The sequence below is a fragment of the Micromonospora sp. B11E3 genome (assembly GCF_039871625.1).
Taxonomy (GTDB): domain Bacteria; phylum Actinomycetota; class Actinomycetes; order Mycobacteriales; family Micromonosporaceae; genus Micromonospora.
Genome location: NZ_JBDPMC010000012.1, coordinates 1 through 57,671, shown reverse-complemented (window position 1 = coordinate 57,671; position 57,671 = coordinate 1). Strand labels below are relative to the sequence as shown.

General features: G+C 72.4%; 45 protein-coding genes and 4 pseudogenes (1 of these 49 running past the window's edge). 25 read left to right on the top strand and 24 right to left on the bottom strand.

The features are described 5' to 3' along the window. Both ABGB16_RS09295 and ABGB16_RS09290 read left to right on the top strand, forming a co-directional pair. On the top strand, positions 1-97 hold the final stretch of the coding sequence (locus ABGB16_RS09295) for a DUF5667 domain-containing protein (protein ID WP_347667567.1). The gene continues 791 nt to the left of window position 1, outside the view; 97 of the gene's 888 nt are visible here — the last part of the coding sequence; its start codon lies beyond the left edge, outside the window; it ends in the stop codon at positions 95-97. Positions 98-179: 82 nt separating this feature from the next. Then, positions 180-1,175, top strand: coding sequence for an HAD-IB family hydrolase (locus tag ABGB16_RS09290; RefSeq protein WP_347667566.1), 996 nt, complete (start codon positions 180-182; stop codon positions 1,173-1,175). 133 nt (positions 1,176-1,308) lie between these two features. On the opposite strand, the gene ABGB16_RS09285 is transcribed toward ABGB16_RS09290, so the two are convergent. The 9 genes and pseudogenes from ABGB16_RS09285 to ABGB16_RS09245 all read right to left on the bottom strand — a co-directional run bounded on the left by ABGB16_RS09285 (position 1,309) and on the right by ABGB16_RS09245 (position 15,701). Then, positions 1,309-2,166 carry a lysophospholipid acyltransferase family protein gene (locus ABGB16_RS09285; RefSeq protein WP_347667630.1) on the bottom strand — a complete coding sequence of 286 codons (858 nt, stop codon included), beginning with the start codon at positions 2,164-2,166 and terminating at the stop codon, positions 1,309-1,311. 218 nt (positions 2,167-2,384) lie between these two features. Next, the gene (locus ABGB16_RS09280; protein WP_347667565.1) at positions 2,385-3,458 is read right to left on the bottom strand and encodes an NAD-dependent epimerase/dehydratase family protein; all 1,074 of its coding nucleotides are present in this window, start codon (positions 3,456-3,458) and stop codon (positions 2,385-2,387) included. A gap of 116 nt (positions 3,459-3,574) precedes the next feature. After that, on the bottom strand, positions 3,575-3,676 hold the full coding sequence (locus ABGB16_RS09275) for an AURKAIP1/COX24 domain-containing protein (RefSeq protein ID WP_007465623.1): 102 nt from the start codon (positions 3,674-3,676) through the stop codon (positions 3,575-3,577). A 221-nt stretch (positions 3,677-3,897) separates the two neighbouring features. Further along, positions 3,898-4,107 (bottom strand): helix-turn-helix domain-containing protein, encoded by a 210-nt coding sequence (locus ABGB16_RS09270; protein WP_347667564.1) that lies wholly within the window; start codon positions 4,105-4,107, stop codon positions 3,898-3,900. Positions 4,108-4,332: 225 nt separating this feature from the next. Then, complete coding sequence (locus ABGB16_RS09265) at positions 4,333-5,517, bottom strand: ABC transporter permease (protein WP_347667563.1); 1,185 nt, start codon at positions 5,515-5,517, stop codon at positions 4,333-4,335. Positions 5,518-5,633: 116 nt separating this feature from the next. Beyond that, positions 5,634-6,521, bottom strand: a pseudogene (locus tag ABGB16_RS09260) (ABC transporter ATP-binding protein); the annotation flags it as partial. Between the two features lie 41 nt (positions 6,522-6,562). Continuing rightward, on the bottom strand, positions 6,563-8,011 hold the full coding sequence (locus ABGB16_RS09255) for an HlyD family efflux transporter periplasmic adaptor subunit (RefSeq protein ID WP_347667629.1): 1,449 nt from the start codon (positions 8,009-8,011) through the stop codon (positions 6,563-6,565). Positions 8,012-8,217: 206 nt separating this feature from the next. After that, positions 8,218-8,787: a hypothetical protein gene (locus tag ABGB16_RS09250; protein WP_347667562.1), complete on the bottom strand. Its 570-nt coding sequence runs from the start codon at positions 8,785-8,787 to the stop codon at positions 8,218-8,220. A 47-nt stretch (positions 8,788-8,834) separates the two neighbouring features. Further along, positions 8,835-15,701, bottom strand: a complete 6,867-nt coding sequence (locus ABGB16_RS09245) for an RHS repeat-associated core domain-containing protein (RefSeq protein WP_347667561.1) — start codon at positions 15,699-15,701, stop codon at positions 8,835-8,837. A 353-nt stretch (positions 15,702-16,054) separates the two neighbouring features. On the opposite strand from ABGB16_RS09245, the gene ABGB16_RS09240 reads away from it, so the two are divergent. Beyond that, complete coding sequence (locus tag ABGB16_RS09240) at positions 16,055-20,713, top strand: LamG-like jellyroll fold domain-containing protein (protein ID WP_347667560.1); 4,659 nt, start codon at positions 16,055-16,057, stop codon at positions 20,711-20,713. A 185-nt stretch (positions 20,714-20,898) separates the two neighbouring features. On the opposite strand, the gene ABGB16_RS09235 is transcribed toward ABGB16_RS09240, so the two are convergent. Further along, entirely contained in the window at positions 20,899-21,819 is a 921-nt protein-coding gene (locus ABGB16_RS09235; RefSeq protein ID WP_347667559.1) for a proline dehydrogenase family protein, read from the bottom strand. A gap of 99 nt (positions 21,820-21,918) precedes the next feature. Here ABGB16_RS09235 and ABGB16_RS09230 point away from each other — a divergent pair, with 99 nt between their 5' ends. From ABGB16_RS09230 to ABGB16_RS09220, 3 genes are read left to right on the top strand one after another with little or no spacing between them, the layout of a single operon-like run. Then, entirely contained in the window at positions 21,919-22,194 is a 276-nt protein-coding gene (locus ABGB16_RS09230; RefSeq protein ID WP_347667558.1) for a hypothetical protein, read from the top strand. 1 nt (position 22,195) lies between these two features. Then, positions 22,196-23,362 carry a glutathionylspermidine synthase family protein gene (locus ABGB16_RS09225; RefSeq protein ID WP_347667557.1) on the top strand — a complete coding sequence of 389 codons (1,167 nt, stop codon included), beginning with the start codon at positions 22,196-22,198 and terminating at the stop codon, positions 23,360-23,362. Positions 23,363-23,381: 19 nt separating this feature from the next. Further along, positions 23,382-23,951, top strand: a complete 570-nt coding sequence (locus tag ABGB16_RS09220; protein WP_347667556.1) for a CGNR zinc finger domain-containing protein — start codon at positions 23,382-23,384, stop codon at positions 23,949-23,951. A gap of 70 nt (positions 23,952-24,021) precedes the next feature. Here ABGB16_RS09220 and ABGB16_RS09215 read toward each other — a convergent pair whose 3' ends face one another. Together ABGB16_RS09215 and ABGB16_RS09210 are read right to left on the bottom strand one after the other, a co-directional pair. Beyond that, entirely contained in the window at positions 24,022-24,828 is an 807-nt protein-coding gene (locus ABGB16_RS09215) for a sugar phosphate isomerase/epimerase (protein WP_347667555.1), read from the bottom strand. Positions 24,829-24,900: 72 nt separating this feature from the next. Beyond that, positions 24,901-25,845, bottom strand: coding sequence for a Ppx/GppA phosphatase family protein (locus tag ABGB16_RS09210; RefSeq protein WP_347667554.1), 945 nt, complete (start codon positions 25,843-25,845; stop codon positions 24,901-24,903). 74 nt (positions 25,846-25,919) lie between these two features. On the opposite strand from ABGB16_RS09210, the gene ABGB16_RS09205 reads away from it, so the two are divergent. Next, entirely contained in the window at positions 25,920-26,729 is an 810-nt protein-coding gene (locus tag ABGB16_RS09205) for a hypothetical protein (protein ID WP_347667553.1), read from the top strand. 6 nt (positions 26,730-26,735) lie between these two features. On the opposite strand, the gene rraA is transcribed toward ABGB16_RS09205, so the two are convergent. From rraA to ABGB16_RS09175, 6 genes are read right to left on the bottom strand one after another with little or no spacing between them, the layout of a single operon-like run. After that, positions 26,736-27,215: a ribonuclease E activity regulator RraA gene (gene rraA, locus ABGB16_RS09200; protein ID WP_347667552.1), complete on the bottom strand. Its 480-nt coding sequence runs from the start codon at positions 27,213-27,215 to the stop codon at positions 26,736-26,738. A 14-nt stretch (positions 27,216-27,229) separates the two neighbouring features. Beyond that, positions 27,230-28,435, bottom strand: a complete 1,206-nt coding sequence (locus ABGB16_RS09195) for an MFS transporter (protein ID WP_347667551.1) — start codon at positions 28,433-28,435, stop codon at positions 27,230-27,232. Further along, positions 28,436-28,828 carry a universal stress protein gene (locus ABGB16_RS09190; RefSeq protein ID WP_347667550.1) on the bottom strand — a complete coding sequence of 131 codons (393 nt, stop codon included), beginning with the start codon at positions 28,826-28,828 and terminating at the stop codon, positions 28,436-28,438. It abuts the gene before it with no gap. Beyond that, the gene (locus ABGB16_RS09185) at positions 28,825-30,327 is read right to left on the bottom strand and encodes a tripartite tricarboxylate transporter permease (RefSeq protein ID WP_347667549.1); all 1,503 of its coding nucleotides are present in this window, start codon (positions 30,325-30,327) and stop codon (positions 28,825-28,827) included. Before ABGB16_RS09185 ends, ABGB16_RS09190 begins: the two co-directional genes overlap by 4 nt. Beyond that, positions 30,327-30,938, bottom strand: a complete 612-nt coding sequence (locus tag ABGB16_RS09180) for a tripartite tricarboxylate transporter TctB family protein (RefSeq protein ID WP_347667548.1) — start codon at positions 30,936-30,938, stop codon at positions 30,327-30,329. Before ABGB16_RS09180 ends, ABGB16_RS09185 begins: the two co-directional genes overlap by 1 nt. A gap of 5 nt (positions 30,939-30,943) precedes the next feature. Further along, entirely contained in the window at positions 30,944-31,948 is a 1,005-nt protein-coding gene (locus ABGB16_RS09175) for a tripartite tricarboxylate transporter substrate binding protein (protein WP_347667547.1), read from the bottom strand. A gap of 99 nt (positions 31,949-32,047) precedes the next feature. Here ABGB16_RS09175 and ABGB16_RS09170 point away from each other — a divergent pair, with 99 nt between their 5' ends. The 3 genes and pseudogenes from ABGB16_RS09170 to ABGB16_RS09160 all read left to right on the top strand — a co-directional run bounded on the left by ABGB16_RS09170 (position 32,048) and on the right by ABGB16_RS09160 (position 34,376). Further along, on the top strand, positions 32,048-33,706 hold the full coding sequence (locus ABGB16_RS09170; RefSeq protein ID WP_347667546.1) for an ATP-binding protein: 1,659 nt from the start codon (positions 32,048-32,050) through the stop codon (positions 33,704-33,706). Further along, positions 33,703-33,963: pseudogene (locus ABGB16_RS09165) on the top strand (response regulator); the annotation flags it as partial. The gene ABGB16_RS09170 and the pseudogene ABGB16_RS09165, both read left to right, overlap by 4 nt. An 80-nt stretch (positions 33,964-34,043) precedes the next feature. After that, the gene (locus ABGB16_RS09160; protein WP_347667636.1) at positions 34,044-34,376 is read left to right on the top strand and encodes a hypothetical protein; all 333 of its coding nucleotides are present in this window, start codon (positions 34,044-34,046) and stop codon (positions 34,374-34,376) included. A 160-nt stretch (positions 34,377-34,536) separates the two neighbouring features. Here ABGB16_RS09160 and ABGB16_RS09155 read toward each other — a convergent pair whose 3' ends face one another. After that, entirely contained in the window at positions 34,537-35,115 is a 579-nt protein-coding gene (locus ABGB16_RS09155) for a TetR/AcrR family transcriptional regulator (protein ID WP_347667545.1), read from the bottom strand. Between the two features lie 171 nt (positions 35,116-35,286). Here ABGB16_RS09155 and ABGB16_RS09150 point away from each other — a divergent pair, with 171 nt between their 5' ends. Continuing rightward, positions 35,287-35,940 (top strand): NAD(P)-binding domain-containing protein, encoded by a 654-nt coding sequence (locus tag ABGB16_RS09150; protein ID WP_347667544.1) that lies wholly within the window; start codon positions 35,287-35,289, stop codon positions 35,938-35,940. 123 nt (positions 35,941-36,063) lie between these two features. Here the strand turns inward: ABGB16_RS09150 and ABGB16_RS09145 are convergent, their stop codons facing one another. Then, on the bottom strand, positions 36,064-36,657 hold the full coding sequence (locus ABGB16_RS09145) for a hypothetical protein (protein WP_347667628.1): 594 nt from the start codon (positions 36,655-36,657) through the stop codon (positions 36,064-36,066). Between the two features lie 850 nt (positions 36,658-37,507). On the opposite strand from ABGB16_RS09145, the gene ABGB16_RS09140 reads away from it, so the two are divergent. Then, positions 37,508-39,076 carry an MFS transporter gene (locus ABGB16_RS09140; RefSeq protein WP_347667543.1) on the top strand — a complete coding sequence of 523 codons (1,569 nt, stop codon included), beginning with the start codon at positions 37,508-37,510 and terminating at the stop codon, positions 39,074-39,076. A gap of 20 nt (positions 39,077-39,096) precedes the next feature. Beyond that, on the top strand, positions 39,097-39,654 hold the full coding sequence (locus ABGB16_RS09135) for a TetR/AcrR family transcriptional regulator (RefSeq protein ID WP_347667542.1): 558 nt from the start codon (positions 39,097-39,099) through the stop codon (positions 39,652-39,654). Positions 39,655-39,673: 19 nt separating this feature from the next. Here the strand turns inward: ABGB16_RS09135 and ABGB16_RS09130 are convergent, their stop codons facing one another. Both ABGB16_RS09130 and ABGB16_RS09125 read right to left on the bottom strand, forming a co-directional pair. Beyond that, complete coding sequence (locus ABGB16_RS09130; protein ID WP_347667541.1) at positions 39,674-41,596, bottom strand: helix-turn-helix domain-containing protein; 1,923 nt, start codon at positions 41,594-41,596, stop codon at positions 39,674-39,676. 14 nt (positions 41,597-41,610) lie between these two features. Further along, complete coding sequence (locus ABGB16_RS09125; protein ID WP_347667540.1) at positions 41,611-42,393, bottom strand: 3-hydroxybutyrate dehydrogenase; 783 nt, start codon at positions 42,391-42,393, stop codon at positions 41,611-41,613. Between the two features lie 241 nt (positions 42,394-42,634). On the opposite strand from ABGB16_RS09125, the gene ruvC reads away from it, so the two are divergent. The 10 genes and pseudogenes from ruvC (at position 42,635) to ABGB16_RS09075 (ending at position 53,267) form a co-directional block, all read left to right on the top strand. Beyond that, on the top strand, positions 42,635-43,162 hold the full coding sequence (gene ruvC, locus ABGB16_RS09120) for a crossover junction endodeoxyribonuclease RuvC (protein WP_347667539.1): 528 nt from the start codon (positions 42,635-42,637) through the stop codon (positions 43,160-43,162). Then, positions 43,159-43,761, top strand: a complete 603-nt coding sequence (ruvA, locus tag ABGB16_RS09115) for a Holliday junction branch migration protein RuvA (RefSeq protein ID WP_347667538.1) — start codon at positions 43,159-43,161, stop codon at positions 43,759-43,761. The genes ruvC and ruvA overlap by 4 nt, the downstream gene beginning before the upstream one ends. Next, positions 43,758-44,075 (top strand): annotated as a pseudogene (locus ABGB16_RS09110) (Holliday junction branch migration DNA helicase RuvB); the annotation flags it as partial. The gene ruvA and the pseudogene ABGB16_RS09110, both read left to right, overlap by 4 nt. Next, positions 44,070-44,780 (top strand): annotated as a pseudogene (locus ABGB16_RS09105) (LAGLIDADG family homing endonuclease); the annotation flags it as partial. The pseudogenes ABGB16_RS09110 and ABGB16_RS09105, both read left to right, overlap by 6 nt. A gap of 9 nt (positions 44,781-44,789) precedes the next feature. Next, entirely contained in the window at positions 44,790-45,848 is a 1,059-nt protein-coding gene (ruvB, locus tag ABGB16_RS09100) for a Holliday junction branch migration DNA helicase RuvB (RefSeq protein ID WP_347667627.1), read from the top strand. 139 nt (positions 45,849-45,987) lie between these two features. Continuing rightward, positions 45,988-46,338, top strand: a complete 351-nt coding sequence (gene yajC, locus ABGB16_RS09095; protein WP_347667537.1) for a preprotein translocase subunit YajC — start codon at positions 45,988-45,990, stop codon at positions 46,336-46,338. Positions 46,339-46,562: 224 nt separating this feature from the next. Then, the gene (secD, locus tag ABGB16_RS09090) at positions 46,563-48,482 is read left to right on the top strand and encodes a protein translocase subunit SecD (RefSeq protein ID WP_347667536.1); all 1,920 of its coding nucleotides are present in this window, start codon (positions 46,563-46,565) and stop codon (positions 48,480-48,482) included. A gap of 1 nt (position 48,483) precedes the next feature. Continuing rightward, entirely contained in the window at positions 48,484-49,677 is a 1,194-nt protein-coding gene (secF, locus tag ABGB16_RS09085; protein WP_347667535.1) for a protein translocase subunit SecF, read from the top strand. A gap of 100 nt (positions 49,678-49,777) precedes the next feature. Then, positions 49,778-50,344: an adenine phosphoribosyltransferase gene (locus tag ABGB16_RS09080; RefSeq protein ID WP_347667534.1), complete on the top strand. Its 567-nt coding sequence runs from the start codon at positions 49,778-49,780 to the stop codon at positions 50,342-50,344. 466 nt (positions 50,345-50,810) lie between these two features. After that, positions 50,811-53,267: a bifunctional (p)ppGpp synthetase/guanosine-3',5'-bis(diphosphate) 3'-pyrophosphohydrolase gene (locus ABGB16_RS09075; protein ID WP_347667626.1), complete on the top strand. Its 2,457-nt coding sequence runs from the start codon at positions 50,811-50,813 to the stop codon at positions 53,265-53,267. A 179-nt stretch (positions 53,268-53,446) separates the two neighbouring features. Here the strand turns inward: ABGB16_RS09075 and ABGB16_RS09070 are convergent, their stop codons facing one another. Continuing rightward, positions 53,447-54,280, bottom strand: coding sequence for a peptidylprolyl isomerase (locus ABGB16_RS09070; RefSeq protein ID WP_347667533.1), 834 nt, complete (start codon positions 54,278-54,280; stop codon positions 53,447-53,449). A 67-nt stretch (positions 54,281-54,347) separates the two neighbouring features. Further along, positions 54,348-55,229, bottom strand: a complete 882-nt coding sequence (locus tag ABGB16_RS09065) for a peptidylprolyl isomerase (protein ID WP_347667532.1) — start codon at positions 55,227-55,229, stop codon at positions 54,348-54,350. 261 nt (positions 55,230-55,490) lie between these two features. Between ABGB16_RS09065 and ABGB16_RS09060 the strand changes: the two genes are divergently transcribed. Further along, positions 55,491-56,210, top strand: coding sequence for an MBL fold metallo-hydrolase (locus tag ABGB16_RS09060; RefSeq protein WP_347667531.1), 720 nt, complete (start codon positions 55,491-55,493; stop codon positions 56,208-56,210). Positions 56,211-56,264: 54 nt separating this feature from the next. Beyond that, positions 56,265-57,602, top strand: coding sequence for a histidine--tRNA ligase (hisS, locus tag ABGB16_RS09055; protein WP_347667530.1), 1,338 nt, complete (start codon positions 56,265-56,267; stop codon positions 57,600-57,602). Positions 57,603-57,671 lie beyond the last annotated feature (69 nt).

The following is a 57,671-nucleotide window of genomic DNA, read 5'->3' as shown; positions in this document are numbered from 1 at the left end:
GGACGGGCTGCGGGCGGCCATCGGCTGCGGGCTGCCCGCCCCGGCCGCCAGCGACACGCTCGGCCCGACCCCCGGCGCCTGCCCCGGCGGTCGCTGACCGCCGACCTGCCCGGTTCCCGACGACCGGCAGCCCCGGTCGTCCAGACGGTTGGGAAGGGGCCCCTGTACAACACCAGGCGTTGACAGGGGTCCCTTCCTTTCGCGGTCGCACCTCCCCGTCGGCCCGCCGGGGCGGAGCCGGGTCCGGCTACCCTCGCGGGAGGCACGGCTCGGGGTCGTCGAACGAGGGAGGTCGCGTGGCCCGCACCCGGAAGGTCACGGTCAGCGTCGACACCCGAGGGCACACCGCCGGCTGGGCGGAGGCCGAGGCCGAGGCCACCCCGGCCGTCCCCGACCTGAGCGCCGCCGCCTTCTTCGACGTGGACAACACGATGATGCAGGGCGCGTCGATCTACTGGTTGGCCCGGGGGCTCGCCGCCCGCAACTACTTCACCACTGGCGACCTGGCCCGCTTCGCCTGGCAGCAGCTGCGCTTCCGGGTCCTCGCCACCGAGCACGCCGGGGACATGTCGCAGGCCAGGGAGGCGGCCCTCGCGTTCGTCGAGGGCTGGCGGGTCGACGACGTGGAACGGCTCGCCGAGGAGATCTTCGACGAGCTGATGGCCCCGCGGATCTGGGCCGGCACCCGCCGGCTGGCACAGCGCCACCTGGCCGCCGGGGAGCGGGTCTGGCTGGTCAGCGCCGCCCCGGTCGAAATCGGCCGGGTGATCGCGTCCCGGCTGGGCCTGACCGGGGCGATCGGCACGGTGGCCGAGGTGGTCGACGGGGCGTACACGGGGCGGCTGGTCGGCGACCTGATGCACGGTCCGGCCAAGGCCGAGGCGGTCACCCAGCTCGCCGCGGTCGAGGGGCTGGACCTGTCCCGCTGCTCCGCCTACAGCGACTCCGCGAACGACCTGCCGATGCTCTCCGCGGTGGGGCGGGCCGTCGCGGTCAATCCGGACGCCGCCCTGTTGCGGCAGGCGCGGCAGCGGGGCTGGGAGGTGCGGGACTTCCGCACGGGCCGGCGAGCGGTCAAGATCGCCGTACCGTCGACGGCGGCGGCCGGGCTGGTCGCCGGCGCGGTCACCGCCGGTCTCGCGCTGCACCGGCGCCGCCGCGTGACGAGCCGATAGCCAGGCCTGCGGCGCCGTAGCGCGACGAGCCGGTAGCCAGGTGGTGCCGCGGCCGGCCGGGGCCGGCGGAGTCCCGGACGGTCGCGGGCCGGCGGAATCCCGGACGGTCGCGGGCCGGCGGAGTCCCGGACGGTCAGGGGCCGAACGGGTCCGGACGGCGTTCGAGCAGGCTGTGCAGGGTCTGCTGGATGGTCTCCCGCACCTGGTCGGCGAGGTTGAACACGACCAGCGGATCGTCGGCCGAGTCCGTCAGGTGCGCGGTCGGGATCGGCGGGCAGAACTCGATCAGCCACTTGCTCGGCAGCGGCACCAGGCCCAGCGGCCCCAGCCACGGGAACGTCGGCGTCACCGGGAAATACGGAAGCTTGAGCAGCCGGGCCAGCGGCTTGATGTCGGCGAGCATCGGATAGATCTCCTCGCCGCCGACGATGGCGACCGGCACGATCGGGGTGCCGGTGCGCAGCGCGGCCGAGACGAAGCCACCCCGGCCGAAGCGTTGCAGCTTGTAGCGGTCGGCGTAGAGCTTGCCGACGCCCTTGAACCCCTCGGGGAAGACGCCGACCAGCTCGCCGGAGCGCAGCAGCCGCTCCGCGTCCGGGTTGCAGGCGACCGTGGCCCCCGTCTTGCGGGCGATCTCGGACATCACCGGCATCCGGAACACCAGGTCGGCGCCGAGCAGTCGCAGGTAGCGGTGGGCCGGGTGCTGGTCGTGCAGCGCGGCGGAGAGGATCAGGGCGTCCAGCGCCACCGCGCCCGAGTGGTTGCCGACCACCAGCCCGGACCCGTCCGCCGGAACGTGCTCCAGGCCGGTGACCTCCGTGCGGAACCAGTCCCGGTAGAGCAGCCGCAGCAGCGGGTAGAACACACTGTCGGTCAACTCCGGGTCGAAGCCGAACTCGTCCACCTCGTAGTCGCCGCTCAGCCGGCGGCGCAGGAACGCCAGCCCGGACGCCACGCGGCGGTCCCACACGTCGCCGGGCCCGTCCGGCACGGCCGGATCACGCGGGCCGGGCTCCGCCGGCCCCTCCGGCGCGGGCGTCGACGTCGGTCGATCGCCCCCGTCCCGCGCGGCCGGCCGGGCGGCGGCGGCCTGCGGGGCGGGGCGGTGGCCGTTGCGCCGCGCCGGCTCCGCGTCCGGCCCGGCCACGGTCAGCGGTACGTCGTACCGGCCGCCCGCCCCGGCGCGCCCGCGCTCCTCCTCCGGCGAGCTCACGACTGCTCCCGTACGGCCGCGCGCACCTGGCGGATGCCGTCGAGGACGGCCCGCTCGGCGGCGGCCAACTGGCTCCGGGTCAGCACGGCGCGGCCGGAGTGGGCGCGGATGAACTCGTCGAAGGCGGCGACGGTGGAGCGGGGCGTGAAGCCGAACTCCCGTTCCAGCGCGCCGATGTCGACCACCCGCCCGTGCACGAACAGGTCGACCTGGTCCAGGCCGTAGCGGCCGAAGCCGAGGCTGCGGGCCAGCGCGGCGGCCCCGGACAGGCCCGGTTCGAGCACCGGTACGCCCACCCGGCCGGCCCGCCGGATCGCCTGGGACAGGGCGAGCACCCCCGGGCCGGCGACGTTGTACGTCCCCGGGTGCTCCTCGGCGACCGACCGGTGCAGCACCTCCAGCGCGTCGTCGAAGTGGACGAACTGCAACCGGGGATCGCGCCCGAAGACCGTGGGCACGACGGGCTGGGAGAAGTAGCGGGTCAGCGTGGTGTCCGCGGTCGAGCCGATGAACGGGACGAAGCGCAGCACCGTGGCGGTGACATCGGGGCGACGGCGGCGGAAGCCGCGAACGTACCCCTCGATGTCGAGGATGTCGCGGCCGAAGCCGCCGCGCGGCACCTCGCGCGGCTCGGTCTCCTCGGTGAAGACCGCCGGGTCGCGGAACGACGCGCCGTACGCGGCGGTCGACGAGCGGACGACGAGCTTGCGCAGCCGGGGCGCCCGCTGGCAGGCGGCGAGCAGCTGCATGGTGCCGATGACGTTCTGTTCCTTCATCGCCGCCCGCCCGCCCTGCTGCGGGTCGGGGGCGGTGACCAGGGCGAGATGGACCACGGCGTCGACGTCGAGGTCGGCCAGGAGGCCGCCGAGCGAGCCCAGGTCGAGCCGGATCCGTTCGACCCGGTCGAGCAGGCCGGCCAGCTCGGGGTTGGGGGCCGCCGGGTCGACGCCGATCACCCGCTCGATCCGCGGATCGGCGGCGAGCCGGGCGGCGACGTGCGCACCGAGGTAGCGACCTACGCCGGTGACGACGACCACCCCCGGGGCACCGGGGGTGCCACCGGGGGTCATGTCGTGCACCTACTGCGGCAGGCGGGACCGAGCCGGGACGACCACGGCCTGATCACCTGAGCCTCCGAGGGTCGACAGTGGCAAGCGACTCGGGTGCCGGGCGGACCCGGCCCCGGTCACTTGCCGAGACGGCGACGCTGGACGCGGGTCTTGCGCAGCAGCTTGCGGTGCTTCTTCTTAGCCATGCGCTTGCGGCGCTTCTTGACCACCGAGCCCATACGACAGCCTTTCGATGCAAACGTGCGGGGCGGACCGGGTGACACCACGCCGTGGCGTCGACGACCGCTTGCGGACAACGGACCGGACCAGCTGGCGGGCGGCGGGCGCACCGGTGTGCGGTCACGGTCGGAGTATCAGGGTAGCGGGAGAGCGTCAGCGGGACCAACGCGCCCCCGTCGATGCCCGTTACGTCGCGCTCTGCCGGCTCGCCGGACCCGGGTCAGGCGGTCTCCTGAAAGGCACCCCGGAGATACTCGTGCACCGCGTGCTCGGGCACCCGGAACGAGCGGCCGACCCGCACGGCGGCCAGCTCACCGCTGTGCACGAGACGGTAGACCGTCATCTTCGACACCCGCATGACCGCCGCCACCTCGGCGACGGTCAGGAACTTGACCTCCGACAGCCGACCGTCGGACTGCGACCCGGCCATGGCTCACCGACCCCATCCCATGCCCGGCGCGTGCCCCGCGGACGGGATGCTCCCGCCCCGACCGGCTACGCGCGTGTTACCAGTACGGTAGCGGGACGGTTGTTACCGGCGCGATCCCTTCGTACAACTGATCATGCCTCGACGGGTAGTTTTCGTGCCCGTGACCTGGGAATATGGGTCGTGTTGCGCCGGGTGTCCCAATTACGGTCCGTGGCTTCCCCCCGCTCACTCGGCGCGCAGCGCCACCACCGGGTCCAGCCGGCCGGCCCGCTGGGCGGGCACCACCCCGAACACGATGCCGACCGCCGCCGAGACGCCGAACGCCAGCGCGAGGGACCACCACGTGACCGCCGCCGGGACCGGGGACAGGGCCGCCACCAGCAGCGCCGCGCCGACGCCCAGGGCCATGCCGGTCACCCCACCGACCGTGGTCAGCAGCACCGCCTCCAGCAGGAACTGCACGCCGATGTCCCGGGGGCGGGCGCCGACCGCCTTGCGCAGCCCGATCTCCCGGGTCCGTTCCCGCACCGAGACCAGCATGATGTTGGAGACGCCGACCCCGCCGACCAGCAGCGAGATCCCGGCGATGGCGGCCAGCACGCCGGTGAGCACCCCGAGGATGTCGCCGAGCACGCCGAGGATCTGCTGCTGGGTGACGGCGCTGAACTCGGCGTCCGGGTGGCGCCGGGTCAGCTCGGCGACGATCCGGTCGCCCAGTTCGCCGATCCGCTCCCGGTCCGGGGCCTTGACGGCGATGCCGTCGATCCGCTGCGTGCCGTAGAGCCGGTGCGCGGCCGTGACCGGGATGTGCACCTCGTCGTCCCGGTCGACGCCGAGGCTCTGGCCCAGCGGGGCGAAGACGCCGATCACCCGGAACCGCACCCCGGCGATGGTGACCTGCTGGCCGATCGGGTCCCGGTCGGGGAACAGGGCGTCCGCCACGGCGGCGCCGAGCACGGCGACCCGGCGGCTGGTGTCCACGTCGGAGGCGGTGAGGTAGGCGCCCCGGCCCACCGAGCGGGTGAACACCCTCGGGGTGCTCTCCAGCACCCCCTGGACGGTGGTGAAGTCGGCGCGGTTGCCGGCCCGGACGGTCTCGCCCGAGGTGACCGTGACGGCCACCCGGCCCGGGTCGCCGACCACGCGGCCCACCGCGTCCACGTCGGCCAGCGACAGCCGGGACACCGCCGGGGCGGCCCCGAACTCCAGCCGCCCGGGGACCACCACCAGCAGGTTGGAGCCGAGGCCCTCGACCTGCTGTTCGACCTCCCGCTTCGCGCCGGTGCCGACGGCGACCAGCACGACCACCGAGGCCACCCCGATGATCACCCCGAGCATGGTGAGGGCGCTGCGCATCCGGTTGGCGCGCAGCGCGTCCCACGCCACCCGCCACGCCTCGGCCACCCTCACGACGTTCCTCCGGCGGCACCCTCGTCGTCCCGGCCCGCGCTGCCCTCGTCGCCTGAACCTGGGGCCCGGGTGCTGTCCGTCGAGGTACCCGGCCTTGGCTCCGCCAGGCGCGGAAGGCGCCCGGTGGCTCCGGCGGCGCCACCGGAGCCACCGGGCGGGTGCCCCGGGTCGCTTCCGGACGCGGACCGGGGCTCCGCGCTGGGAGCGGGCACCAGTGTGTCAGGTCCCCCGGACGCCCCCGACGGCGGTCGATCATGGGCCGTGCTCGCCGTCGTGTTCGACGCGGGTGACGCCGTCTCGTCCGAGACCACGGCCCCGTCGCGTACGGCGATCCGGCGCCGGGCCCGGGCGGCCACCTCCTGGTCGTGGGTCACCATCACCAGCGCCACCCCGGCCTCGGCGTTCAACTCCTCCAGCAGGGCCAGCACCGCCTCCCCGGTGGCGCTGTCCAGGTTGCCGGTGGGCTCGTCTGCCAGCAGCACAGCCGGGTCGGTGACCAGCGCGCGGGCGATCGCCACCCGCTGCTGCTCGCCGCCGGAGAGCTGGTTGGGCCGGTGCTCCAGCCGGTGCCCCAGACCCACCCGGCCCAGCACGGCCGCCGCCCGCTGCCGCCGCTGCCGGGCGCCGACGCCCCGGTAGACCAGCGGCAGCGCCACGTTGTCCACCGCCGAGGTACGCGGCAACAGGTGGAACGCCTGGAAGACGAACCCGATGGTCCGGTTGCGCAGCGCCGCCAGCTCGGGGGCGGTGAGCGAGCCGACGTCCCGGCCGCCGATCACCAGCCGGCCGCCGGTCGGCCGGTCCAGCCCGCCGAGCAGGTGCATCAGCGTCGACTTGCCGGAGCCGGACGGCCCGACCACGGCCACGTACTCGCCCGGCGCGATGGTGAGCGACACCCCGCGCAGCGCCGGCACGGACACACCGTCCAGCTCGTACGTGCGCGAGACGTCGATGGCCTCGATCGCGGGGCGGCCCGACCCGGCCTCGTCGGACTCGGCGGCCATCGCGCCCCTCAGGGAGGCCGTCAGCCGGTCCCTCCTCCGGCTCACCGGACCTCCTGGCCGGCGCGGACCTGGTCGGTGCCGCGCACCACCACCCGCTCGCCGGCCGCCACCCCGCCCAGGATCTGCACCAGGTCCTGCCCCTGGACGCCCACGGTCACCGCCGCCCGCTCGGCGCGGCCGTCCCGGACCACCCAGACGGCGTCCCGCCCGTCGGCGGAGAACACCGCCGAGGCGGGGACGGCCACGGCGTCGGCCGCCTCCCGGACCCGCAGGTGGACGATCGCGTTCATGCCCGGCCGGGGCGTCGGGGCGGTCGCGGCCCCGTCTCCGGCTCCGGCCTCGGCCCCGGCCCCGGCTTCGCCCTCTGCCCCGCCGAGCCGGCCGGGACCGAGGGCCAGCCGCACCCGGTACGAGACGCCGCCGCGCGCCGAGGTGGTCGGCAGCACGTCCACCGAGCGGACGGTCGCCTCGTACGTCGCGCCGGTCACCGCGTCCAGTTCGACGGTGGCGGCGAGGCCGGAACGGACCAGCAGGACATCGGTCTCGTCGACCTCGGCGAGCAGGCCCAACGCGCCGGTGTCCACGATGGTGAGGATCGGCGTACCGGCGGTCACCCGGCCGCCGACGGACACCGCGTCGTCCACGCCCGGCGGCGGGCCGCCCTGGGCGGGGGCGAGCGCGGACGGGTCGATCGCCGCCGCCGCGCCGCCGGACTGGCCGAGCAGCCCCGCCAGGGCCTCGGGCGGGACGCCGGCGGAGGCCCGGGTGCCGCCGGGCTGCACCACCCCGGCGATCGGGGCGCGCAGCGTCAGCGCGTCGACGGCCGCCTTCGCCAGGTCGTACGCCTGCTGGGCCTGGACCCGCTGCGCGGCGGACAGCGCGCCGACGGCGGAACTCAGCCCGCCGATCCCCCGCTGCACCGCCCGGACGGCGTCGTCGGCGGCCCGCGCGGCGGCGGCATACTGCTTGCGGGCGGAGCGCACCTGGGCCAGCAGCGCGTCACGCAGCCTCTGGTCGCTGATCTTCTCGGCGGCGGCCTGCGCCGCGTCGAACGCGTCGGCGGCGGCCCGGTCGGTGCCCCGCCGGCTGCCGCCCAGGTCGCCGACGGAGAACCCACGCCCGGCCCGCTTCGCGGCGGCGAGCGCCTCCTTGGCCTGACGCAGCCGGTCCCGGGCGGACGGCGAGTCGACCACCGCGAGCACCTGGCCGCGCTTCACCCGCTGACCGGGCTGGACGCGCAGGCTGGCCAGCGTGCCGTCGGCGGGGGCGGTGAGCGTGGCGGCGGCCCGGGCGGTGACCGTCGCCGGGGCGTCGATCACCTCGGTGACCGTGGACCGCTGCGCGGTCGCCGAGGCGACCGGCGACTTCTCGTCGCCGCAGGCGGCGGCGGTGGTGCCGGTGAGGACGGTGACGGCGATCAGGGCGGTGAGCAGGCGGGGCCGCGTGGCTGCGCGCAGCTGCGGCTGGTCGGTGCGACGCACCGGACCGATGCTACGAGGGTCTTGTCGACCGCACCATGACCCGAGCCCGCTTTTCCCAGTCGGGCAGCTCAGCCTGGACGAGGTTGCTGAGGGCCGGTACCTGCGCCACGACACCGCTCGTAAGACAAACGGCGCCGCCGCATTCGCGGCGACGCCGTTTGCTCAACCGGCTCCACGTTCACATTCAGGTGCCGGTTTCCGCCCTGTCTACATAGCTACGTATCGCCCCGAGCGAGCCATGCCAACGCGTCCGCGTCCTCCGCCGGAGTGCGGTAGGACTTGCCGACATTGCGCCGAACAACTTCACGAAGTGACGCCACCTTGTGCGGAGCGGGCAGCACGGCAGTACCAATGCTTTCCTGCCATACCGTTCCCTGCACGAACACCGAGCCATCGAGTGACGACATGGCGAAACCTGGGCAACCGGACGCCCAGCCGAGGACGCCGGAGGCTGCTCCCAAGCCCATGACGTCCCACTCCTCGGCCAGTTCGACAAGGCCCCAGACCAGTTCACCCACCTCCTCCTCGTCAGCGCCACCCACCGGGCTCGGCAGGGGAACTTCCAGCGAAACCAGGAACCGGCGGTCCTCCGCAAAGAGGCCGTAGTCACTAGCCAACTCGTACCAGTCAGCATTGGCTCTGGACACCCGCTCCGGATCGTCGATACCGACGGTTCGGTCGCGCCGCCCCTCGTTTGGATGCGTGGACGTCACCATCCAGGCCGCGAAGCTGGGTATGCCCGTCGATCTTTCGAAGCTCAGGAACTCGAACCCGAACCCCGCCATCCTGGCCACCAACAGGCCAGATGGTCGCCTTGGATCTTTCATTGACCTCAGCACTTCGGGACGAAAGGATTGAGCTTGTTGTAGTTGTGACCATCCGGATTCTTTCCGTCCGGCCCGATCCAAGCAAACTGACCGTTCTTTTCGAGAATCCTGTACGCGTTGTTGTTCGGGTCCGGAGCATAGATCTTCGCACCCGCCCACCATTGCGTCTTCCTGTTGTTGCCGCCCTGGTAGAAGTCCAGCGACCCATCCGGATTCGTACGCTGCTGCAGCGTCCCGTCCAGAATCTGCTGAACTCCACGCTGGATGAGGTTCGGCGACGGCCCGTCCGTGTTGTGCACAAGGACCGGGGCATCCCCAGCCATCACATAGTAGGTGTGGATGCCACCGACCGTCAGGTTGAAGGCCAGGGCCGTCTGGATCGAGGCGGGACGCAGGCCGCCCACGGCGAAGAAGTGCCCGTCCGGGCCGGTGACCAGGTCACCGCGGTCCAACTCCTGCGCCTGTTGCCACTCACGGTCCGTGTGGTTCCAGAACGGGTGGTCCTCGGTGGTGGTGAGAAGCGTTCCACCGATTTCGAGGTCGATCAGCTCGTCCCAGTGCGCCCAGACGTGGGTCACCCGCCGCGGGCCCTGCTCGCCGGTCTCCGGGTCCGAGGCCATGACCTCGTCACCGACTTCGATCTCGTCGAGCGGCTTGGTGCTGCCGTCGGCCATCAGCACCTCGGTGTCGCCACTGAAGCTCATGCACCCGGCATCGACGTCCGGCCCGCGGCCTCGGCCCTTGCCCTTGCCGGTTCTACCGACGCCATTCATTCCAGGTAGGTCGTCGGTGGGCAGGTTTTCGGCACCCCACTGGTAGTGAATCGACCAGAGTTCGTCAACCCACTGATCGCACCCGCCCGGGTTGCCCATCTCGTGGCAGATGTTCATGGCGAGCGCAGCGGTGGCGTCCCGCATCCAGTCCTCGTTGCTGCCCTGGCTCGACGCGCGGAAGTGCTCCGCCCGCCGGTCGTTCCAGCGGCGCATGAACTCCTCAAGCGGCACCGTCTCCGGCACCCTGATGCCGAAGCCCAGGTCGCGCGGGTGGTTGTACTTCCGGGCCTTGGTGCTCTTCCGGCCGTTGTCGTTGCCCCACTTGATGTTCTCGTCGGTGCCGCAGCCGTACGGGCAACCGCCCGCGCCGCGACCGTCACCCTCCTTGAGGGGGCGCGGGTCGTACCCGCGGCAGTCGAACTCGCGGCAGTCGGACGGGATGAGGCCACTCGGGTCGCTCATCGTGACCGGGGAGTTGTTGGCGTAGGAGTAGCCGTTCCACTGCTGCGGATCGGTCACGTCCTGCAACGGGTCGAGCGAGACGAACCGCCCGATGGTCGGGTCGTAGTTCCGGGCGCCGACCTGGGTCAGGCCCGTGTTCGGGTTGAGCGGCTGGTTCAGGAAACCACGGTTGTCGGGTACGGACACCGTGGCACCCCGCGGCGCACCGTACGGCGTGTACTGCCGCCAGGTCGGCACCTGGGCGGTGTTGTTCAGGTACAGGCTCGGCGTGCCCTGGTGGTCGGGCACGATGAAGCCGTACGCCGTGCCGCTACCCGACCGGTACGCCACCGCACCGCCGGGCAGCGGGTAGTAGCGGGTGCCGCTCAGCGTCTGGGTGGCGGTGTTCAGGACGATCTGCCCACCGGGCAGGTAGAGGGTGGTGGCCCCTGGGTCCTTCTGGATGAGCAGGTTGCCGTCGGCGTCGTACAGGAAGGTGCTGTTCCCGTCCGTGCCGCCGGTCACCGAGGTGATCTCGCCGCTGTCGTCCCAGGTCAGGGTCTGCGTGCCCTGCCCGGCCTGACGGGTGGTCATGTTGCCCGCCGCGTCGTAGGCGTACGAGGTGCTGCCGGTCAGGCCGCCGGTGGTGGTCGTTCCCGTCAGCGTGTGCGGCTGCCCCTTGCCGTTGCCGTCGTAGGCGTACGTGGTGGTCGTGTCGGTGCCGCCGGTCAGCGAGTACTGCGTCTGCTTGGTGCGGTTACCGAGCGAGTCGATCTCCCACTCGGTCCAGTACGCGCTGGTCGCGCCGATGCCGCTGCCCACCATTGCCCGGTTGCCGGCCGAGGGGGTGGCCACGCAGTTGTCGGTCGCGGTCCACGCCTTGGTCAGCCGCCGCAGCGAGTCGTACCGGTAGCACTCGGTCTCGGAGACGGTGGTCGGCTCGTAGCGGGTGTCGACGTTCTTGAGGATGTTGCCGGACAGGTCGTACTCGTAGTCCTGTTGGGCGACGTCCCTGGTCGTGGTCGTCGTCTTGGTCACCTTCTGCCGCTGAAGGCGACCGTTGTGGTCGTCGTAGACGTTGACGATCGAGGCCAGGCTCGTGCTGGAGCCCACCACTCCCCGGGTCACCCGTCCCCAGGCGTCGTACTCGGTCGACTGGGCGTAGCCGGCCAGGCCGCCGAGGGTGCTCGGCATGTCCAGGTTGGTGATGTAGCCGCGCAGGATCGTCTCGGCGGGAAGGCTCCCCCGGGCCGGAAAGGTGTCCGTGAGCGGGAGCCCGGTCGAGGAGTGGTAGCTGTGGCTGAAGCTGTAGGTGTTGCCGAGCAGCCCCTCGGGGGCCGGGATGGTGATGGTCTCCCCGGTCGAGGCGCCGAAGGCGTTGAAGCCCGCCCACTGGGTGCTGTAGGCGGCGCCGCCGTGGAAGGCGGTTGCCGTGGTCAGCTTGCCGATCGCGTTACTCATCGGCAGGACAGCCGAATTGTCGTTGTCGTACACCCAGGCGGCGAGCTGGTTGCTCGTCGACTGCCCGGAAACCGGCGCGGCGTATCTGCCCGTCCGGCGGTTGATCTTGTCGTAGGTGTACGAGACCGTCTTGTTCCTGGAGTCGGTGGTCTCGATGATGTTGCCGACGCCGTCGTAGCGCGTCGTGCTCTCGCCGGCGTCCGGGTCGTCCCTGCTGACCAACTGCCCCAGCAGGTTGAACTCGCTGGTCCATTCATTGCCGGCCGCGTCCGTCAGAGTGGACTGGTTGCCGTGGCCGTCGTAGCCGTAGCTGGTGGCGACCGTCGTCCCGCCGGTCAGGTGGTACACGCCGGTGAACGGGTCGGCGGGGCTGTTCAACGTCGGCGCCGAGGTGTACTGGAGCAACTTCTCGGCCCGGCCCATCGGGTCGGTCACCGTCGCCGTGGTGGTGCCGCCCGTCGGCGGGATGACCGTCGTCCGGTCGCCGTTGTACACCGTACGCACCGACGACTTGACCACGCCGTCGCGGGCGCTCTCGGCCAGGATGACCCGGCCGAGCCCGTCGTACGTGTTGAAGGTCTGGTTGAGCGCCTTCTTCACCAGGTTGTCGCTGTAGACCAGGGTGGTGCCCGGACCGACGGCGGCGTCCCACCAGCCGTTGTACGTCGCCCGCACCCAACCCCGGCTGTCGTAGAACGAGTCGGTTACCATCCGGCCGCCCTGCGGGGTCACCGACTGCGTCTGCCGGACCCGGTACAGCGCGTCGTAGATGGTGGTCGACGTCTGGTAGTTGCCGTCCTTGTTGAGCGTTTGCGTCGTCGTCGCCGTCGGTCCGATGTTGGAGACCGCGTAGGTGTGCTTGACGTTGGCGGGGGTGCTCGTGGCCCGGGAGGCCAGCCAGACCGCCGTGGTCCGGCCGAGCGCGTCGAAGTGGGTACGGGTCACCACACCGTTGGGGTCGGTGGCGGACGTGGTGAGCTTCCGCATCGGCGTGATCGTGTGGGACGAGGCGTGTCCCTCCGCGTTCGTCACGGTCAGACCGGTGGTCAGGCCGACCGCGTTGTCCGTGTAGGCGGTCGTGGACTTGTTGCCGTTGCCGTCCCAGCTGCCGGTGGTCCGGCCGTACACGTCGAACTCCGCCCGGTCGGTCGTCTGGTAGACGTACGCGCCGGAGACCCAGTCGGAGGCCTTCCGGACCATGGTGACGTTGCCCTTGGTGGGGGCGACCTGCGGGAAGGTCGTCGCGAACGACGGGTCGTCGTAGAAGGTGCGGACGTGCTCGACGACCTGCGCCGGCCGGTTCACCGTCGCCGGGGCGGTCAGCGTGTTGACGCTGCCCGGCACGGACGTCGGCGACCCCTGCGTGAAGCCGTCGCAGGCCACCGACGCGGTCTCGATCTGACTGGTCAGGCCGACCAGGTTGAGGCCGGTGTTCGCCGGGGCGTAGGTCGTGGTGGTGCACCGGTCGTAGGCGGCGTTCGCCGGGACCGTGTGGTCGTACGAGTGCTTCAACAGGCCGAAGGTGGGCGAGGTGATCGACGTGTCGTACGACATGTCGGTCTGGCTGTACCGCCAGGTGGTGGTCCCACCGGTGGTGACCGCCTGCCGCCGCCAGGTCTGCACCGGGGCGGTGAACGTGGCGGTCAGCGCGGGCAGGCCGGTCCGGCTCCGGGTCGCGGTCGCGTCCGACACCCAGTACGAGGTGATCGTCGAGTTGTCGACCGGCCCGCCGTCACCGAGGTAGTTGGTGGACTCCAGCGCCCGGCCGGCGAGCTGGTCGACGTCCTCGTGCACCCCGCCGGCGGAGTCGGTGACGTTGACGACGGTGCTGTTGTTGTTCCTGCTCATGCCGCGGTAGTACGTGGTCTCGGACAGCGTCCGGGAGTCGAAGATCCCATCGCCGTTCCGCACACGGACCGTGCCGTAGCCACGGAACTGGCCGTAGGTGCGGTACTTGGCCTTGATCACCTCGTTGTCGTCGTAGTGCCAGGCGGCGCCGCCGACGTACTCGTAGCTGGTGGAGGTGGCCGGGGCGCCACCGGTCGGGTCGGTGGCGGTGACCCGGGTGACGGCGTACTTGTTGAACCAGTCCAGGATCTGGTTCGGGAGCCCGTCGGGCGTCCAGTAGATCGGGTAGCAGGACCTCGTGTTCGACGCCGGGGTGAGCGTCACCGGCGCGGTGCACGGCCGCGGCAGCTCGTAGCTGGGTGAGACGACCGAGCCGGTCTCGGTGGTGATCGCCGAGATGCGCTGCCGGTAGAAGTTGGGCAGCCCACCGGCGGTGTCCACCCGGTTGGCGAGCCTGACGCCGTCGAACGACACCGACGGCAGGGCGATGGCGGAGGCAGAGCCACCGGAGGTGGTGTCATGGCCGGTGCGGGTGATCGACGACAGCCACAGCGTGGGGGACGTGCCGTCGCCGGTCGCGGGCATCGTGTGGCCCAGCGCGTACGAGTCCACCGGTTTGTAGCTCGACGTGACGGTGTCGTACTGCTGGGTCTCGATGGACGTCAGCCGCACGGTGGAGAAGAACGACGGGCTCCACGCCTGGCAGTCGGTGCCGGAGTTGCAGATCAGGTCGTACGGGACGTCGGGCCAGTTGGCCTTGTTGGTCGAGTTCAGCGGCTGACAGGTGCCGGACAGGCAGCGGTCGCCGGTGTTGAAGACAACGCGGTTCGGCACCGTCCCGTACGCACCGTTGTCGCGGAAGCCGTAGTCGATCCGGGCGAGGTGGCTGTCCCGGATGTAGGAGACGTCCGTGGCGCCCTCGTTGCGGCCGTAGTAGTTGGTCGCCTGGTTGTAGTAGTAGGCCATCGCGTTGCCGTGGACGTCCTTGACGTAGTCCAGGTTCCAGCGGTAGGCCATGGTGCAGACCGAGGAGGAGAAGCCGGCCGAGTCGTAGCAGGGGTCGCCTGAGTGCGGCGAGTAGACCGGGGTGTGGTCCACGGACTTCGTGTCCGGCTTCCCCGAGGTCCAGCCGGGAAGGCGGTTGCGGCCGAACTCGTAGACAGTGCCGTCGCGCTCGGTGACCCGCCAGTAGTCGGTGTTGTAGGTCCCGCTGCCGTTACCGGAGTTGGTCACGTGGGTGACCACGGCGCCGGTGTCGTTCTGGAGCTTCCACACCGCTTTCGTGGCGTCCCAGATCAGGGAGCTGGAGGACCCGTTCAGCGCGACGGTCAGGATTGGACCGCTGTAGCAGCGGTCGTACGTCTCGACGGGAGAGGGACTGCCGCCCGGGTCGTCCTTGCAGGACACGAAGGTCTGCTCGACGTACGACCTCGGTGTGGTCCAACCGTCGCCGATCCAGGACGCCTGGGCGTTGGTCGAGGAGGTCTGGCCGTCGACTCCACCCGAGTCGTACGCCAGGGTGACCTGTGGCACGAGCTTGGAGCGGGTCGGGGGCACGGTCACCGGGTACGAGTACGAGAACGAGCCCGTGCTTCCTCCGGCGCTCCAGGAGCCGGACGGCGCGAGGTCGGTCGCGGCGTAGGTGCCGCCCTTGCCGCCCTCCTCACCGACGCCGGCGACGGCCGCCAGCACGGTCGTGGCGCTGGACGCCTGGCCGCCGGTCGCGGTGGCGTCGAGCTGGACCTCGGCGGAGACGGTGCTGGCCGCGGCGTCGTTGGTGGACCGCAACGGCGTCGGGGTCCGGCACTCCGCCACCTTCGGCGTGGTCAACGCACAGGCCGGCAGCTCCACCAGCTTCAACCGGAGGCCGTAGTTGCCGCCGTACGCCTCGGCGAAGCTGCCGTAGTCCACTCCCACCCGGACAGTCCCGGCACCGGTGGCCGACGCCGGGGTCACGGACAGGAGCACTCCGTCCAGCCCGGCCGCCTCAGCCACCGCCCGGTCGACGACCGTGACGTCGAACTGCTGCGGGCCGGCGTACCGGCCGCCCTTGGCAACCGCCTGGACCCAGACCGGGGTGCCGGTCGCTCGTGCCTTCACCGGCCCGGCCTCCCGCGCGCCGGCGGTCGTGGGCAGGGCCGCCAGGTCGACCCGCGCGCTGGCTGCCTTCGGCCAGGCGGTGCGGGAAGGCCGGTGGTTCGATTCCGCGTCGTCCGGCGGCGTCACGAACTTCGCCGGCAGGGGCTTCACGCCGGTCACCGACCGCCCCGGGTACATCGCCGGCAGCTTCGCCAGCCCGTCGTCCTCCGGCTTCGCCGCCGCCGGCGTACCCGACAACAAGCTCCCCACCAGCGACGCTGCCGCGGCCACCGCGACCAGACGTCTGGGACGAGACCAGAGGCGTACGCCCCCGTGCCCTACCATGCGAACCCCACTCTGCCGAGATGCAAGGACGCCACGCAGAGTGGCCGTTCGCACACCCCCGTGGCGCGAACAATCTTTCACGTCATCCGCGAGCAGAGGTCACGAAATGATATCGATAGACAAAGATCACACAGACGAAATGATACATAGCAGATCGAAAGGATCACCGCGTGTGACCGAAGTCGTTCCCCAGAGTCACCCCCGGCTGCTTCACTGTGGCCGCCCACCGGACGCCGCAGCGCGTCCGCCGGACGCGAGCACGGGGAGGAAAACCCGTCATGCCCGAATCCCACCCTCCGGGTAGGACGCGAGCTGCTGCCGCGGCAGGCGTCGCAGCCGGCGTCCTCATCGCCGGCACGGCAACGGCCCTGCCCCTCGCGCCAGCCGTCGCCGCACTCGCCGCCGCGAAGCCGGCCGCCGCCGCACCGCTCGGCGTGGACCAGGCGATGGCACAGGCCAGGCGCACCGGCAAGCCCGTCGAGGCCACCGCCGCCGGCAGCCCGACCGCCACGGTCACCGCCCGCCCCGACGGTGTCGTGCAACTGACCCAGACCGCGGTGCCGACCCGCACCCGCGTCGACGGGCAGTGGAAGACCCTCGACCCGACCCTGGTCCGCCACCCCGACGGCAGCATCGCGCCGGCCGTGTCGACCAACCCGATCCGTCTGTCCCCCGGCGGCACCGGCCCCCTCGCCCGGATGAGCAGCGGCACCCGCACCCTGGCGGTCACCGCCCCGATGGCGCTGCCCGCGCCGACCCTGTCCGGGCCGACGGCCACCTATCCGGAGGTGCTGCCCGGCGTCGACCTCACCGTCACCGCCACCGCCGAGGGCGGCTTCTCCCACGTCTTCGTCGTCAAGAACCGGCGGGCCGCCGCCAACCCCGAGCTGGCCACCGTCGACCTGGCCACCACGGGCGAGAACGTCACCCTCACCGCCGATGCCGCCGGGAACATCACCGGCCGCGACCGCCACGGCGCAACCGTGCTGACCGCCCCTGCCCCGACCATGTGGGACTCCACCGCCACCGCCCAGACCGGTCCCGCCGAGCGCGGTTCCACGGCGTCCAGCCCTGCCGCGCCGGGCCGCGCCGCGAGGACCGCCCCGATCGGGGTGACGATCGCCCCCGGGAAGCTGCGGCTGACCCCCGACCGGGCACTGCTCACCGACGCGAAGACGGTGTACCCGGTCTACATCGACCCCACGTTCCACTGGTCGGCCTACGGCACCGACAAGGGCGGCTGGGCGACCATCTCCTACTACCACCAGTCGACCAACTACTGGAAGAACACCCCCGATCTGATCGGGCGGATGCAGGTCGGCAACTCCGGCAGCCAGCGCTCCAACACCCTGATCAACTTCGCCGTCCCGTACAGCACGTTGGACGGCGCGACGATCAACTCCGCCCTTTTCAAAATCACCAACACCCGGTCGTGGAACTGCACCGCCAAGACCGTCAACGTCTACGCTCCCGGCACGACCCTGTCCTCCTCCAACGCCACCTGGAACTACTGGGAGGGCCAGTCCAAGGGCCCCCTCGCCGCGTCGAAGAGCTTCGCCTACGGCTACAGCGGCTGCGACGCGGCCGGTGTCTCCTTCGACATCACCGACCAGATCGAGGCCGACGTCGCGGCCGACAGGGGTACCCGGACTCTGTGGATGGTCGCCGCGAACGAGGCCAGCGACACCCAGAGCTGGAAGGAGTTCCTGGAGACCAGCCCCACGCTGACGATCGAGTACAACCACAAGCCCAACAAGCCCACCGGCATGACCACCTCCCCCAGGACGGTCTGCACGGGCGGCACCACCGTCGGCGACGCCTCCGTCTCCCTCTACGCCCCGGTCTCCGACCGCAACGGTGGTACCCTCGGCGTCACCTTCAAGCTCTGGAAGAAATCCGACGCGACGGAAACCGCTCTGGTCTCGTCGAACCCGAACCTGCTGACCTACCCCTCGGGCAGCACCGCGGTGCTCGTAGTGCCCGTCGCCACGCTGCGGACCGCAGCCAGCGGAGCCAGCACCGAGTTCTCCTGGAAGGTTCAGGCCACCGACTTCGGAGCCACCGGCGATTGGTCGGCGGTCTGCTCGTTCGCCTTCGACCCGACCCGTCCGGGCGCGCCGAACATTCCCGAGGTGTCCGACGGCACGACCACCATCGGTCAGCCGTTCACCGTCGACATCACCCCGGCCGACGGGACGAACCCCAGCGGCTACGTCTACCAGGTCAACGCCGGTCCGCCCGTCGATGCGCCCGCAACGAGCGGCGCGGCCACCATCACCGTAACCCCCACCCGGTTCACCAATACCCTGACCGTCACCAGCGTCTCCGCCGGCGGCAACATCGGCGACACCAAGAGCGTCACCTTCAACTCCAACCCGGCCGCCACCGCACCGGACGCCGACCTCACCGGCGACGGCGCACCCGACCTCGTTACCGTGGGTGCCACCCACGGCCTACCGCCCGGGCTGTGGCTCGCCCCCGGCGGCAGCGAGCAGACCGCCGTGGCCGGCACGAACATCGGAGCCCGGGGCAACGGGGTCACCGGAAACAACTCCCCCGCCGACTTCAACGGCGGCCAGGCCATCACCGGCCACTTCACCGGCACCGGCCTACAGGACGTCCTCGTCTACTACCCCGCCACCGGCAACGGCGACGTCCTTCGCACCAACGGCGACGGCTCGATCATCCAGGCCCAACAAAGCGGCAACCAGTTCAGCGTCTCCGGCGACCTCCTCGCCGAAGAGGGCGTCATGCCGCGCCAACTCGCCAACGCCGGGGACATCCGCGGCGCCGCAACCGGCATCCCCGAACTGATCGGAATCAGCGGCAACACCCCCACCGGCCACCATCTCACCTACTACTCCAACTTCTACGCCCCCGCCCTCTACGCCTTCCCCCAACCCATCGACCAGACCACCCCGACCGGCGGCACCGACTGGAACAACTGGAGCATCACCACCGCCCAGGTCGGCACCGGCACCGACATGTTCCTCTGGAACCGCACCACCGGCGCCCTGCACCTCTGGACCGGCCTCGCCTTCGACGGCAACAACCTGCTCACCTTCACCCCCTACAAGCTGGCCGACGCCTGGAGCCCCGGCGCGGACCTCACCCTCCGCGCCGCAGACATCGACAGCAACGGAACCCCGGACCTGTGGACCGTCGGATCCGGCGGAACGACCACCAGGTGGTACGTCGGAAACCTGGCCGCCGGACTCGGCACCATCAGCGCACAGCCGGCACAGGCACTGGTCACCTCCAACCACCACTGGCAGCTCAACGACGACAGCGCGGACGTTCCCGTGAGCACCGCGAAGGACACCGCGGGCGCCCTGGACGCCACCGGCAACGCCGGGGCCAAGTGGAGCACCGGGGACGCCTTCGATCCCGACGTGGTCTTCGACGGCACCAGCGGCACGATCAAGACCGCCAGTTCGGCCGTCAACACCAACGCGGACTTCACCGTCTCCGCGTGGGTGAAACCCACGGCCCTCGGCGGCACGGTGCTGTCCCAGAACGGCGTCAACACCGCCGGCTTCAAGCTCTGGACGGACGCCAGCGACGCATCGTGGCGCTTCGCCCTGGCCCGGACCGACGCCACGAGCCCCGTCCTCGACACGGCGGTCACCGCCCCGGGTACCGCCCGGATCGGGGTCTGGACGCACGTGATGGCGAGCTACACCAAGTCCAGCGGCGCCATGACCCTCTACCTCGGCGGCATCCACGCCGGCCGTGCCACGCACACGACCGGGTGGACCGCCACCGGCGAGTTCCGGATGGGCAGCCACCGTACGGGCGCCAGCAGCCACGGCGGCTGGTTCGCCGGGGCGATGGCGTACGTGCAGACCTGGGACCGCGTCTGGACCGTCGACGCCGATTCCCGCAGCAGCGGCGAGGTGGCTGCGATCGAGTCGGCAACCGGGGCGGTCGTCGCCTACCGCCGCGGCGCCGACGGCTGGATCTGGGGCAGCGGCCAGGCCACCGCCGGCGGTAACTTCGGCGCCTGGGTGCGGATCGGCGACCGCAGCGGCTTCGTCGGCTCGCCCACCGCGCTCAAGGGTGCCAACGGCACCATCGTGCTCTACGCGCGCGGCGCCGACAACCAGATGTACGGGGTGGGCCAGCCGTCGGTGGGCGCCGCCTTCACCACCTGGCGGGCCATTGGTACGGGCCAGCCCGCGGCCGGTTTCGCCAGCGACCCCAGTGCGGTCCTCGCCACCGACAACGGCATCGCCCTGTACGCCCGCGGCGCGGACGGTTGGGTCTGGGGCACGAACCAGACCACCGTGGGCGGCACCTTCGGCGCCTGGCAGCGGATCGGCATCGGTGGCTCGGGCGTCGCCGGCCGCCCATACGTCACGAAGGCCGCAAACGGCGCGATCGTCATCTACGCCAGGGGCACCGACAAGAAGATGCACGGCGTCGGCCAGCCCTCGCCCGGGGCTGCGTTCGGTTCCTGGGTGACGACCGGCACGGGCGGACCGTCAGCCGGCTTCGTCGGCGACCCGGTCACGCTGGTCAACGCGAATGGCACGCTCGCGACGTACGCAACCGGTGCGGACGGCAGAATCTACAGCGCGGGGCAGTCCACGGTCGGTGGCGCCTTCGGTGCGTGGTCACTTGTCGGCTCCGGCCAGCCGGCGTTCCCGGGCGACCCCGCGCCACTGATGACCAGCAACGACAAGATCGTCATCTACGGGCGTGGCGCCGACGGCAAGATCTGGGGCAGCCAGCAGTCCGCCGTCGGTGGAAGTTTCGGCACCTGGGCCATCATAAACTCGGACCAGCCCGCGCAGGGCTTCGAGAGCGACCCGACCGCCGTACTAAACGGCAACGACGCCATCACCCTGCTGGCTCGGACCACCGACGGCCGGATCTTCATGACCGACCAGCCCGCCCCGGGCGGCGGGCTGCGGGCTTGGACGGAGATCCCCTGACGCAGCGGTGGCGCCGCGTACCCGGTAAAGCCGGGGCGCGGCGCCACCGGGGGTCGATCTGATCCGTGGCCCGTGCCGGAACGCCGGCACGGGCCACGCCCGTGTCCGGCACCGGCCACCCCGGCTGGCGGGCGAGACCGGATAGCGCCCACCCCGGCGGAAGCCGTCAGTCGGCGGGGCGGGGGCTACTTCCTCGACATCAGCGCCCGGCCGAAGAACGCCAGGTTGGCGGGGCGCTCGGCGAGCCGGCGCATCAGGTAGCCGTACCAGTCGGTGCCGTACGGCAGGTACACCCGCACGGCGTAGCCCTCGCCGACCAGCCGGGCCTGCTCCTCCGGCCGGATGCCGTACAGCATCTGGAACTCGAAGCGGTCCGGCCCCCGGTCGAACCAGCGGGCCCGGTCCTCGCCGATGGCGATCAGGCGCGGGTCGTGGGTGGCCAGCATCGGGTACCCGTCGCCGGACATCAGGATGTTCATGCACCGGACGTACGACTTGTCCACCTCGCGGGCGGACTGGTACGCCACGGACTCCGGCTCCTTGTACGCGCCCTTGCACAGCCGCACCCGGGAACCGGCCGTGGCCAGCTCGCGGCAGTCCGACTCGGTCCGCCGCAGGTACGCCTGGAGCACCGCCCCGGTCGCCGGGTAGTCCTTGCGCAGCTTGATCAGGATGTCCAGGGTCGAGTCGGTGGTGGTGTGGTCCTCCATGTCCAGGGTGACCGTGGTGCCCGCCCCGTCCGCCGCCGCGCAGATCGCCCGCGCGTTGTCGTACGCGAGCTGCTCGTCGAACAGCTGGCCGAACGCGGAGAGCTTCACGCTGACCTCGGCGGCCGGGGTGAGCCCGGCGGCGGAGAGCAGCCGCAGCGCCTTCAGGTACTCGTCCCGGGCGGCGGTGGCCTGCTCGGGGGTGACGGTGTCCTCGCCGAGGTTGTCCAGGGCGACGGCGAGACCGTCGGCGACGAGCTCGCGGGTCGCGCGCAACGCGTCGTCGGTGCCCGCGCCGGCGACGAACCGGCGGACGACGTCCCGGGTGAAGGGCGCCGTCGCGATGAGCCGCTCGACCTGGGACGACCGGGAGGCGGCGAGGATGACGGAACGGAGCATGAGCCGAGCGTAACGCCCGGGCGCGCCCCCGCGCCGGGGGGCGGCGGCGCTCGCGGGCCCGGGGCGGCGGCCGTGGCGCGGGTCCGCTACAACGATGTCGTGGAACGACACCCCCGACGCCGGCTCCGCTCGGCCACCGTGCAGCTCGGCGCGCTGACCGCCCTGGCGCTCGCCCTCTCCGGCTGCAACATGACATCCGACGACGACGATGACGACGACTGCGCGCTCGGTCCGGTCGGCGGCGGCGGGACGGTCGCGCTGGCGATGCGGGTGCCCGCCGTCGGCGACGCCCCGCGCACCGCACCGCAGCCGACCGCCACGGTCGTGCCCGAGCGCGGCGGCTTCGGCACCCACCTCGCCTCCTGCGGGGGCTGACGTGCGGCGCGAGGTGGTCACCCCGCGCCCCGGCTGGGACGCCGCCGTCCGCTCCCAGGGCCTGGTGTACATCGACACCGAGCTGCCCGACGGCGAGATCATGTCGTACTGGGACGAGACGGCGGCGTACGCCTTCGAGCTGGACGAGGTGCTCCGGCTGGAGGAGGCGACGGAGGAGCTGCACCGGATGTCGCTCGCCGCCGCCGCACACGTCGTCGCCCGCAACCGGTACGCCGAGTTCGGCATCCCCGCCTGGGCGGCCGAGGCGGTGGCCCGGTCGCTGCGCGAGGAGCCGCCGACCCTCTACGGCCGCTTCGACCTCTGGTACGACGGCAGCTGGCCGCCCAAGCTGCTGGAGTACAACGCCGACACCCCCACCTCGCTGGTCGAGGCGAGCATCGTGCAGTGGTACTGGCTGGAGGAGACCCGCCCCGAGGCGGACCAGTGGAACAGCCTGCACGAGCGCCTCGTCGCCGCCTGGGCGAGGATCGGCCGGGAGCTGCACGAGAAGCAGGTGCACGTGGTCTGGTCGAACGAGGAGGAGTCGGGCGAGGACCAGATCACTGCCGGCTACCTGGCCGAGACGGCCCGACAGGCCGGGCTCCCGGCCGAGCTGCTGCCGATCCAGCACATCGGCTGGGACGGCCGACGCTTCGTCGACGCCGCCCACCGGCCCGTCACCACCTGCTTCAAGCTCTATCCCTGGGAGTGGATGCTGGCGGAGCCGTACGGGCCGCTGGCGCTGGACCCGGGCACCCCGACCACCTGGATCGAGCCGGCCTGGAAGCTGCTGCTGTCGAACAAGGCGCTGCTGGCCGTGCTCTGGGAGCTGTACCCGGGGCACGAGTACCTGCTGCCGGCGTACCTGGACTCGCCGCGCGGGATGACCGAGTACGTGGCCAAGCCGCTGCTCGGCCGGGAGGGCGCCTCGGTGCGGATCGTCACCGGCGGCGGGGAGATCGCCAATCCGGGCATCTACGGCGAGGAGGGCTTCTGCTACCAGGAGTTCCGGGCCCTGCCGGAGTTCGCCGGCAACCGGGCGGTGTTGGGCAGCTGGATCGTCGACGGCGAGTCCGCCGGCGCGGGGGTGCGGGAGAGCCGGAACCTCATCACCGACGGCTACTCGCGGTTCCTGCCGCACTACATCGACGCGCCGCGAATCCCCTGAGTCGTCTACCGTTGAGGGCGTGAACTTCGACGCGTACGCCCGGACCGGCGTCGACCTGGTCAACGCCCGGCTGGACGGCCTCGACGACCTGCGTGCCCTCATCCCCGACGACAACGCGTGGATGCGCGACGAGGTGGCGGATCGGGACCTGGCGATCTTCCGGCGCGCGCAGAAGCGCCTGCGCGACGTCTTCGAGTACGGCACCTCGGGGCGGGACGCCCAGGCGGTGGCCGAGCTGAACGCGCTGCTGGAGGCGTACCCGGTGCAACCGCGCATCTCGGGGCACGACTCCAGCGACTGGCACATGCACGTGACCAGTCGGGGCGCGTCGGTGAGCGCGGAGTACCTGGCGGGCGCGGTGTGGGGCCTGTCGGTGTGGCTCTGCGAGTACGGCAGCGCCCGGTTCGGGGTCTGCGCCGACGAGCGCTGCGGCAACGTCTACCTGGACACCTCGTCCAACTGCTGCCGGCGGTTCTGCTCGGAGCGCTGCGCCACCCGCTCGCACGTGGCCGCGCACCGCGCGCGCAAGCGCGCGGCCGTGGGCGAGCAGGCCGCCGCCCCGGCCGAGTCGCTGACGCCGGTCAGCTGACCGGCCCGACTCGCTGACGCCGGTCAGCTGACCCCGTCCACCCGGTCGGCGCGCTGGACGGCGCCGGCGCTCAGGCGTCGACCGGGGAGGGGGCGGTGAGGTTGGCGCGGGCGAACTCCAGGGCCTCGCGCAGGTCGGCCTCGCGCACGGCGCGGCTCCGCGCGCCCCGGGTGGTCACCTCGACCGCGACCGAGCCGGTGAAGCCGCGCCCGGCCAGCGAGCGCAGCAGCTCGGCGCAGGGCTGGGTGCCGCGCCCGGGCACCAGGTGCTCGTCGCGCCCCTCGCCCGTGCCGTCGCCCAGGTGCACGTGGGCCAGGCGGTCGCCCATCCGGTCGGCCATCTCCATCGAGTCGGTGTGCGACGCCGCGCAGTGCGACAGGTCGAGCGTGTACGCCGGGTAGCCGGTCTCGGTCGGGTCCCAGCCCGGGACGTACGGGACGAACTGGCGGCCGGCCATCCGCACCGGGTACATGTTCTCCACCGCGAAGCGCAGCCCGGGGAACTGCCCCGCGATCCGGTCCAGCCCCTCGGAGAAGTTGCGGGCGTAGTCGCGCTGCCAGGTGAACGGCGGGTGCACCACGACGGTGGGCGCCTCGAGGGTCTCCGCCAGCTCGGCCGCCTTCCGCAGCCGCTCCCACGGGTCGGGGCTCCACACCCGCTGGGTGACCAGCAGACAGGGCGCGTGGACGGAGAGCACCGGCACGCCGTAGTGCCCGGCCAGCCCGCGCAGCGCGCCGGCGTCCTGGCTGACGGCGTCCGTCCAGACCATCACCTCCACGCCGTCGTAGCCGACCGCCGCGGCCATCTGGAACGCCGCCGCGGTCCGCTCAGGAAAGACCGAGGACGTGGACAGGAGCACCGGGACGCGGGAAGTCACACCTGCCAGGGTAGCCCGCCCGCGTTGCGGCATCGTGACGAGCAGTCGCAAAACCCCCGTAACGCCTCGGAATCACATCGATTCGAGCTGATCCAGCCGGCGCAGGATGACCCCCTCGCGCAGCGCCCAGGGGCAGATGTCCAGCGACGTCAGGTCGAGCCGGCGCATGACCGCCTCGGCGACCAGCGCGCCGGCCAGCAGCTGGTGGGCGCGTCCGGCGCTCACCCCCTCCAGCTCCGGCAGCTGCCGCGGCGGGATGTGCCGGACGAAGCCGAGCACCTGCCGCAGGCCGTCGCGGGTGAGGCTGCGCCGGGCCCACAGCCCCGCCCGGGACGGGGCCGCCCCGGCCAGCCGGGCCAGCGTGCGGAACGTCTTCGAGGTGGCGACCGGGCGTTCCCAGCCCACGTCGGCCATCTTCCCGACCACCGGGTCGAGCAGCTCGTCGACGTACGCCCGCAGCTCCTCCACGGCCTCGGCCGACGGCGGCACGGCGCCGGCCGGGTCGACCCGGAGCCACTCCCGGCTCAGCCGCCCGGCGCCGAGCGGCAGCGACACGGCGACGTCCGGCTCCTCGTCGATGCCCGCCGCGATCTCCAGCGACCCGCCGCCGATGTCCAGCGCCAGCAGCCGCCCCGCCGACCAGCCGAACCACCGCCGCACGGCGAGGAACGTCATCCGCGCCTCATCGGCGCCAGAGAGCACCTCCAGCCGCACGCCGGTCTCCTCGCGCACCCGGGCCAGCACCTCACCGGCGTTGGCGGCGTCCCGCACGGCGGAGGTGGCGAACGCCAGCAGGTCGTCCACGGCCAGCCGGGTGGCCGCCTCCCGGGCCTCGCCGACCGCCCCGACCAGGCTCTCCGCGCCCGCCTCGGTCAGCGCGCCGTCCGGGCCGATCTGCTCGGCCAGCCGGAGCACGACCTTCTCCGAGTGCGCCGGCCACGGGTGCGCCCCGTGGTGCGCGTCGACCACCAGCAGGTGCACCGTGTTCGAACCGACGTCGAGAACCCCCAGTCGCATGGTGACGACACTAGGGCCTCGCCGAATGGGCGGCTCGCCGGTGGGAGCCCGGCACCGGGCGTACGCTGGGCCGGGTGACGGGCCAGATTGAGCTGCGGGTGCTGGTGGACGACCCCGACGATCCGCGCAGCCGCGAGGTGGAGCTGGACTTCCCCCGGGAGTGGATCGAGTTCGTCGACCCGGCCGACGAGAGGCACCTGGTCCGGGCCGACCTGACCTGGCTGCTGTCCCGGTGGACGTGCCTGTTCGGCAGGGGATGTCACGGCATCGTCGCCGGCCGGGCGGCCGACGGCTGCTGCTCGCACGGCGCGTTCTTCACCGACTCGGACGACGAGAAGCGGGTCCGGGCCGCGGTGAAGCGGCTGACCCCCGAGACCTGGCAGCACTACCGGCGCGGGTTCAAGAACTGGACCGAGAACGACACCGTCGACGGCAAGACCCCGGCCCGGCGCACCGCCACCCGGGACGTCGACGCCCCGTGCGTCTTCCTCAACGAGGCCGGCTTCCCGGGTGGGGCCGGCTGCGCCCTGCACGCCCAAGCGCTGCGCGACGGGGTGCACCCGCTGGAGTACAAGCCGGACGTGTGCTGGCAGCTGCCGATCCGGCGCGACCAGGACTGGCAGAAGCGGCCGGACAACACGAAGGTGCTGGTGTCCACGCTGTCGGAGTTCGACCGGCGGGGCTGGGGCGCCGGCGGGCACGACCTGGACTGGTGGTGCACCTCGTCGACGGACGCGCACGTCGGCGCCGAGCCGATGTACGTCTCGTACGGCCCCGAACTGACGGCGCTGATCGGTGCCCCCGCGTACGAGAGGCTGGCCGCCCTGTGCGCGGCGCGGCTGCGCCAGGGCCAGATCGCCCCCCACCCGGCCACCGAGGGCTGACCGGCCCTACGCCTGCGCGGGCAGGACGACGATGCCGTCGTCGTCGCTGTACACCTCGGCCCCGGGCGTGAAGACGCAGTTGCCGAAGAACACCGGGACGTCCCGCTCGCCGGCGCCGGTCTTGCCGCTCTTGCGCGGATTCGAGCCGAGCGCCTTGATGCCGATCGGCAGGGTTCGCAGGGCGGCGACGTCGCGGACCGCGCCGTTGATCACCACGCCGGCCCAGCCGTTCTCCGCCGCGGCGCCGGCGATCAGGTCGCCCATCAGGGCGGTGTGCAGCGACCCGCCGCCGTCCACCACCAGCACGCGCCCCTCCCCCGGCTCGGAGACGATCGACTTCACCAGGGCGTTGTCCTCGAAGCAGCGCACCGTGACGGTGGGTCCGCCGAAGGCGGCTACGCCGCCGAACTGCCGCAGCTGCGCGTCGCACGAGCCGAGGACGTCGCCGTACCGGTCGCAGAGGTCGGCGGTGGTGGGGGTCTCCATGGTGGTGGGTCCTCTCATGCGGGGTTGGTTTCGGGATCCGCGGGCGGCGACCGGTGCAGGCCGGTGGCGGCGACCGCCGCGCCGGCCAGCCCCGCCGCGGTGCAGGCGAGCACCCCGGCCGCCCCGGCGCCGGCCGCCAGCACACCCGCGGCGCTGGGGATCAGCACCTGGCCGAGCCGGTTGCCGGTGAGCCGCAGGGACATCGCCCGGCCGCGCAGCCCGGGCGGCGCGACCTCGGCGAGGAACGACATGGTCAGCGGCTGACCGGCGCCGAGCCCGAGACCGGCGACGGTGACGACCACGGCCATCGCCCAGAACGGCAGCGGCGGCAGCAGCAGCGCCAGCCCGGCGGCGGAGAGCGCGACGGTGCCGATGAGCAGCGCCCGCCGGCCGAACACCGCGACCAGCCGGCCGAGCCCCAGCCGGGATGCCATCGAGGCGACCGCCCGCAGCCCGAGCAGCACGCCGATCGCGCCGGCGGCGATGCCGCGTTCGGCGCCGAGGGCGGGCAGGTAGACCAGGGTGATGTCGACCGCCGCCAGGACGACGCAGCTGACCGTGAGGGCACGCACCAGCCCCGGCTGGCGGAGCAGGTCGCGCATCCCGCCGCCGCCCGGCCCGGCGGCGGCGTGGTGGTGCCCGGACGGGCGGAGGAACGCGGCGGCCACCAGCAGCGGCAGCGCGAGCGCGGTGGCGCCGAGGAAGATCGCCCGGGTGTCGGGGATCGGGCGGTCCCCGCCGAAGACCACGATCAGGCCGGGGCCGAGCGCCTGGCCCAGCGAGGCGGCGAAGGTGTAGTAGCCGAACGCCGCGTCGTACCGGTCGGCCGGGGTGCGGTTGGCGACGAGGGCCTGCTGCGCCACCACCGCGCAGAGATGGGCGGTGCCGAGCAGCATGCTGGCCACCACCAGGCCGGCCACGGAGCCGGCGAGCAGCACGAAGCCGAGGCCGGCGGCGGCGAGCAGGACCGACCCGGCGAGCGCCACCCGGCGCTCGCCGAACCGGTCCACGGCGTGCCCGCTGGGCACGGCCAACACCAGCGGTACGACGGCGAAGCTGGCCCCGAGCACGCCCAGCCAGGCCCCTGGTACGTCCAGCTCCAGCGCCCGGTACGCGGACGCGGGCCGGAGCATGAAGGTGACCGCCTGCACCACGATGGTGTGCGTGAGCAGCAGCGCGGTCTGGGCGCGCCCGGGGACCCCCGAGCCCCCGGGCGCCACTCAGTCGGCCTTCACCGCGAGCACCGGGCAGGGCACCCGGAGCAGGATCTCCTGCGCGGCCGATCCCATGATCAGCTTGCCCACCGGGGTGCGGTGCCGGATGCCGATCACCACGAGCGACACGTCCTCCGCCTCGACGATGTCGACGATCTCCTCGGCGGCGTCCCGGCCCCGCACCAGCTGCCGGATCGTGTGCGGCACCCCGGCGGCGGTCAGCTCGCGGGCCACCCGGTCCAGGTCGTGGTCCTGGGCGAGCCGCGGGTCCACGTAGGCGTCCCCGCGCGAGGTGTTCACCACCAGCAGCGGCTCGTCGCGGAACCTCGCCTGCTCGATCGCCGCCCGCAGGGCGGCCTCACCGAGGGCCGAGGGCACGTAACCCACCAGCACGGTCATGCGGTCACCAACCTCTCCCGAAGGGGACGTACGACGAACCGGCGAAGCAGCGGCCAGAGCAGCGCGATCACGATCGTGGCGTAGATCAGCCAGGACACCCATCCGCCGATCAGGCCGTGCAGCTCGCCGCCGGAGAGCTGCAACGCACGCCGCCCCTGCAACTCGGCGCGCGGGCCGAGGATGAGGCCCACGATCAGCGGCAGGACCGGCAGGCCGAAGCGGCGCATGCCGAAGCCGAGCAGGCCGAGGGTGAGCAGCAGGAACAGGTCGAACGGCTGGGCGTTGACCGCGTACGCGCCCATCGTCGCGAAGAAGATGATCCCGGCGTAGAGGTACGGGCGCGGGATCCGCAGCAGGCGCGCCCAGGCGGGGGCGAGCGGCAGGTTGAGCACCAGCAGCAGCAGATTGCCGACGAAGAGGCTGGCGATCAGCGTCCAGACGAGGGTGGATTCCCGCGTGAACAGCAGCGGGCCGGGCTGGATGCCGTACTGCTGGAAGGCGGCCAGCATCACCGCGGCGGTGGCGTTGGTGGGCAGGCCGATGGCCAGCATCGGCACCAGCGTGCCCGCGGCGGAGGCGTTGTTGGCCGCCTCCGGCCCGGCGACGCCCTCGATCGCGCCCCGGCCGAACTCTTCCTTGTGCTTGGAGAGCTTCTTCTCCGTCGCGTACGACAGGAAGGTCGGGATCTCCGCCCCGCCCGCCGGCAGCGCGCCGAACGGGAACCCGTACGCGGTGCCCCGCAGCCACGGCTTCCACGACCGCTTCCAGTCCTGCTTGCCCATCCACGGCTGGCCGACCGGGATCACCTCGCCCGCCTTGCGGCGCAGGTGCGCGGCGATCCACAACGCCTCGCCGACGGCGAAGATGCCGACCGCCACCACGACCACGTCGATGCCGTCGGCGAGCTGCGGGATACCGAAGGTGAGCCGCTGCTGGCCGGTCTGGTCGATCCCGATCACGCCGATGACCAGGCCGATCAGCAGCGAGGCGAAGCCACGCACCCGGGACGCGCCGAGCACCGCGGTCACCGCGATGAACGACAGCAGCATCAGCGCCAGGTAGTCCGGCGCGCCGAGGCTGACCGCGAACGCCACCACCGGCGGCATGACCAGGACGAGGGCCAGGGTGGCGATGGTGCCGGCGACGAACGAGCCGATCGCGGCGGTGGCCAGGGCCTGGGCGGCCCGGCCCGCCTTCGCCATCTTGTTGCCCTCGATCGCGGTCACCACCGACGACGACTCGCCGGGCGTGTTGAGCAGGATCGAGGTGGTCGAGCCGCCGTACATGCCGCCGTAGAAGATCCCGGCGAACATGATGAACGCCTGGGTGGGCTCCATCCCGTAGGTGACGGGCAGCAGCAGCGCCACCGTCATCGCCGGCCCGATGCCCGGCAGCACGCCGACGGCGGTGCCGATGGTCACGCCGAGCAGCGCGATCAGCAGATTCATCGGGGTCACCACGTTGGCGAACCCGTCGAGCAGATTGCCCAGGTTGTCCATCACAGGATCCCTTGCAGCACGCCGGCGGGCAGGTTGACCCCGAGCCCGATGGCGAACGTGTAGAACGTGACCAGCGACAGCGCGACGGCGATCAGCAGGTTCCGGACGTAGTGGCGGTTGCCCAGCGCGTACGCGGAGCCCCAGAAGAGGATGGTCCCGCTGATCACCCAGCCGAGCCGGTCGATGAGCACGGCGTTGACCAGGAACGCGCCGATCAGCAGCAGCACGGTCCGCCAGTCGATCGGGGTGGTCAGGTCGACGTCCTCGCCGGCCTCCGGCTCGCCGACGCCGCCCCGGTACACGTCCACCGCGTAGATCGCCGCGACGATGAGCAGCAGCACGCCGAGCAGGATCGGCACCGGCTTCGGGCCGATCGGGTCGGCGGCGTTCACCGCGTGCCCGATGCGCGTCGCCTCGACCATGACAAAGCCGCCGACGAGGGCCAGGAACGCGCAGACGCCGTACTGGGCGCGGTCGGTGTGCCGGGCCGGCTCCGTCGCCGCCGCCGGTTCCGCGGGGCCGGCCGGCGGCACGTCCACCGGCCGGTCCGACTCGTCTTCGGGGTACGGCCGGGGCGGCGCCTCGCCGCCCCGGCCCGGTCGGGTCGTCATCCCGGTCACGCCAACCCGAGCTGCTTGAGCAGTTCGGCCACCGTCTTGTCCTGCTCGGTGAGGAACGTGCCGAAGGCGTCGCCGGTGACGAACGCGTCGGTCCAGCCGCGCTTGGCCAGCTCGGCCTTCCACTCGGCGGAGTCGTGCATCTTCGTCAGCACGTCGATCCAGACCTTCTTGTCCGCCTCGCTGATGCCGGGCGGGGCGACGATCCCGCGCCAGTTGGTGAACACCAGGTCGATGCCGGACGCCTTGAGCGTCGGAACGTCCTTGAGCGCCTCGATCGGGGCCTCGCTGGTGACCGCGAGGACGCGGAGCTGGCCGGCCTCGACCTGGTCGAGGAACTCGCCGAAGCCGCTGGCGCCGAAGGCCACCTTGTTGCCGAGCAGGGCCGGCAGCAGCTCGCCGCCGCCGTCGTACGAGACGAAGTTGACCTGGCGGGGGTCGATGCCGACGGTCTTCGCGAGCTGCATCGGCAGCAGGTGGTCCGGGCCGCCGGGCGACGAGCCGCCGCCGACGGCGAGGCCCTTCGGGTTCGCCTTCCAGGCCGCGACCAGGTCGCCGATGGTCTTGTACGGGGAGTCCTTCGGCACCACGATGGCGCCGGCCTCCTCGATCATCTTGGCCAGCGGGGTGGTCTGGGTCAGCGTGGCCGCCGACTTCGAGGTGTACGAGGCACCGACGACGCCCAGGCCCATCTGCATGGCGAGCTTGCCGTTGCCCTTCTCGTTCACCGTCCGCTGGAGGCCCACGGTGCCGCCCGCGCCCGGCAGGTTGAACACCTGCACACCGGTGGCGATCTTCGCGTCCTCCATCACCTTCGCGGCGGTCCGGGCGGTGGTGTCGTATCCGCCGCCGGGGGTGTTGGGGACCATGATCCGCAGTCCGGCGACCGGCTTGCCGTCGCCGGCTCCGTCGGTGTTCTTGTCGGCGGTGGCGCCGCAGCCGCCGAGGGCGATCGCCGCAGCGGCGGCAACGCCCATGACCAGCGCGTTTCTCCGAGTTGCCATCTTGTTTCTCTTCCGTTTCGGTGGTGTCCGGCGGCAAGATAGTGGCTTCCCGGCAGGCCCCGCGTCTGCCTTCTGTTCCCAGCGGAAGTTGAGGTCTTTGTGGTCGCGGTCACGTCCCGGCGCCGTACGCTCGCCGGGCAACTGCTCGTCCTCCAGCTCGCGATCATCGTCGTGGTGCTGGTGGCGGTGGCGGCCGTGTCGCTGGCCCAGTCCGCAGCCACCTTCAACCGGGTCGAGGGGCGCCGGGTCGCCGCCCTCGGCGAGCAGCTCGCCGCCAGTCCGTTGCTGCGCGAGCCGCTCGGCCAGCCGGGCGCCGGGGAGCTCATCGCCCCCCTGGTGCAGACCACCGCGAACCAGTCCGGCGTGACCTCGGTGACCGTGGCGAACGACCGGGGCCGGGTGGTCAGCTCCACCGACCCGACCCTGGTGGGCAGCCCGCTGGTGGTCGGGGACCCCGCCGTCCTGCGGGGGCGGAGCTGGTTCGGGGAGCTGGAGGTTGGCGGGTCGCGCCAACTGGTGGCGCAGGTGCCGGTGCTCGGCGACGACACAGAGACGAGGAAGAACGCCGGCCGGCACCTGGGCGTGGTGGTGGTCGGCGAGGCGTCGCCGACCTGGTCGCAGCGACTGGTCGGGGCCTCCTCCTACCTGCTGACCTACCTGGGCATCGCCAGCGGGCTCGGGCTGGTCGGGTCGTGGCTGCTGGCCCGGCGGATCAAGCGGCAGACCCTGGGCCTGGAGCCGCGGGAGATCGCCGGGCTGGCCGAGCACCGGGAGGCGCTGCTGCACGGCATCGCCGAGGGGGTGATCGCGCTCGACCCGCACCACCGGGTCACCCTGGTGAACGCGGTCGGCCGCCGGCTGCTCGACCTGCCCGAGCACTGCCTCGGCCGCAGCCTCGCCGACCTGCGGATCTCCGGGCGGCTGCGGGACGTGCTGGCCGGCACGGGCGGCCCGGAGGCCCGCGACGAGGTGGTCGTCCGGGGCGGCCGGGTGCTGGTGATGAACCGGATGACGGTGGTCAAGGACGGCCGCCGGCTCGGCTCGGTGACCACCCTGCGGGACCGCACCGAGCTGGCCCGACTCGAGCAGGAGCTCGGCTCGTTCCGCAGCACCACCGAGCTGCTGCGCGCGCAGACCCACGAGTTCGCCAACCAGCTGCACACCATCTCCGGGCTGATCCAGATCGGTGAGCACGACGAGGTGGTCCGGTACGTCGACGCGCTGAGCCAGCGCCGGGCGTCCCTGGACCTCACCGTCACCAGCCGGATCCACGACACGGCGGTCGCCGCGCTGCTCATGGCCAAGTCGGCCGTCGCGGCCGAACGCCGGGTGGAGCTGCGGATCTCCGAGCGGACCGGGCTGGACCGGCTGCCGCCGGAGCTGTCGGCGGACGTCGCCACCGTGCTCGGCAACCTGGTGGACAATGCGGTCGAGGCGGTGGCGGGCGCCCGGGAGGCGGGCGGCGACCCGGCGGAGCGCCCCGCCTGGGTGGAGGTCGAGCTGCGCCAGGACGCCTCGTCGGTCGAGATCGTGGTCCGGGACTCCGGGCCGGGGGTCGCCCCCGAGCTGGCCCAGGAGGTGTTCACCCACGGCTTCACCACGAAGGCGGCGCAGGGCGGCGAGCGCGGCATCGGGCTGGCGCTCACCCGACTGGTGTGCAAGCGCCACGGCGGCGAGGTGGCGGTGAGCAACACCGAGGAGGGCGCGATGTTCACCGCCCGGCTGTCGGCGCCCGCCGCGCTGGAGGGAGTCCGATGATCGACGTACTGGTCGTCGACGACGACTTCATGGTCGCCCGCATCCACCGTGGGTTCGTCGAGCGCGTCCCCGGCTTCCGCGTGGTCGGCACGGCGAGCACCGGCGAGCAGGCGATCGCGGCGGTGGACGAGCTCCGTCCCGACCTGGTGCTGCTCGACCTGTACCTGCCCGACATGTTCGGCCTGGACGTGGTGACCCGGCTGCGCGCCGCCCGGCACGACTGCGACATCCTGGTGATCAGCGCGGCGCGGGAGGCCGAGGCGGTCCGGCGCGCGGTCCGCTACGGCGCGGTCAACTACCTGCTCAAGCCTTCCACTTCGACGAGCTGCGGACCCGGTTGGAGCAGTACGCGGCCCGGCGCAACGCCATGCGCGCCGCGGTGGTCAGCGACCAGGCCGACGTCGACCGGGTGCTCTCCCGCACCGCCGCGCACATCCCCACCTCCGCGCTGCCCCGGGGCCTCAGCCCGGAGACCGCCGAGCTGGTGGAGCGCGCCCTGCGTCAGCACTCCGGCACGCTCTCGGCCGCCGAGTGCGCCGATCGGGTGGGCATCTCCCGGGTCAGCGCGCGCCGCTACCTGGAGCACTTCTCGGACACGGGGCGGGCCGAGGTGACGCTGAAGTACGGCGTGGCCGGCCGTCCCGAGCGCCGCTACGCCTGGGTGGCCTGACCGGACGACCGCCGGACGACGGCCGGGGACTCGACGCGCGCAGGCGTTCAGGATCCGGATCCGGTACGCCTCCCCGCCTCCGGCGACCGGGCGCTCCGCGTGTGGCGTCCGCGGGCCCGTCGGAGGCCCCGCGCCGAGGTGACCGACGCGGTCCGCGAGCTCAGGCGAGCGCGGCGTCCACCAGCGCGCGTGCGCTGCGCTTGGCCGCCTCGGCCACCGCCGGGTCGCCGTCGAGCACCCCGCCGGCCAGGCCGCCGTCGAGCAGCAGGGTGAGCTGCCGGGCCAGCAGCGCCGGGTCGGCCGCCCCGGCCCGCCGGGCCAGGTCGGTCACCCACGCTCGGACCACGTCCTTGTGTTCGACCGTACGGGCGTGCACCCGGCTGCCGGCGGGCGACTCGGCGGCGGTGTTGATGAAGGCGCAGCCGTGGTAACCCTCCCGACGGCAGGCGCCGACGAGCGCGTCGAACATGCCGACGAGCTGCTCGCGCGGATCGTCGCCGGCGTCCCGGGCGGCGGCCCGCAGCGCCCCGAACCACGCCTGGTCGACCTTGTCCAGGTACGCCAGCACCAGGTCGTCCTTGCTCGGGAAGTGCTTGTAGAGCGTCGCCTTGGCCACGCCTGACTCGGCGATCACCGTGTCCACCCCGACGCCGCGCGGACCGTACGCGTAGAAGAGCCGGAACGCGGTGTCGAGGATGCGCTCCCGCGCGGAGCCGGCGGGGGTACGCGGCCTGGGCATGGCTCTCCTCTCCGCTTCGTCGGCTCGGTCCAGGCTACAGACCCGTCCGTCTCCGGCCCCCAGGCGGAGGTCGTCGTCGGGGGTAGTTGGTAGACAGACCTGTCTGTTAGTCTCTGCCGGACAAGCGCGGGGCACGAGCCACGCGCGGCTACCGAGGACGGGATTTTCGACATGCGCATCGCAGTACTGGGCACCGGCATGGTCGGGCGGGCGATCGCCGCACGGGCAACGGAGCGGGGGCACGAGGTCACCGTCGGGACCCGCGACGTGGCGGCGACCCGGGCCGGTGACTGGACCGGCTGGGCCGCCGCCCACCCCCAGGTCGCCCTGGCCGGCCACGCCGATGCCGCCCGCGAAGCAGAGCTGGTGGTGAACGCGATCAGTGGCGCCGGATCCCTCCCCGCGCTCACCGCGGTGGGCGAGGAGAACCTGGCCGGCAAGGTCCTCCTGGACATCGCCAATCCGCTCGACTTCGGCAAGGGCTTCCCGCCCACCCTGTCGGTGCTCAACGACGACTCGCTGGGCGAGCGGATCCAGCGGGCGTTCCCGCGGACCCGGGTGGTGAAGGCGCTCAACACCCTCACCGCCGACCTGATGGCCCACCCGCGCCAACTCGCCGACGGCGACCACACCGTCTTCGTCTCCGGCGACGACCCGGACGCCAAGAAGGCGGTCACCGAACTGCTCACCGACTTCGGTCACACCGACGTGATCGACCTGGGCGACATCACCACCGCCCGTGGCACCGAGATGCTGCTGCCGCTCTGGCTGCGCCTCTACGGCAGGCTCGGCACCGGCAACTTCAACATCAAGATCGTCCGCTGATTCCCACCCACGGGCCTGCCCCCGCCCGTCCCGAAGCGCCGCTGGCCGGCACCCGTCCTGGGGTGCCGGCCAGCGGCGTCCTGCCTGCGTGTTCGATCGTGCTCGGGTCAGCTGCTCGGTGGGTCAGCTGTTCCAGTGCTGGGCGACGAGGTCGGCGGCCTGCTGCTCCCACTGCGCGTACGCGTCCGGGTACGCCGACACCTGCACCGTCTGCGCGGCGTCGGTCAGCGGCATGTCCTGCCACCCGTCCACCTGCTTCAAACCCTTCAGGAACGCCGTCGTCGAGTACTCCGGGTCCGTGATCTGCTCCGGGGTGCCCCAACCCGACGACGGACGCTGCTGGAACAGGCCCAGCGAGTCGTGGTCGTTACGGTCACCCAGGTGCCCCAGGTTCTCCAGCTTCGACTCCTGCAGGCTGGTGGCGATCGAGATCACCGCGGCCCGCTCAGGCAGGCCGGCCTTCTTCGTCGCCGCGATGATCGCCTTCACGTTCGCCACCTGCTCGCCATCAAGGTCGATGCGCGACTGCGCGCCCTGCACCCCATGCGGGACCAGCTTGCCGCTGTCGGGCTTGTCGGCCTGCACGGCCACCGCGACCGGCTTCACCTGCGCCGGGACGGTGTGCGCGGCCGTGGTGTGCAGGGGACCGGCGGCGAGGCCACCGGCGAAGGCGAGACCGGCAATACCGAGAACGCTCTTACGCAGCATCGTGTTCATCATCAAAGCTCCATTCGGGGGTTGGCGCACACCGCCGAGGGGGATCGGGCAGGCGTGTGCGCAAGCACCGTCAGGCGCTCGAAAGCGTGAAAAAGGGGGGGAAAGAGCCCGGTGCGACCGCGGGGCAGGGATGCCCGGTCGGGCCAAGGAGTGCCTCGTCACGGGCACCGGGACCATGTACAACGACCGGCAGCCGGCCCGCATTCCACCCGGCCCGAACCCGGCAAGGACTCGCCTCGATCCGGAAAGCCGACGGGGGGCGTCGTGCTACCTCCGGGGCATCGGTTGCTGCTCGGTCGTGCGCCAGGTGTAACGACCCCGCCCCGGCCACGATTCCGCCCCCACGATGCCGCCGATCACACCAGCAGCAGCCGCGAACCAGACACACGGCGGCGAATCGCCGCACCCCGGCCGGGATGACCCACTCCATGCCACCGACATCGGGGCATCCGTGTCATCGGACAGCCCCATGTCGCCGCCATGGAGTCGATCACGGCACCGGCATCCACCCCGCCCCGGCCACGATCCCACCCGACGCCGGTCACCCCCCAACCCACGGACCGGACATACGGGGCCGATCGCCGCACCCGGGTCGGGTGATCCGCCACCATGTCGCCGACATGGCGGCATCCGGAGGGCTCGGATAGCCCCATGTCGCCGACATCGAGGCGATCAAGACGCGGCGGCCACCCTCGGACCGGGGTGGGGCCCGACCGCGGCGCCGGGTGACCTGACGCACAAACGATACGGATCGGTTCCGTATCGAAACGTCCTCGCATAGGCTCACCGGCATTACGAGTCTGCCCCGTATCGAATCTACCGCGGCGGGGCGAGCCGGGGGGAGCCGCACATGCAACCGCACGAGAACACCGGACATCCGAGGAGGTGGGCGATCCTGGGGGTGCTGGTGATCAGCCTCCTCGTCGTCGTCCTCGACAACACCATCCTCAACGTCGCCCTGCGCACCCTCGCCGACCCCGTGCACGGTCTCGGCGCCAGCCAGGGCGAACTGGAGTGGTCCATCAACTCGTACACCCTGGTCTTCGCCGGCCTGCTCTTCACCTTCGGCGTCCTCGGCGATCGCGCCGGCCGCCGGCGCTTCCTGCTGATCGGCCTGGTGCTCTTCGGGCTGTCGTCGCTGCTGTCGGCGTACGCCCAGAACCCCGGCCAGCTGATCGCGGCCCGCGCGCTGATGGGCGTGGGCGGAGCGGCGATCATGCCGGTGACCCTGTCGATCATCTCCAACGTCTTCGACCCCCGCGAACGTGGCCGGGCGATCGGCATCTGGGCCGGGGCCGTCGGTCTGGCCGTGGCGATCGGCCCGATCCTCGGCGGTGTGCTGCTGGAGCACTACTGGTGGGGATCGGTCTTCCTGATCAACGTACCCGTGGTCGTGCTGGGCGTGGTCCTGGTCGCCCTGCTGGTGCCCGAGTCCCGCGATCCCGAACCCGGCCGGATCGACCTGCCCGGCGTGCTGCTGTCCGTGGTCGGGCTGGTGGCGCTCACGTACGGCATCATCGACGGCGGCGAGCACGGCTTCGGCCGGCCCCTGGTCTGGGCGTCGACCCTCGGCGGCCTGGCGGTGCTGGCCTGGTTCGTCGCGCACGAGCTGCGCAGCGACCACCCGTCGCTGGACGTCCGGCTGTTCCGGGTGCCCCGCTTCGCCGCGCCCGTGGCGATGGTCGGGCTGGTCTTCTTCGCCGCGATGGGCGTGATGTTCTTCAGCTCGTTCTACCTGCAACTCGTGCGCGGCTACAGCCCGCTGGAGACCGGTCTGCTCTTCCTGCCGTTCGCCGCCGCCCAACTGGTCTTCGCCCCGCGCAGCGCGGCGATGGTCCGCCGGTACGGGGGCAGGGCTGTCGCGGTCGTCGGGCTGACCCTGACCGCCGTGACCCTCGGGGCGTTCGCGTTCGTCGACGCGGGCACCCCGATCTGGGTGATCCTGGTGCTCTACCTGCTCCAGGGCGCCGGGATGGCCAACGTCATGCCGCCGGCCACCGAGTCGGTCATGTCGGCGCTGCCCCGGGAGAAGGCGGGTGTCGGCTCGGCCGTCAGCAACACGGTCCGGCAGGTCGCCGGGGCGCTGGGCGTCGCGGTCCTCGGCTCGGTCCTGTCGGCGGTGTACCGGGACGACGTCGCGCCGGCCCTGCGCGGCCTGCCCGCCCAGGCCCACGAGGCCGCCGGCGAGTCGATCTCCGGGGCGTACGCGGTGGCGGGCCAGCTCGGGCCGGCGGCGCCGCACCTCGTCGCGGCGGCCGACCACGCCTTCGTCTCGGCCATGCACTGGGCCGCGGCGCTGTCCGCGGCGGTCGCCGCGCTCGGCGTCGTGGTCGCGCTGCGCTGGCTGCCCGGCCGCGCCGAGCGTCGGCCGTCGGCGTCGCCGGTGGCCGGCGAGCCGGAGTTGGCTGGAACCCCGTAGGTTCGGCGACAATGTCGGGCATGACATCTGCCGCGGACGAGGCCATCGTGGAGGCCACCCTCGACCTGCTCGCCGACGGCAACACGATCGAGACGCTGACGATCGAGGCGATCGCCGCTCGGGCCGGGGTGGGCAAGAACACCATCTACCGCCGCTGGCCCGGCAAGAACGCGCTGCTGATCGACGCGCTGCGCCGGCTCAAGGGCATCGTGCCGCAGCCGGCCGGCCACTCCGTCCGGGACGACCTCGTGCTGCTGGTCGGCGCGGTCGGCCACAACATCGATCCCCGGGCCGCGAAGATCATGCCGTGCCTCGTGCCCGAGGCGAACCGCAGCCCGGACCACTACCAGCTGTACCAGAACATCATCGAGCCCCGCCGGACGCTGATGCGCGAGGTGCTCCGCCGGGGGGTGCGCAGCGGCGAGCTGCGCGCCGACCTCGACGTCGAGGTGGCGATGGCCCTGCTCACCGGCCCGATGCTGATCCAGCGGTTGCTGCGCTGGCACCCCGACCTGGACGAGGTCCCGCTCCCCGAGCGGATCGTCGACGGCGTGCTGGAGGGCATCCGCGCCCGCTGAGCGCCGGAGCCCGGCCGCCTCAGCCGGAGGGCGTACGCAGGCGGTGCAGGCGCAGCGCCAGCTGCACCTCCAGCGCCCGTTCCGGCTTCTGCCAGTCCGCGCCGAGGAGCTGGCCGACCCGCTCCAGCCGCTGGGTCACCGTGTTGACGTGCACGTGCAGCAGCTCGGCCGCCCGGGCCAGGCTCCCGCCCACCCCGAAGTACGCCTCCAGTGTCCGGACCAGGGCGGTGCCCCGCCGGGCGTCGTAGTCCACCACCGGCCCGACCGTGGCGGCCAGGAACCGGGCCACGTCCCGGTCGCTCCGGTCGCCGCCCACCGCCCCGAGCAGCAGCCCGACGAAGCCCAGCTCGGCCGTGCTCGCCCCCTGCCCGGCCCGACCCAGCGCACCCAGGGCCGACAGGCAGCGGTCCGCCTCCTGGAAGACGCCCGCCAGCGACGCCGGGCCGGTCGACGGGCCGCTCGCCCCGGCGGTCACCGGCCGTCCCGTGATCCGGGACAGGTCCCGCGACACCGCGCGGGCCGCGGCGCCCGCGTCCCGGCCGGGCAGCATCAGCACCACCCGGCCGTCGCGCGCCGCCGCCAGGCCGCCGCGGGTCGAGGCGTACGTGGTGGCCCAGGACAGCACCCGCTGCCGGGCCGACCCGGTCGCGGCGATCGCGTCGTCGTCGACCGCCACCAGCGCGTGTGGGGCGTCCAGGTCCACCCCGAGCCGGCGGGCCCGGCTGCGCAGCGCGTCGGTGTCCCGCAGCGGCCGGGCGATCAGGTCGTCGAGCAGCTCACCCCGGACCCGCCCCTCGGCCTCGGCGACCGTCCGGCGGAACAGCAGCAGCAGCGCGGTGACCAGGGCCGCCCGTTCCAGGATCCGCTGGTCGGCGTCGACCAGTTCGCCGTCGGGGCGCAGCACCAGCGCGCCCAGGTTCTCCGCGCCGGCCACGACCGCCGCGTACCAGAGCGGGCCGCGGCGGACGCTGCGCCCCTCGGTGCGCGACGCCGCCACCGCCTCGACCAGGTCCGCCCGGTCGGGCTCCTCGATGTCGCCCACCCGGGCCAGCCGCCGGCCCTCGGCGTCGAGCGCCAGCAGCGCCCCGCCGAGCACCTCGGTGACCGCCGCCGCCACGTCCTCCACCCCGCCGCCGCGCAGCACCAGCGCGGTCATCCGGTCGTGCGCCGCCGCCGCCCGCTCCACGGAGCTGCTGTGCGCGCGGATCGTGCTGTTCGCCGCCGACAGCTCCTCCAGCGCCGCGCGGGTCTCGGCCAGCAGCCGGGCCGTGTCGATGGCCACCGCCGCGTGTGCCGCCAGGGAGACCAGCAGCGCCACCTCCTCGCGGGCGAACGGCCGGGCCGAGCGGTTGGCCGCGTACAGCACGCCGATCGACGTGGAGCCGAGCCGCAGCGGCACCCCGAGGATCGCCACGAGGCCCTCCTCGCCCACCCCCGCGTCGATCTCCCCGGTGTGGTGGAAGCGGTCGTCCTCCGGGTAGTTCGCGGTGACGTACGGGGTGCCGGACTGCGCCACGAGGCCGCCCAGGCCGGCGCCCATCGGCAGCCGCAGCCGCTGGAACCGGGCCGAGACCGACCCGTCGGTGACCCGCATGTACGTGTCGCCGTGCTCGTCGTCATTCAGCGTCATGTACGCCACGTCGGCGCCGAGCAGGTTGCGGGCCCGGTGCACGATCGCCCGCAGCACGTCGTCCAGGTCGCGCAGGCCGGCCAGGTCGCTCGCCGTGTCGTACAGGCCGGACAGCTCGATCTCCCGGCGGCGCCGGCGCTCCAGCAGCGCGCGGACCCGCAGCGCCACCACCTTGGCCTGCTCCAGCTCGGCCAGTCGGTCGGCGGGCAGGCCGGCGGCCCGGGCGGCGACCAGCGGCCCCTCGAACTCGACCGCGGCCGCCTCCCGGGCGAGCAGTTCCAGGAACTCCACCGGCGACGACATGACCGACATTGTGCGGGGCGCCACTAGTTCGCCGTCCAGCCCCCGTCGAGGGCGATCGAGGCGCCGGTGATGAAGGAGGCCGGCGGGGAGCACAGGTAGGCGACCAGCTCCGCGACCTCCTCGGGCTCGATCAGCCGCTTGATCGCGGCCCGGGCCAGCATGATCTTCTCCACCACCTCGGACTCCGGGATGCCGTGGGTGGCCGCCTGGTCGGCGATCTGGCTCTCCACCAGCGCCGTGCGCACGTACGCCGGGTTGATGCAGTTGGCCGTCACCCCGTGCGCCGCGCCCTCCAGCGCCACCACCTTCGACAGCCCCTCCAGCGCGTGCTTCGCCGAGACGTACGCCGACTTGTACGCGGAGGCACGCAGCCCGTGCACCGAGGAGATGTTGACGATGCGGCCCCAGCCCCGGGCGTACATGTGCGGCAGGGCACGCCGGACGAGCAGGAACGGGGCCTCCACCATCACCCGGTGGATGTAGGCGAAGCGGTCGGCCGGGAAGTCCTGCACCGGCGCGACATGTTGCAGTCCGGCGTTGTTGACCACGATGTCCACGGCGGCGTCGAGCCGGTCGATCGCCGCCGCGTCGGCCAGGTCGACCCCCTCGGCCCGCCCGCCGGCCTCGGCCGCGACCTCCTTGGCCGCCTCGACGTTGCGGTCGACCACCAGCACGGACGCGCCGGCCGCGGCCAGCCGCAGGGCACAGGCCCGGCCGATGCCGCTGCCACCGCCGGTGACGAGGGCGGTGCGACCGGCCAGGTCGACCTGTACGACGTGGGGGACCGCCACTGGTTCTGCCGTCATGGCGCAAGAAGTTACGAGTTGTGTGGCCCACCGCACATGGGTCGGCGACACATACTCGACGGCCACCTTATGTGGCGCCTGCCGTCCCGGCCTCTGAAACGGAGATCCGGGGGTGAGCGCGATCCGGGTCGATGCGCGGGGAGGAACCGGCGTCCCTCCGGTGTGTCCCCGGCGGCGGGTGTCCGGGGGGACCAGTAGGGTGTCGAACACACGTACTGCCGGCGGTCGGGGAGGAGGCAACGTGCGCGTGCTCGGCGTCGACCCGGGGCTGACCCGGTGCGGGGTCGGCGTCGTCGAGGGCGTGCCGGGCCGGCCCTGCACCCTGGTCGCCTACTACGTCGTCCACACCGATCCGGAGGACGAGCTGCCCACGCGCCTGCTGCACCTGGACACCTCGCTCACCCGGCTCGTGGCCGAGCACCGCCCCGACAGCGTCGCCGTCGAGCGGGTCTTCAGCCAGCACAACGTGCGTACCGTCATGGGCACCGCCCAGGCCAGCGGCATCGCCGTGCTGGCCGGCGCCCGGGCCGGGCTGCCCGTGCAGACGTACACCCCGAGCGAGGTCAAGGCCGCCGTCACCGGCTCCGGCCAGGCGGACAAGGCGCAGATGACGGCCATGGTCACCCGGCTGCTGCGGCTGCCGGAGCCGCCGCGGCCGGCCGACGCCGCCGACGCCCTCGCCCTGGCCATCTGCCACATCTGGCGCGGCGGTACGCGCTCGAAGCTGGCCGCCGCGGCCGACCGGGCCCGACGAGGAGGATTTCGATGATCGCCAGTGTGCGCGGCACGGTCACCGCGACCGGTCCCGATCACGCGGTGGTGGAGGTCGGCGGGATCGGCCTGGCCGTGCAGTGCGCGCCCGCCACCCTCGCCGAGCTGCGGGTCGGCCAGCCGGCCCGGCTCGCGACCAGCCTCGTGGTCCGGGAGGACTCGCTCACCCTGTACGGCTTCGCCGACGACGACGCCAAGCAGCTGTTCGAGTTGCTCCAGACGGCCAGCGGGGTGGGCCCCCGGCTGGCCCAGGCCGTGCTCGCCGTGCACACCCCGGACGCGGTGCGCAAGGCGATCGCCAACGCCGACACCGCCGCGCTGACCCGGGTGCCGGGCATCGGCAAGAAGGGCGCGGAGCGCCTCGTCCTGGAGCTGCGTGACCGGATCGGACCGGTGCCGGTCGGGCCGGACGGCGCGGCCGGGGTCACCGCGGGTGCCTGGCCCGACCAGGTCCGCCAGGCCCTCGTCGGGCTCGGCTGGACGGCCGGCCAGGCCGACCAGGCCGTGGCCGCCGTCGCCGAGACGGTCGAGGGCACGCCCCCGCCCGTGCCGGTCCTGCTCAAGCAGGCCATCCGCCTCCTCGGCCGGACCCGATGACGGGGGAGGACGGCAATCTCGTCTCGGCGTACGTCAACGACGCCGAGCGGGACGCGGAGGCCAGCGTCCGGCCCAAGCGGCTGGAGGAGTTCATCGCCCAGCACCGGGTCCGCGACCAGCTCGAGCTGCTGCTCCAGGGCGCGATGCGGCGCGGCTCCCCGCCGGACCACATCCTCCTGTCCGGGCCGCCCGGGCTGGGAAAACCCGTTTCCGTTGACGCCCTGGTGCTGCTGGAGGACGGGTCGCGACGGAGGCTCGGTGACATCGCCGTAGGGGACCGGGTGATCACTCGGACCGGCGAAGGCGCCATGGTGACGGCGGTGCACGAGCAGGGCGAGCTTGACTCGGTCCAAATCCGAACCACGAGTGGGCGGGAAGTCGTCGCCGCTCCCGACCACCCGTTCTGGACGCCCGAAGGCTGGGTCAAGGCCGGCGACCTGACTGAGCGGGACTTCGTCGCCAACGTTCTGTGTCCGGGCCTTGTCGTCGACGGCACGCAGGAGGTCGACGAGTACAAGCTCGCCGGCTACCTCATCGGCGATGGGTGCACGACCAACCAGGTGACCTTCACCGGGGGGGACGAGGACGTGCTCGCCGATTTCCGGTCCACCTGTGACCGGCTCGGGCACGCCCACACCACCCGGCCCAACAGCGCCCGGAGTTCGCTGATCAGGATTTCCGGCCTCCGTCCCTGGCTGGACGAACACGGCCTGCTCGACAAGAACGCCTGGCAGAAACGGGTGCCGTCGTTCGTATTCCGCGGTGACAGCTGGCAGGTCTCGGCCTTCCTCGGCGCCTACTTCGCCTGTGACGGGACGGTGAGCCGCCGGGGGCGGGACCGCTACGACGTGGTGGTCGAGTTCTACAGCGTCTCGCACGGTCTGCTTGTCGATGTGCAGCACCTTCTCCTCCGGCTCGGGATTCAGTCGCGGCTGAAGCTCAAGCGGGGTCGCTATCAGGGTCGGCCACACGAGTCCTGGCGGCTCAGCATCACGAGCCAGGACGACGTAGCGAGGTTCGTCCAGCGGGTGACCGTGATCGGTGAGCGGGGCCGGCGACTTGCCGAGTGGGCGCCGCGCCGGGACCGGTTCGAGGAGCGGTTGGCGGCGGACAGGGTGGCGTCGGTCGAACCGGCTGGCCTGCACGAGTGCCGATGCCTGACGGTCGACGGGGACCACACGTTCACGGTCAACGACCTGGTCGTCCACAACACCACCCTGGCCAACATCGTGGCCGCCGAGCTGGGCTCGGGCATCCGGGTGACCAGCGGCCCGGCGATCGAGCGCTCCGGCGATCTGGCGGCCATCCTGACCAGCCTCGCCGAGGGTGACGTGCTGTTCATCGACGAGATCCACCGCATCGCCAAGCCGGCGGAGGAGCTGCTGTACAGCGCGATGGAGGACTTCCGGGTCGACGTGATCGTCGGCAAGGGTCCGGGCGCCACCGCGATCCCGCTGGACGTCGAGCCGTTCACCCTGGTCGGCGCGACCACCCGGTCCGGGCTGCTGACCGGGCCGATGCGCGACCGCTTCGGCTTCGTCGCGCATCTGGACTTCTACTCCCCGGCCGACCTGGAGACGCTGCTGCGCCGCTCGGCGCGCATCCTCGGGGTGCCGATCACCGACGACGGCGCCGCGGAGATCGCCGGCCGCTCCCGGGGCACCCCCCGGATCGCCAACCGGCTGCTGCGCCGGGTCCGCGACTTCGCCGAGGTCCGGGCCGACGGCGTGGTCACCGTGGAGACCGCCCGGGCGGCCCTGACCGTGTACGACGTGGACGCGCTCGGGCTGGACCGGCTCGACCGGGCGGTGCTCACGGCCCTGGTGGACTCGTTCCGGGGCGGGCCGGTGGGGCTGTCCACCCTGGCGGTGGCGGTGGGGGAGCAGCCGGACACGGTCGAGGAGGTGTGCGAGCCGTTCCTGGTGCGGGCCGGGCTGCTCGCGCGTACGCCCCGGGGGCGGGTGGCCACCGAGGCCGCCTGGCACCATCTGGGGCGTACGCCACCGAATGGTACATTTGGCGCAGGCGCCCCTCACGTGCCCGATCTGTTCTCCGCCGCGCCCGAGGCCGCCGCAGATCAGCCGTGACCCGAACGTGATCTGTGCCGCATTCGGCGTTCCCAGGTGCAGGGACTAGACTCGCCGCGGTCTGTACAGGACGTGAGAATCCGCCTCCGCTCCGGCGCCATTCGTGCCGGGCCGAAGGCCAGTGGGAAGGTCAGTAACCGTGCTCTACGCAGCAGCGGGCGGCGGGGGAGGCGGCAGCCTCATGCCGCTCCTCATGATCGCCCTGCTCTTCGGCGTCATGTACTTCATGATGATCCGCCCCCAGCAGCGGCGCCGCCGCGAGGCGGCGCAGATGCAGTCCGCCCTCGCCCCCGGCGACGAGGTGGTCACCATCGGCGGCCTCTACGGCACGGTCACCGGCGTCGACGACGAAACCGTCCTGCTCGAGGTCGCTCCCGGCGTGCAGACCCGGTACGCCCGCCCGGCCATCGCCCGGGTGGTCAGCCAGGCCGAGCGGGTCGAGTCGACCGAGCCGGCCGCCGCGGAAGAGGCCGAGACCGTCAAGGAGTGACCGTCGTTGCCCGAACGGGGCAGCGGAGGCGCCGCTAAAACTGGATAGTTGGGTCGACACCCGACGCCGGCGCGCGACGACCGCCGGTCGGCGCTCCCGCGCCGACCGGGGCAGCCGTGTCGGCGTCGGAGTGCCGGCCAGCACAGACACATGGCCGGGATCCCCGGCCCCACAACCGTCGCCGCCGCGCCCGCGGCGCGACCGTACAGGGAGACAGGACAGCCGTGGCACCACCTCAGGGACAGATGCGGCCCGGGCGGCAGCTCGCCGTGCTCGGGCTCATCTTCGTCGTCCTCTATCTTTTGGTCTTCTTCGCGGGCGGCGCCAAGGGTGGCTGGAAGGACCGGCTCGAGCCGCGGCTCGGCCTGGACCTGATCGGCGGCACCCGGCTGACGCTGGAGGCGACGAACAGCATCGACGGCCGGCCCCCGACGAGGGAGAACCTGGAGGAGGCCCGCCAGATCATCGAGAACCGGGTCAACGCCTTCGGCGTGGCCGAGGCCGAGGTGGTCACCGAGGGCAACCGCAACATCGTCATCTCCCTGCCCGGCGAGAACCGGGACCTCCAGGACGTCGGCAGCGCGGCCGAGCTGCGCTTCCGCAAGGTGCTCAAGGCCGCCGACGGCAGCGGCCAGGTGACCCCGCCGGCCGCCACGCCCACGCCGGCCCCGTCCGGCAGCGCGTCCCCCGCCCCGTCGGGCAGCGCCACCCCGAAGCCGTCGGGCAGCGCCGCGCCCTCGGCGAAGGCGACCGCGTCGCCGAGCGCCGGCGGCCAGGGCGGCATGGCTCCCGCCCCGAGCTCGACCCCGTCGGCGTCCGCCCCGGCCTCGCCGAGCGCCGCCGCGCCGTCGCCCAGCGCCAGCGCGGCTCCGCTGCCGCAGGGCGTCGAGGAGCAGCGCAAGGCTGTCGAGCAGAAGGTCGGCGCGGCCGCGTGGCAGACGGCCAGCGCGCTGCAGGGCCCGGCCGACCTGACCACCGACCCGTCGCTGGCGGAGAAGCTCAAGCCGTTCGGCGCGCTCACCCCGCGCGAGGTCGCGGTGCTGTCGCCGGAGATGCAGTTCAACGTCCCCACCATCGGCTGCGAGCAGCTCGACAAGCGGCCGGCGGCGTCGATCAAGGACGAGAACCAGAAGGCGGTCGCCTGCGAGGACGGCGCCAGCAAGTACCTGCTCGACGTCGCCAAGGTGCTCGGCACCGACGTGGACGACGCCAACGCGGTGATCGACCAGACCAGCTCCTGGGTGGTCAGCCTGAACTTCACGGGCGACGGCCAGAAGAAGTGGACCGAGCTGACCCGCGAGGCGTTCAACAACACCGGCCAGGCCTGCGACCAGACCGCGCTGGGCCAGGACGGCAAGTGCCGCGTGGCCGTCGTGCTCGACAACAAGGTGGTCTCCTCGCCGGAGATCCAGGGCGTGCTGACCGGCGACTCGCAGATCACCGGCAACTTCGACAACAAGACGGCCAACACCCTGGCGGGCCAGCTGCGCTACGGCGCGCTGCCGGTCACGTTCGAGCCGCAGGAGTCGCAGAACGTCACCGCCACCCTCGGCGCGAGCCACCTGCGGGCCGGCCTGCTCGCCGCCGGCATCGGCATGCTGCTGGTCATCATCTACTCGTTCTTCTACTACCGCCTGCTCGGCTCGGTGATCTTCCTGAGCCTGGTGCTGTCGGCGCTGCTGGTCTTCGGCGCGCTCGTGGTGCTCGGCCGGCAGATCGGCTTCACCCTCACCCTCGCCGGCATCGCCGGCATGATCGTCTCACTCGGTGTGGCGGCGGACTCGTTCGTCATCTACTTCGAGCGGCTCAAGGACGAGATCCGCGAGGGCCGCAGTCCGCGTAGCGCGGTGCCGCGCGCCTGGATCCGGGCCCGCCGCACGATCATCTCGGCGAACGCGATCACGATCATGTCGGCGGTGGTGCTCTACGTCGTCTCGGTCGGCGCGGTGAAGGGCTTCGCCTTCGCCCTCGGCCTCGCCACGGTTCTCGACCTGGTCGTGGTCTTCCTCTTCCGTCACCCGATCATGACGATGTTCGCCCGGACCCGGGCGTTCCTGTCCCCGCGGGTCAGCGGTCTCGGCCGGATCCTCCCGCCCGCGCGGACCGAGCAGGCCACCCGCACCTCGCGCGTCAAGGAGGCCTGAGATGGCTGCTGCTAAGAGTGGGCTGGCGAGCCGGCTCTACCGGGGTGAGGCGGGCCTCGACGTCGTGGGCCGGCGCAAGCTGTGGTTCAGCGTCGCCGGCGCGCTGATCCTGATCGCCGTGTTCAGCTTCGCCCTGCGCGGGTTCAGCCTGGGCATCGAGTTCGCCGGCGGAAACTCGTTCCAGGTGCCGGCCAGCGTCGGCACCATGGAGCAGACCGAGCTGAAGGTCGGCGACGCGCTGGCCAAGGCCGGCGGCGGCGCCAAGGTGGTCACCGCGCAGCGGGTCGGCGGCACGGGTGGTGACTCGTACGAGCTGCGGACCTCGCAGCTCAGCGCCGAGCAGGCCAACGCGGTGAAGGCCGAGATCGCCCGCGAGTTCGGGATCGACCAGGCTCAGATCAGCGGCAACCAGGTGAGCGAGGCGTGGGGCAGCCAGGTCACCTCCCGGGCGCTGCTCGGTCTGGTGATCTTCATCGCGCTGGTGATGGTCTACCTGGTCCTGCGGTTCGAGTGGCGGATGGCCGTGGCCGCGGTCTCCTCGCTGTTCATGAACCTGATCCTGACCGCCGGCATCTACTCGCTGGTCGGTTTCGAGGTCACCCCGTCGACGATCATCGGCTTCCTCACGATCCTGGGCTTCGCGCTCTACGACGTGGTGGTCGTCTTCGACAAGGTCCAGGAGAACACCCGGGGCATCACCGCGAACAACAACCAGACGTACGGCGACGCGGCCAACCTGGCGATCAACCAGAGCCTGATGCGGTCGCTGAACACGTCGGTGGTCGCGCTGCTCCCGGTCGGCGGCCTGCTCTTCATCGGCGCCGGCCTGCTGGGCGCGGGCACCCTGAAGGACCTCGGCCTGGTGCTCTTCGTCGGTATGGCCGTCGCGTTCCTGACGTCCATCCTGTTGGCCACCCCGCTGCTGGTGCTCCTGAAGAACTACGAACCGCGGATCCAGGCGCACAACAAGCGGGTGCTGGCCCGCAAGGCCGCCCTGGCCTCGGGCGAGGCCACCGGGAGGGCCGGCTCGCGGGCCGAGGCCGCCGACGCGCCGATCGACCCGGAGGCGGCGGCCCTGGCCGGGGCCGCGCCGAAGGTGGGCGCCCGGCCGGCCGGCAAGCGCCAGAGCGGCGCGCGGGGCGGTCGCCCCGCAGGTGGCGGCGGCAACCGTCCGGGCGGCGCCAAGCGGCGCTGACCGGAGCGGGCACCCGGTAGCAAACGGTGCGACGGCGTCCTTCATGCTGTGCGAGCGGCGTGGAGGACGCCGTCGTCGTTGGAAGGGAGACGGGACCGCCGTGACGGAGACGCACAGCACCGCAGTACGGGGAGACAGCGGCCCGCAGGTCGCCGAACTGGTCGCCAGCCGGGTGCTGGACGTGCCGGACTTCCCCAAGCCCGGCGTCATGTTCAAGGACCTGATGCCGCTCTTCGCCGACGGTGACGTGTTCCGTGAGGTGATCGACGGGATCGTGGCGTACCACGGGCGGGACTCGTTCGACGCGGTCGTCGGCATCGAGGCCCGGGGCTTCGTGATCGCGGCGGCCGTCGCGTACGCCGTCGGGGTCGGCGTGGTCCCCGTGCGCAAGGCCGGCAAGCTGCCCCGCCCCGCGTACTCCGCCTCCTACGCCCTGGAGTACGGCGAGGCGACGCTCGAGGTGCACCAGGACGCCTTCACCGCCGGTCACCGGGTGCTGGTGGTCGACGACGTGCTGGCCACCGGCGGCACCGCCGAGGCGACGCTCGACCTGGTGGAGCGGGCCGGCGGCACGGTCGCCGGCTTCACCGTGCTGCTGGAACTGGGTTTCCTCAAGGGGCGGGAGCGGTTGGCCCCGCGGCCGGTACACGCGCTGCTCAGCGTCTGAGCGTCCGCCCTGCCGTGCCGCCCGGTGCCGGTCGCTGCTCCTCGCTCATCGTGCGTGTTGCGGCTGGGGGGTGGGGCCCGCCGTGACCGGCTCCGGGCGGGGAGGCTTCATCCCTGCGCCGGTCACGGCGGGCCCCACCCTCGTCGTGCGCCAGCGCTGACCGGATGTGCGGGGTCGCGCGTCGGGCACATCCGGGGTACGCGTTCGGTTGCACGGATCCTGCGAGCGTCCCTTGCGGGGTCGTGTCTGGTCCGTGCCTCGGTGACCGATTGGCTGCGAACGGCCGTCGGAAGGACCCCGACCGGTCCGTCCGGCGGAGCGGCGGGGCACCATGCGTGCGGGTAGCATTGCCCTTTGCTGACCCGGTCGGGTGACCGTCCGGGTGGCGGAAGACCAGGCCGGCCGAGACGGCCGGCGTACCCGGCGAGCGGTGAGGAGGCCGGTGTCCCACGATGTCGTCCCTCCGGTGGAGGGCACGGTGCACCCGACAGGCGACGCTGACGGTTCGGTGACCGACCGGGGCGCTGACGCCCGGGGTGCGGCCCCGGGGAACGGCGCGGGGCCCGCCCACGCCGACGGCGGCACGCCGGGCGTCGGTGTCGTGGCGCCGTTCCCGTCCGAGGCCGCAGCGAACGAGCCGATGCCGAGCGCGGGCTTCGCCCTCTCCACCGCGCCGACGGGGCGGCGGGTGCGCGCCCGCCTGGCCCGGTTCAACGCGCCCTGGCAGACCTCCCAGGTCAGCGAGGTGCTGGAGCCGCTGATCTCCAGCCACCGGGAGAACCACCCCAAGGCGGACGCGCGGCTGCTCCAGCGGGCGTTCGACACCGCGGCCCGCTGGCACTCCGGCCAGTACCGCAAGTCCGGCGACCCGTACATCACGCACCCGCTCGCGGTGGCCACCATCCTGGCCAACCTGGGGATGGACACGACCACCCTGGTCGCCGCGCTGCTACACGACACGATCGAGGACACCGAGTACACCCTCGACCAGATGCGGGCGGACTTCGGCGGCGAGGTGGCGCTGCTCGTCGACGGGGTGACCAAGCTCGACAAGGTCAAGCTCGGCGACGCGGCCAAGGCGGAGACGATCCGCAAGATGGTCGTGGCGATGGCCAAGGACCCGCGCGTCCTGGTGATCAAGCTGGCCGACCGGCTGCACAACATGCGTACGCTGACCTTCCTGCCCCGCCCGAAGCAGGAGCAGAAGGCGAAGGAGACGCTGGAGATCCTCGCCCCGCTGGCGCACCGGCTGGGCATGAACACGATCAAGTGGGAGCTGGAGGACCTGGCCTTCGGGACGCTGTTCCCGAAGCGGTACGAGGAGATCAACCGCCTGATCGGGGAGCACCAGCCGCAGCGGGAGGCGCTGCTGCGTCAGGTCACCCAGAAGGTGGGCACCGACCTCAGGGCCGCGAAGATCAAGGCGGAGGTCACCGGCCGGCCGAAGCACCTGTACTCGATCTACCAGAAGATGATCGTGCGGGGCCGGGACTTCAACGACATCTACGACCTGGTCGGGGTGCGGATCCTGGTCGACACGGTGCGGGACTGCTACGCGGCGCTGGGCGTGATCCACGCGAACTGGCAGCCGGTGCCGGGCCGGTTCAAGGACTACATCGCGATGCCCAAGTTCAACATGTACCAGTCGTTGCACACGACGGTCATCGGGCCCACCGGCAAGCCGGTGGAGATGCAGATCCGCACGTACGCGATGCACCGCACCGCCGAGTTCGGCATCGCGGCGCACTGGAAGTACAAGGAGCACAAGGGCACCCAGATCGTCGGCCCACCGGCGCACATCGACGAGATGACCTGGCTGCGGCAGTTGCTGGACTGGCAGCGGGAGGCGGCCGACCCGAGCGAGTTCCTCGACGCGCTGCGGTTCGACCTGTCCAGCCAGGAGGTGTACGTCTTCACGCCGAAGGGCGACGTCATCCCGCTGCCGACAGGGTCGACGCCGGTGGACTTCGCGTACGCGGTGCACACCGAGGTCGGGCACAAGTGCATCGGGGCGCGGGTCAACGGCAAGCTGGTGCCCCTCGAATCGACGCTGTCCAACGGCGACGTGATCGAGATCTTCACGTCGAAGTCCGACACGGCGGGGCCGACGCAGGACTGGCTGGGCTTCGTCAAGAGCCCGCGGGCGCGCACGAAGATCCGCCAGTACTTCAACAAGGAGCGGCGCGAGGAGGCGATCGAGGCCGGCAAGGACGCGATCGTCAAGGCGATGCGCAAGCAGGGCATGCCGTTGCAGCGGATGCTCACCCCGGACGCGCTGATGGCGATCGCCCGGGACCTGCACCTGGCCGACGTGGCGTCGCTGTACGCGGCGGTCGGCGACAGCCAGGTCTCGGCGCAGTCGGTGGTGCAGAAGCTGATGGCCTCGTACGGCGGCGAGGAGGGCGCGGCGGAGGACATCGCCGAGACCGCCGTCGCCACCCGGCCGCCGCGCAGCCGTGCCAGCAGCCACGACCCGGGCGTGGTGGTGCGCGGGGTCAGCGACGTCTGGATCAAGCTGGCCCGGTGCTGCACCCCGGTCCCGCCCGACGCTGTGTTCGGCTTCGTCACCCGCTCCGGCGGGGTGAGCGTGCACCGCGATGACTGCGCCAACGCCGAGGATCTCAAGGCGCAGAGCGAGCGGGTGGTCGAGGTGAGCTGGAAGCTCACCTCCGCCTCCACGTTCCTGGTGGCGATCCAGGTCGAGGCCCTCGACCGGCACAAGCTGCTGGCCGACGTGACCCGGGTGCTCTCCGACGAGCGCGTCAACATCCTCTCCGCGACGGTCACCACCACCCGGGACCGGGTGGCGGTGAGCCGGTTCAGCTTCGAGATGGCCGACCCGAAGCACCTGGGCCACCTGCTGGCCGCGGTGCGCAAGGTCGACGGCGTCTTCGACGCGTACCGGGTCACTTCGGGGGCCTGACGGCCGCCACATCGGCGACATGGCGGTGTCCCGGCACGCCGGACACCGCAACATCGCCGACATGGCGCTGTCCTGCCACGCCGGATACCGCGCCATGTCGGCGGAACGGGCCGAACCTGCCCGGACGCGAAGGCGCCCGCCGGCCTAGGGCCGGCGGGCGCCTTCGCGCGGGGCGGGCGTCAGCCCTGCGGCTCGCTCATCGTCAGCTTGTTGATGACGATCTCCTTCTTGGGGTGACCGCCGCCGGCCTGCTGGGCGTACGCCTTGTCGTCGCCGGCCTTGGCGACGTCCTTGACGATGTCCATCCCGCCGGTGATCGTCCCCAGGACGGTGTAGTCCGGGTTAAGCGGCGAGTCGCCGAAGACGATGAAGAACTGGCTGCCCGTGCTGCCCGGCTGCTGCGACTTGGCCATCGCGATGACCCCCTCGGGGTACGGGGGGCGCTTGTCGGTGGGCAGGTTCTCCTCGGCCATCCTGTAGCTGGGCCCGCCGGTGCCGTCGGTCTCCCGCCAGCCCTTGCCCGTCGCGCTCGGGTCACCGCACTGGAGCACCTTGATGCCCTCGGTCACCAGGCGGTGGCACTTGCTGTTGTCGAAGAAGTTCTTGCTGGCCAGGTGGGTGAAGCTGCCGGCGGTGCACGGCACGAGGGACCGGTCGACCTTGGCGGTGATGGCGCCCAGGTTGGTCTCCATCGTCAGGGTCTGGATCCCGCTGTTCGCCTGCTGCGCCTGCGGCAGCCCGACGTCCTTGATCTCCTTGGTGCGCTGGTCCTTCGGGATCTCGGTCCAGGCGCACTGCACGAAGCCGGCCGCGGCGGTGTCCTGCTTCTTGTCGTCGTCGCCGATGCTGGTGGCCAGCCACACGGTGCCGGCGACCACGAGCAGCAGGGCCGCCGCGGCCCCGACGATGGCCTGCGTCTGCCGGCGCCTGCGGGCGCTGGCCGCCCGCTCGGCCATCTCCCGCTCGAGCCGGGCGCGCGCCGCCGCGCGCTGCCGCTCTCTCGTCGACGTCACGGTCAATCCTCCTGGACTGTCTCGGGCGCGGCCGGATGCCGCAGGTGTGGATCTCGGGTGGAGCCGGTCAGCCCGCGCTGGGGCTGGCCGGCGGCGCGCCGGACGCCGGCGTGGTCGCCGCGGCCGTCGTCGGCTCACCGACGGTGAGGCTCTGGATCACCACGTCGGTCTTCGGCTTGACCTTGGCTCCACTCCCATTGTCCACGGTCGGCAGGGCGCCGATCTTCGTGATCACGTCGAGCCCGCCGGTGACCTTGCCGATCACCGGGTAGGCCGGCTTGGCGGGGCTGTAGTCCTTGAAGAAGACGAGGAACTGGCTGCCGTTGGCGCCCGGCGGGTTCGCCATCATCGCGACCGTGCCCTTCGGGTACGCCGGGGGCTGGTCGGGGGCGGGGCTGGCCGACGGGCTCGCCTCGGGCTGCACGGGGACGTTCTCGTCGTAGAACGAGTAGGTCGGCCCGCCCAGGCCGGTGCCGCTGGGGTCGCCGCAGCGCAGCGCGCCCTCGGCGGTGATCTCGTGGCACTTGGTGTTGTCGAAGAACGAACGGCTGGCCAGGTGGGCCATGCTCGCGCCGGCGCAGGGGGCCGAGGCGAGGTCGAGCTCGACCGTGACCGGGCCGCCCTGGTTGGTGGTGATGGTCATCGGCCGGGTGCCGGCGGTCGGCAGGCCCTTGGTGGCGGGCGTGCCGGCGTCCTTGAGGCTGGTGTTCGCGGTGGCGTCCTGCGGGGTCCAGAGGCAGACGTCCTCGGCGGCCGTGTTCTCCTTCGGGTCCTCGTCGAACGCGCCCAGCGCCCACGCCGAGCCGACCACGACCAGCGCGAGCACCACGGCCGCGCCGACGCCGGCCTGGATCCGCCGACGCCGCCTGGCCCGGGCGGCCCGTCGGGCCAGCTGCCGGTCGAGCTTGGCGCGCGCCAGTTTGCGCTGCCGGTCCCTGCTGGAAGCCACCCGTGCTCCCCTTCCTCTACCCTGATGGTCACCGGCGCCAGGCCTCTCGCCCCGTCGGGCGGCTCGTGCGCCACGCCACACGCCCGCCAGAGTGTACGGCCACCGACTGGGAAAGTGGTGTACGAGGTCCGGCCTGGGCCGTATCGGAGTTGTTCACTGCGCCCGGCGCGACGGACGGGACGGGTGGGCCGGCGAAACCGGCTCGCCCGTGCGACTAGGCTGCCAGGAAAGGACGACGGAGCTCGACGGAAGGGGAGCGACGTGCTCGTGGCCGGCTTTCCCGCGGACGCCTTCGGCACCAACTGCTACGTGGTGGCGACCGCGCCGGGGGAGCAGTGCGTGGTGGTCGACCCCGGTATCGGGGTGATCGACCAGCTCGACGCCGTGCTCGCCGAACACCGCCTGCACCCGGCCGCCGTACTGCTCACCCACGGTCACCTGGACCACACCTTCTCCGTCGCGCCGGTCTGCGGCGCCCGGGGCATCACCGCGTACGTGCACCCCGACGACCGCGAGCTGCTGGCCGACCCGGCCAAGGCGCTCTCGATGGACCTCACCCAGCTCTTCGGCGGCCGGCTGCCGTACGCCGAGCCGGAGGACGTGGCCGAGCTCACCGACGGGGCGACCCTCGCCCTGGCCGGCCTGGAGATCACCGTCGACCACGCCCCGGGCCATACCGGCGGGTCGGTGCTGTTCCGGATGCCCGGCGCCGGCTCGCCCTGGGAGGCCGAGCAGATCTGCCTCTCCGGCGACGTCCTCTTCGCCGGCTCGATCGGCCGCACCGACCTGCCGGGCGGCAGCATGCCCCGGATGCTCGCCAGCCTGCGGGACAAGGTCCTCCCGCTGGCCGACGACACCGTGGTGCTGCCCGGCCACGGCCCCGCGACCACCATCGGCCGCGAGCGCGCGACGAACCCGTACCTCGTCGAGGTGGCGGGGGCGGCCACCGCGCGCCCGGCCGCGCCCACCCGCGGCCTGTAGCCGCCGCGGCCGAGATCTCCCCGCGCGGCCCGCGCGGGATCCAAGGAGTACGCGATGAGCAAGCCCACGCCCATCTCCGGCTTCCCGGAGTGGACGCCGCCGCAGCGGATGATCGAGCAGTTCGTCCTCGACCGGATCCGCGCCACGTTCGAGCTGTACGGCTTCGCCCCCCTCGAGACCCGCGCGGTGGAGCCGCTGGACCAGCTGCTGCGCAAGGGGGAGACCGCCAAGGAGGTCTACGTGCTGCGCCGGTTGCAGGCCGACGCCGACGGCCCGGCCGGCGACGACGCGCTCGGCCTGCACTTCGACCTGACCGTGCCGTTCGCCCGGTACGTGCTGGAGAACGCCGGCAAGCTCCAGTTCCCGTTCCGCCGCTACCAGATCCAGAAGGTGTGGCGCGGTGAGCGCCCGCAGGAGGGCCGGTACCGGGAGTTCCTCCAGGCCGACATCGACATCGTCGACCGGGACACCCTGCCGGCGCACTACGAGGCGGAGATGCCGCTGGTCATCGGCGACGCGCTGCGGTCACTGCCGATCCCGCCGGTGACGATCCAGGTCAACAACCGCAAGATCTGCGAGGGCTTCTACCGGGGCATCGGGCTGACCGACCCGGAGGCCGCCCTGCGCGCGGTCGACAAGCTCGACAAGATCGGCCCGGAGAAGGTGGCCGACCTGCTCGCCGAGACGGCCGGGGCGAGCGAGGCGCAGGCCAAGGCGTGCCTGGCGCTGGCCGAGATCTCCGCCCCGGACGCGTCCTTCGCCGACGCGGTGCGCGCCCTCGGGGTGCGCGAGCCGCTGCTGGAGGAGGGGATCGAGGAGCTGGTCACGGTGGTGGAGACCGCCGCCGCGCACTCCCCGGGCCTGTGCCGGGCCGACCTGCGGATCGCCCGCGGCCTGGACTACTACACCGGCACCGTCTACGAGACCCAGATGGCCGGGTACGAGCGGTTCGGCTCGGTCTGCTCCGGCGGCCGGTACGACAACCTGGCCAGCTCCGGCGCCACCCGCTTTCCCGGGGTGGGCATCTCGATCGGGGTGACTCGCCTGCTCGGCCTGCTCTTCGGCGCCGGCGCCCTGTCGGTCTCCCGCAGCGTGCCGACCTGCGTGCTGGTCGCCGTCACCAGCGAGGAGCAGCGGCCGGCGAGCAACCGGATCGCCGACGCGCTGCGCTCCCGGGGCGTCCCGACCGAGGTGTCGCCGAGCGCCGCGAAGTTCGGCAAGCAGATCCGGTACGCCGAGCGGCGGGGGATCCCGTACGTCTGGTTCCCGGGCGCCGACGGCGCGGCGGACGAGGTGAAGGACATCCGCTCCGGCGAGCAACTGCCCGCCTCCCCGGGCGACGGACCCGAGGACAACCCGCCCGGACCTGGTGGAACCGGTCGAGTGAACTGAAGTATTCACATCCTTAAGATCGTCGGCAAGTCCCAGTTCCACCCCCGCCCGACCCAGATTCCGACCGTC

What these genes read in the sequence shown, in the direction of transcription:
- ABGB16_RS09135 (WP_347667542.1), top strand. Translation starts at nt 39,097, where the DNA reads ATGACATCTGCCGCGGACGAGGCCATCGTGGAGGCCACCCTCGACCTG.
- ABGB16_RS09125 (WP_347667540.1), bottom strand. Translation starts at nt 42,393, where the DNA reads ATGACGGCAGAACCAGTGGCGGTCCCCCACGTCGTACAGGTCGACCTG.
- ABGB16_RS09145 (WP_347667628.1), bottom strand. Translation starts at nt 36,657, where the DNA reads ATGAACACGATGCTGCGTAAGAGCGTTCTCGGTATTGCCGGTCTCGCC.
- ABGB16_RS09150 (WP_347667544.1), top strand. Translation starts at nt 35,287, where the DNA reads ATGCGCATCGCAGTACTGGGCACCGGCATGGTCGGGCGGGCGATCGCC.
- ABGB16_RS09180 (WP_347667548.1), bottom strand. Translation starts at nt 30,938, where the DNA reads ATGACGACCCGACCGGGCCGGGGCGGCGAGGCGCCGCCCCGGCCGTAC.
- secF (WP_347667535.1), top strand. Translation starts at nt 48,484, where the DNA reads ATGGCTGCTGCTAAGAGTGGGCTGGCGAGCCGGCTCTACCGGGGTGAG.
- ABGB16_RS09155 (WP_347667545.1), bottom strand. Translation starts at nt 35,115, where the DNA reads ATGCCCAGGCCGCGTACCCCCGCCGGCTCCGCGCGGGAGCGCATCCTC.
- ABGB16_RS09130 (WP_347667541.1), bottom strand. Translation starts at nt 41,596, where the DNA reads ATGTCGGTCATGTCGTCGCCGGTGGAGTTCCTGGAACTGCTCGCCCGG.
- ABGB16_RS09270 (WP_347667564.1), bottom strand. Translation starts at nt 4,107, where the DNA reads ATGGCCGGGTCGCAGTCCGACGGTCGGCTGTCGGAGGTCAAGTTCCTG.
- ABGB16_RS09185 (WP_347667549.1), bottom strand. Translation starts at nt 30,327, where the DNA reads ATGGACAACCTGGGCAATCTGCTCGACGGGTTCGCCAACGTGGTGACC.
- ABGB16_RS09190 (WP_347667550.1), bottom strand. Translation starts at nt 28,828, where the DNA reads ATGACCGTGCTGGTGGGTTACGTGCCCTCGGCCCTCGGTGAGGCCGCC.
- ABGB16_RS09175 (WP_347667547.1), bottom strand. Translation starts at nt 31,948, where the DNA reads ATGGCAACTCGGAGAAACGCGCTGGTCATGGGCGTTGCCGCCGCTGCG.
- ABGB16_RS09235 (WP_347667559.1), bottom strand. Translation starts at nt 21,819, where the DNA reads ATGCTCCGTTCCGTCATCCTCGCCGCCTCCCGGTCGTCCCAGGTCGAG.
- ruvA (WP_347667538.1), top strand. Translation starts at nt 43,159, where the DNA reads ATGATCGCCAGTGTGCGCGGCACGGTCACCGCGACCGGTCCCGATCAC.
- ABGB16_RS09250 (WP_347667562.1), bottom strand. Translation starts at nt 8,787, where the DNA reads ATGGCGGGGTTCGGGTTCGAGTTCCTGAGCTTCGAAAGATCGACGGGC.
- ABGB16_RS09280 (WP_347667565.1), bottom strand. Translation starts at nt 3,458, where the DNA reads ATGACCCCCGGTGGCACCCCCGGTGCCCCGGGGGTGGTCGTCGTCACC.
- rraA (WP_347667552.1), bottom strand. Translation starts at nt 27,215, where the DNA reads ATGGAGACCCCCACCACCGCCGACCTCTGCGACCGGTACGGCGACGTC.
- ABGB16_RS09240 (WP_347667560.1), top strand. Translation starts at nt 16,055, where the DNA reads ATGCCCGAATCCCACCCTCCGGGTAGGACGCGAGCTGCTGCCGCGGCA.
- hisS (WP_347667530.1), top strand. Translation starts at nt 56,265, where the DNA reads ATGAGCAAGCCCACGCCCATCTCCGGCTTCCCGGAGTGGACGCCGCCG.
- ABGB16_RS09210 (WP_347667554.1), bottom strand. Translation starts at nt 25,845, where the DNA reads ATGCGACTGGGGGTTCTCGACGTCGGTTCGAACACGGTGCACCTGCTG.
- ABGB16_RS09275 (WP_007465623.1), bottom strand. Translation starts at nt 3,676, where the DNA reads ATGGGCTCGGTGGTCAAGAAGCGCCGCAAGCGCATGGCTAAGAAGAAG.
- ABGB16_RS09140 (WP_347667543.1), top strand. Translation starts at nt 37,508, where the DNA reads ATGCAACCGCACGAGAACACCGGACATCCGAGGAGGTGGGCGATCCTG.